At 60.4% G+C, this 57,671-nt stretch carries 52 protein-coding genes, 3 tRNA genes and 1 pseudogene (1 of these 56 only partly in view); 33 read left to right on the top strand and 23 right to left on the bottom strand.

The genetic code is table 11. The features are described from left to right. The 5 genes from trpD to lexA all read left to right on the top strand — a co-directional run. Positions 1-953: the 3' portion of an anthranilate phosphoribosyltransferase gene (gene trpD, locus ACOQFT_RS14025; RefSeq protein ID WP_421598505.1), read on the top strand. Its footprint begins 67 nt before the window's first position; the window shows 953 of its 1,020 coding nt (coding positions 68-1,020); its start codon lies off the left edge, out of view; it ends in the stop codon at positions 951-953. Continuing rightward, complete coding sequence (gene trpC, locus ACOQFT_RS14020; RefSeq protein ID WP_421598504.1) at positions 950-1,762, top strand: indole-3-glycerol phosphate synthase TrpC; 813 nt, start codon at positions 950-952, stop codon at positions 1,760-1,762. Before trpD ends, trpC begins: the two co-directional genes overlap by 4 nt. Beyond that, complete coding sequence (moaC, locus tag ACOQFT_RS14015; RefSeq protein ID WP_421598503.1) at positions 1,762-2,235, top strand: cyclic pyranopterin monophosphate synthase MoaC; 474 nt, start codon at positions 1,762-1,764, stop codon at positions 2,233-2,235. The genes trpC and moaC overlap by 1 nt, the downstream gene beginning before the upstream one ends. Then, entirely contained in the window at positions 2,232-3,404 is a 1,173-nt protein-coding gene (gene glp, locus ACOQFT_RS14010; RefSeq protein WP_421598502.1) for a gephyrin-like molybdotransferase Glp, read from the top strand. Before moaC ends, glp begins: the two co-directional genes overlap by 4 nt. Before the next feature lie 78 nt (positions 3,405-3,482). Then, complete coding sequence (gene lexA / locus ACOQFT_RS14005) at positions 3,483-4,181, top strand: transcriptional repressor LexA (RefSeq protein WP_421598501.1); 699 nt, start codon at positions 3,483-3,485, stop codon at positions 4,179-4,181. On the opposite strand, the gene ACOQFT_RS14000 is transcribed toward lexA, so the two are convergent. Further along, positions 4,175-6,226: a ComEC/Rec2 family competence protein gene (locus ACOQFT_RS14000; RefSeq protein WP_421598500.1), complete on the bottom strand. Its 2,052-nt coding sequence runs from the start codon at positions 6,224-6,226 to the stop codon at positions 4,175-4,177. The genes lexA and ACOQFT_RS14000 overlap by 7 nt on opposite strands. 78 nt (positions 6,227-6,304) lie before the next feature. Between ACOQFT_RS14000 and gltX the strand changes: the two genes are divergently transcribed. Together gltX and gltA are read left to right on the top strand one after the other, a co-directional pair. Continuing rightward, positions 6,305-7,705, top strand: a complete 1,401-nt coding sequence (gene gltX, locus ACOQFT_RS13995) for a glutamate--tRNA ligase (protein ID WP_421598499.1) — start codon at positions 6,305-6,307, stop codon at positions 7,703-7,705. A gap of 121 nt (positions 7,706-7,826) precedes the next feature. Beyond that, the gene (gene gltA, locus ACOQFT_RS13990) at positions 7,827-9,119 is read left to right on the top strand and encodes a citrate synthase (protein ID WP_421598498.1); all 1,293 of its coding nucleotides are present in this window, start codon (positions 7,827-7,829) and stop codon (positions 9,117-9,119) included. A gap of 51 nt (positions 9,120-9,170) precedes the next feature. Here gltA and ACOQFT_RS13985 read toward each other — a convergent pair whose 3' ends face one another. Next, positions 9,171-10,235: a PA0069 family radical SAM protein gene (locus tag ACOQFT_RS13985; protein WP_421598497.1), complete on the bottom strand. Its 1,065-nt coding sequence runs from the start codon at positions 10,233-10,235 to the stop codon at positions 9,171-9,173. A 299-nt stretch (positions 10,236-10,534) separates the two neighbouring features. Here ACOQFT_RS13985 and ACOQFT_RS13980 point away from each other — a divergent pair, with 299 nt between their 5' ends. Continuing rightward, positions 10,535-11,233, top strand: coding sequence for a corrinoid protein (locus ACOQFT_RS13980; protein ID WP_170335752.1), 699 nt, complete (start codon positions 10,535-10,537; stop codon positions 11,231-11,233). A gap of 101 nt (positions 11,234-11,334) precedes the next feature. Continuing rightward, entirely contained in the window at positions 11,335-12,000 is a 666-nt protein-coding gene (locus ACOQFT_RS13975; RefSeq protein ID WP_421598496.1) for a DUF1638 domain-containing protein, read from the top strand. 6 nt (positions 12,001-12,006) lie between these two features. On the opposite strand, the gene ACOQFT_RS13970 is transcribed toward ACOQFT_RS13975, so the two are convergent. After that, the gene (locus ACOQFT_RS13970) at positions 12,007-12,417 is read right to left on the bottom strand and encodes a SufE family protein (RefSeq protein ID WP_421598495.1); all 411 of its coding nucleotides are present in this window, start codon (positions 12,415-12,417) and stop codon (positions 12,007-12,009) included. Positions 12,418-12,556: 139 nt separating this feature from the next. Between ACOQFT_RS13970 and ACOQFT_RS13965 the strand changes: the two genes are divergently transcribed. Then, positions 12,557-13,084, top strand: a complete 528-nt coding sequence (locus ACOQFT_RS13965) for a hypothetical protein (RefSeq protein WP_421598494.1) — start codon at positions 12,557-12,559, stop codon at positions 13,082-13,084. A 6-nt stretch (positions 13,085-13,090) separates the two neighbouring features. Here the strand turns inward: ACOQFT_RS13965 and rnd are convergent, their stop codons facing one another. From rnd to purM, 3 genes are all read right to left on the bottom strand, one after another. Beyond that, entirely contained in the window at positions 13,091-14,248 is a 1,158-nt protein-coding gene (rnd, locus tag ACOQFT_RS13960; RefSeq protein ID WP_421598493.1) for a ribonuclease D, read from the bottom strand. A 111-nt stretch (positions 14,249-14,359) separates the two neighbouring features. Next, on the bottom strand, positions 14,360-14,956 hold the full coding sequence (purN, locus tag ACOQFT_RS13955; protein ID WP_421598492.1) for a phosphoribosylglycinamide formyltransferase: 597 nt from the start codon (positions 14,954-14,956) through the stop codon (positions 14,360-14,362). Continuing rightward, on the bottom strand, positions 14,953-15,999 hold the full coding sequence (gene purM, locus ACOQFT_RS13950; RefSeq protein WP_421598491.1) for a phosphoribosylformylglycinamidine cyclo-ligase: 1,047 nt from the start codon (positions 15,997-15,999) through the stop codon (positions 14,953-14,955). Before purM ends, purN begins: the two co-directional genes overlap by 4 nt. Before the next feature lie 107 nt (positions 16,000-16,106). Here purM and ACOQFT_RS13945 point away from each other — a divergent pair. The 5 genes and pseudogenes from ACOQFT_RS13945 to ACOQFT_RS13925 all read left to right on the top strand — a co-directional run bounded on the left by ACOQFT_RS13945 (position 16,107) and on the right by ACOQFT_RS13925 (position 17,599). Further along, positions 16,107-16,183: transfer RNA gene (locus tag ACOQFT_RS13945), tRNA-Ile, on the top strand. Between the two features lie 227 nt (positions 16,184-16,410). Further along, positions 16,411-16,545 (top strand): annotated as a pseudogene (locus tag ACOQFT_RS13940) (aldehyde dehydrogenase family protein); the annotation flags it as partial. A gap of 52 nt (positions 16,546-16,597) precedes the next feature. Next, positions 16,598-16,729 carry a hypothetical protein gene (locus tag ACOQFT_RS13935; RefSeq protein ID WP_421598546.1) on the top strand — a complete coding sequence of 44 codons (132 nt, stop codon included), beginning with the start codon at positions 16,598-16,600 and terminating at the stop codon, positions 16,727-16,729. A gap of 34 nt (positions 16,730-16,763) precedes the next feature. Beyond that, the gene (locus ACOQFT_RS13930) at positions 16,764-17,279 is read left to right on the top strand and encodes an SDR family NAD(P)-dependent oxidoreductase (RefSeq protein WP_421598490.1); all 516 of its coding nucleotides are present in this window, start codon (positions 16,764-16,766) and stop codon (positions 17,277-17,279) included. Next, positions 17,276-17,599, top strand: a complete 324-nt coding sequence (locus tag ACOQFT_RS13925; protein WP_421598489.1) for a hypothetical protein — start codon at positions 17,276-17,278, stop codon at positions 17,597-17,599. Before ACOQFT_RS13930 ends, ACOQFT_RS13925 begins: the two co-directional genes overlap by 4 nt. An 11-nt stretch (positions 17,600-17,610) precedes the next feature. On the opposite strand, the gene ACOQFT_RS13920 is transcribed toward ACOQFT_RS13925, so the two are convergent. Further along, entirely contained in the window at positions 17,611-18,930 is a 1,320-nt protein-coding gene (locus ACOQFT_RS13920; protein WP_421598488.1) for an ATP-binding protein, read from the bottom strand. 44 nt (positions 18,931-18,974) lie between these two features. Here ACOQFT_RS13920 and ACOQFT_RS13915 point away from each other — a divergent pair, with 44 nt between their 5' ends. From ACOQFT_RS13915 to ACOQFT_RS13905, 3 genes are all read left to right on the top strand, one after another. Beyond that, positions 18,975-19,889, top strand: a complete 915-nt coding sequence (locus ACOQFT_RS13915; protein WP_421598487.1) for an MBL fold metallo-hydrolase — start codon at positions 18,975-18,977, stop codon at positions 19,887-19,889. Between the two features lie 77 nt (positions 19,890-19,966). After that, positions 19,967-20,041: transfer RNA gene (locus ACOQFT_RS13910), tRNA-Asn, on the top strand. Positions 20,042-20,170: 129 nt separating this feature from the next. Then, positions 20,171-20,245: transfer RNA gene (locus ACOQFT_RS13905), tRNA-Asn, on the top strand. Positions 20,246-20,264: 19 nt separating this feature from the next. Here ACOQFT_RS13905 and ACOQFT_RS13900 read toward each other — a convergent pair. The 4 genes from ACOQFT_RS13900 to zwf all read right to left on the bottom strand — a co-directional run bounded on the left by ACOQFT_RS13900 (position 20,265) and on the right by zwf (position 25,797). Beyond that, the gene (locus ACOQFT_RS13900; RefSeq protein WP_421598486.1) at positions 20,265-21,884 is read right to left on the bottom strand and encodes a long-chain-fatty-acid--CoA ligase; all 1,620 of its coding nucleotides are present in this window, start codon (positions 21,882-21,884) and stop codon (positions 20,265-20,267) included. Positions 21,885-22,065: 181 nt separating this feature from the next. Then, positions 22,066-23,676, bottom strand: coding sequence for a glucose-6-phosphate isomerase (pgi, locus tag ACOQFT_RS13895; protein ID WP_421598485.1), 1,611 nt, complete (start codon positions 23,674-23,676; stop codon positions 22,066-22,068). A gap of 4 nt (positions 23,677-23,680) precedes the next feature. Continuing rightward, positions 23,681-24,352, bottom strand: coding sequence for a 6-phosphogluconolactonase (gene pgl, locus ACOQFT_RS13890; RefSeq protein ID WP_421598484.1), 672 nt, complete (start codon positions 24,350-24,352; stop codon positions 23,681-23,683). After that, positions 24,349-25,797 (bottom strand): glucose-6-phosphate dehydrogenase, encoded by a 1,449-nt coding sequence (zwf, locus tag ACOQFT_RS13885; RefSeq protein WP_421598483.1) that lies wholly within the window; start codon positions 25,795-25,797, stop codon positions 24,349-24,351. Before zwf ends, pgl begins: the two co-directional genes overlap by 4 nt. 163 nt (positions 25,798-25,960) lie before the next feature. On the opposite strand from zwf, the gene ACOQFT_RS13880 reads away from it, so the two are divergent. Next, positions 25,961-26,914: a radical SAM protein gene (locus ACOQFT_RS13880; RefSeq protein ID WP_421598482.1), complete on the top strand. Its 954-nt coding sequence runs from the start codon at positions 25,961-25,963 to the stop codon at positions 26,912-26,914. On the opposite strand, the gene ACOQFT_RS13875 is transcribed toward ACOQFT_RS13880, so the two are convergent. After that, positions 26,915-27,610 (bottom strand): hypothetical protein, encoded by a 696-nt coding sequence (locus tag ACOQFT_RS13875; protein WP_421598481.1) that lies wholly within the window; start codon positions 27,608-27,610, stop codon positions 26,915-26,917. Between the two features lie 103 nt (positions 27,611-27,713). Then, on the bottom strand, positions 27,714-27,983 hold the full coding sequence (locus ACOQFT_RS13870) for an usg protein (protein ID WP_170325099.1): 270 nt from the start codon (positions 27,981-27,983) through the stop codon (positions 27,714-27,716). Between the two features lie 194 nt (positions 27,984-28,177). On the opposite strand from ACOQFT_RS13870, the gene gyrA reads away from it, so the two are divergent. Continuing rightward, a complete protein-coding gene (gene gyrA / locus ACOQFT_RS13865) occupies positions 28,178-30,916 on the top strand; it encodes a DNA gyrase subunit A (RefSeq protein WP_421598480.1) in 2,739 nt (912 codons plus the stop codon). A gap of 10 nt (positions 30,917-30,926) precedes the next feature. Here gyrA and ACOQFT_RS13860 read toward each other — a convergent pair whose 3' ends face one another. The 4 genes from ACOQFT_RS13860 to ACOQFT_RS13845 form a co-directional block, all read right to left on the bottom strand. Next, complete coding sequence (locus ACOQFT_RS13860; protein ID WP_421598479.1) at positions 30,927-32,201, bottom strand: DsbA family protein; 1,275 nt, start codon at positions 32,199-32,201, stop codon at positions 30,927-30,929. 79 nt (positions 32,202-32,280) lie between these two features. Beyond that, positions 32,281-33,750, bottom strand: a complete 1,470-nt coding sequence (locus ACOQFT_RS13855) for a carboxypeptidase M32 (RefSeq protein ID WP_421598478.1) — start codon at positions 33,748-33,750, stop codon at positions 32,281-32,283. A gap of 5 nt (positions 33,751-33,755) precedes the next feature. Continuing rightward, complete coding sequence (gene ctaA, locus ACOQFT_RS13850; protein ID WP_421598477.1) at positions 33,756-34,901, bottom strand: heme A synthase; 1,146 nt, start codon at positions 34,899-34,901, stop codon at positions 33,756-33,758. A gap of 60 nt (positions 34,902-34,961) precedes the next feature. Then, positions 34,962-35,705: an RNA methyltransferase gene (locus ACOQFT_RS13845; RefSeq protein WP_421598476.1), complete on the bottom strand. Its 744-nt coding sequence runs from the start codon at positions 35,703-35,705 to the stop codon at positions 34,962-34,964. 155 nt (positions 35,706-35,860) lie between these two features. On the opposite strand from ACOQFT_RS13845, the gene ACOQFT_RS13840 reads away from it, so the two are divergent. From ACOQFT_RS13840 to ACOQFT_RS13825, 4 genes are all read left to right on the top strand, one after another. Continuing rightward, positions 35,861-36,478 carry a thiamine phosphate synthase gene (locus tag ACOQFT_RS13840; RefSeq protein WP_421598475.1) on the top strand — a complete coding sequence of 206 codons (618 nt, stop codon included), beginning with the start codon at positions 35,861-35,863 and terminating at the stop codon, positions 36,476-36,478. A 45-nt stretch (positions 36,479-36,523) separates the two neighbouring features. Further along, the gene (locus ACOQFT_RS13835; RefSeq protein ID WP_421598474.1) at positions 36,524-37,417 is read left to right on the top strand and encodes a PfkB family carbohydrate kinase; all 894 of its coding nucleotides are present in this window, start codon (positions 36,524-36,526) and stop codon (positions 37,415-37,417) included. Further along, positions 37,414-38,328, top strand: coding sequence for a pseudouridine-5'-phosphate glycosidase (locus ACOQFT_RS13830; protein WP_421598473.1), 915 nt, complete (start codon positions 37,414-37,416; stop codon positions 38,326-38,328). The genes ACOQFT_RS13835 and ACOQFT_RS13830 overlap by 4 nt, the downstream gene beginning before the upstream one ends. 64 nt (positions 38,329-38,392) lie before the next feature. Beyond that, positions 38,393-39,070, top strand: a complete 678-nt coding sequence (locus tag ACOQFT_RS13825; RefSeq protein WP_421598472.1) for a DUF502 domain-containing protein — start codon at positions 38,393-38,395, stop codon at positions 39,068-39,070. Here ACOQFT_RS13825 and ACOQFT_RS13820 read toward each other — a convergent pair whose 3' ends face one another. Then, positions 39,071-40,096, bottom strand: a complete 1,026-nt coding sequence (locus ACOQFT_RS13820) for a patatin-like phospholipase family protein (protein ID WP_421598471.1) — start codon at positions 40,094-40,096, stop codon at positions 39,071-39,073. Between the two features lie 477 nt (positions 40,097-40,573). After that, on the bottom strand, positions 40,574-41,347 hold the full coding sequence (locus tag ACOQFT_RS13815; RefSeq protein WP_421598470.1) for a 3-hydroxybutyrate dehydrogenase: 774 nt from the start codon (positions 41,345-41,347) through the stop codon (positions 40,574-40,576). 292 nt (positions 41,348-41,639) lie between these two features. Here ACOQFT_RS13815 and ACOQFT_RS13810 point away from each other — a divergent pair, with 292 nt between their 5' ends. After that, positions 41,640-43,454 carry an extracellular solute-binding protein gene (locus ACOQFT_RS13810; RefSeq protein ID WP_421598469.1) on the top strand — a complete coding sequence of 605 codons (1,815 nt, stop codon included), beginning with the start codon at positions 41,640-41,642 and terminating at the stop codon, positions 43,452-43,454. Between the two features lie 540 nt (positions 43,455-43,994). Further along, positions 43,995-44,231, top strand: a complete 237-nt coding sequence (locus ACOQFT_RS13805) for a hypothetical protein (RefSeq protein ID WP_170325112.1) — start codon at positions 43,995-43,997, stop codon at positions 44,229-44,231. On the opposite strand, the gene ACOQFT_RS13800 is transcribed toward ACOQFT_RS13805, so the two are convergent. Beyond that, entirely contained in the window at positions 44,220-44,843 is a 624-nt protein-coding gene (locus ACOQFT_RS13800; RefSeq protein WP_170443723.1) for an XRE family transcriptional regulator, read from the bottom strand. The genes ACOQFT_RS13805 and ACOQFT_RS13800 overlap by 12 nt on opposite strands. 66 nt (positions 44,844-44,909) lie before the next feature. On the opposite strand from ACOQFT_RS13800, the gene ACOQFT_RS13795 reads away from it, so the two are divergent. The 5 genes from ACOQFT_RS13795 to ACOQFT_RS13775 all read left to right on the top strand — a co-directional run bounded on the left by ACOQFT_RS13795 (position 44,910) and on the right by ACOQFT_RS13775 (position 50,760). After that, a complete protein-coding gene (locus ACOQFT_RS13795; protein WP_421598468.1) occupies positions 44,910-46,427 on the top strand; it encodes a class I adenylate-forming enzyme family protein in 1,518 nt (505 codons plus the stop codon). Next, positions 46,424-47,083, top strand: coding sequence for a DsbA family oxidoreductase (locus ACOQFT_RS13790; RefSeq protein ID WP_421598467.1), 660 nt, complete (start codon positions 46,424-46,426; stop codon positions 47,081-47,083). The genes ACOQFT_RS13795 and ACOQFT_RS13790 overlap by 4 nt, the downstream gene beginning before the upstream one ends. 75 nt (positions 47,084-47,158) lie before the next feature. Then, positions 47,159-48,367 carry a multidrug effflux MFS transporter gene (locus ACOQFT_RS13785; RefSeq protein WP_421598466.1) on the top strand — a complete coding sequence of 403 codons (1,209 nt, stop codon included), beginning with the start codon at positions 47,159-47,161 and terminating at the stop codon, positions 48,365-48,367. 57 nt (positions 48,368-48,424) lie between these two features. After that, positions 48,425-50,089: a hypothetical protein gene (locus ACOQFT_RS13780; RefSeq protein ID WP_421598465.1), complete on the top strand. Its 1,665-nt coding sequence runs from the start codon at positions 48,425-48,427 to the stop codon at positions 50,087-50,089. After that, entirely contained in the window at positions 50,086-50,760 is a 675-nt protein-coding gene (locus ACOQFT_RS13775; RefSeq protein WP_421598464.1) for an SH3 domain-containing protein, read from the top strand. The genes ACOQFT_RS13780 and ACOQFT_RS13775 overlap by 4 nt, the downstream gene beginning before the upstream one ends. Here the strand turns inward: ACOQFT_RS13775 and ACOQFT_RS13770 are convergent. From ACOQFT_RS13770 to ACOQFT_RS13760, 3 genes are read right to left on the bottom strand one after another with little or no spacing between them, the layout of a single operon-like run. Beyond that, positions 50,757-51,764: a DUF3616 domain-containing protein gene (locus tag ACOQFT_RS13770; protein ID WP_421598463.1), complete on the bottom strand. Its 1,008-nt coding sequence runs from the start codon at positions 51,762-51,764 to the stop codon at positions 50,757-50,759. The two genes, ACOQFT_RS13775 and ACOQFT_RS13770, sit on opposite strands and share 4 nt — an antisense overlap. A 60-nt stretch (positions 51,765-51,824) precedes the next feature. Continuing rightward, positions 51,825-55,280, bottom strand: coding sequence for a transcription-repair coupling factor (gene mfd / locus ACOQFT_RS13765; protein WP_421598462.1), 3,456 nt, complete (start codon positions 55,278-55,280; stop codon positions 51,825-51,827). A 21-nt stretch (positions 55,281-55,301) separates the two neighbouring features. Then, on the bottom strand, positions 55,302-55,826 hold the full coding sequence (locus tag ACOQFT_RS13760; protein ID WP_170443709.1) for a component of SufBCD complex: 525 nt from the start codon (positions 55,824-55,826) through the stop codon (positions 55,302-55,304). A 119-nt stretch (positions 55,827-55,945) separates the two neighbouring features. On the opposite strand from ACOQFT_RS13760, the gene hemB reads away from it, so the two are divergent. Together hemB and ACOQFT_RS13750 are read left to right on the top strand one after the other, a co-directional pair. Beyond that, positions 55,946-56,944 carry a porphobilinogen synthase gene (gene hemB / locus ACOQFT_RS13755; protein ID WP_421598461.1) on the top strand — a complete coding sequence of 333 codons (999 nt, stop codon included), beginning with the start codon at positions 55,946-55,948 and terminating at the stop codon, positions 56,942-56,944. A gap of 142 nt (positions 56,945-57,086) precedes the next feature. After that, on the top strand, positions 57,087-57,659 hold the full coding sequence (locus ACOQFT_RS13750) for a YSC84-related protein (RefSeq protein ID WP_421598460.1): 573 nt from the start codon (positions 57,087-57,089) through the stop codon (positions 57,657-57,659). The last annotated feature ends 12 nt before the right edge of the window (positions 57,660-57,671 follow it).

The following is a 57,671-nucleotide window of genomic DNA, read 5'->3' as shown; positions in this document are numbered from 1 at the left end:
AACAGGCCTTTGCCATTCTGTTTGACGGTGAAGCCACGCCCAGCCAGATCGGCGGATTGCTGATGGCAATGCGCACCCGAGGTGAAACGGTCGAGGAATACGCCGCCGCCGCCGCCGTGATGCGTGCGAAGTGTAACGCTGTGAAAGCGCCCGTAGGTGCGATGGATATTGTCGGCACCGGGGGCGACGGCAAGGGCACGCTGAACATCTCGACCGCCACGGCATTTGTTGTGGCCGGGGCCGGTGTGACCGTGGCCAAGCACGGCAACCGCAACCTCAGCTCGAAATCCGGTGCTGCGGATGCCTTGGGGCAACTGGGCATTAACGTGATGGTTGGACCGGAAGTGGTTGAAAACGCTTTGGAAGAGGTCGGCATCGGTTTCATGATGGCGCCAATGCATCACCCGGCTATCGCCCATGTCATGCCCTCGCGGCAAGAGCTTGGGACCCGCACGATTTTCAATATCCTCGGCCCGCTCACAAACCCCGCCGGGGTCAAACGCCAATTGACCGGAGCGTTCCACCGCGATTTGATCCGCCCGATGGCGGAAACGCTGGGCTTGCTTGGTTCGGATCGCGCATGGTTGGTGCACGGCTCGGATGGCACCGATGAGCTGACCATCACCGGCATCAGCTGGGTGGCCGCGCTTGAGGACGGCATTGTCAAAGAGGTCGAGCTTCACCCCGAAGACGCAGGCCTGCCGGTTCATCCGTTCGAAGATATCCTCGGCGGCACGCCAGAAGAAAACGCTGTTGCCTTCCGCGCACTGCTGGACGGGCAGCCCTCGGCTTATCGCGATGCGGTGCTGTTGAATTCCGCCGCCGCGCTTGTCGTCGCAGATGCCGCCACCGACTTGAAGGACGGGGTTGCCAAAGCCATCGAAAGCATAGACAGCGGAAAAGCCAAAGAAAAAATCGCCGCACTGGCCCGAATGACTCAGGAGGCCGCATGACAGAGACGGTACTGGACAAGATCAAAGCCTATAAGCTTGAAGAAGTCGCCGCAGACAAGGCAGAGAAACCTCTGGACCTTCTGGAGGGTGAGGCACGGTTTGCTCCTGAGGTTCGCGGCTTTGCGAGCGCACTGCAAAAGGCCACGCGAAAAGGCTATGGCCTGATTGCCGAGGTTAAGAAGGCCAGCCCGTCCAAAGGCCTGATCCGCCCCGATTTCGACCCGCCCGCACTGGCCAAAGCCTATGAAGACGGCGGCGCGGCTTGCTTGTCGGTGCTGACCGATACGCCAAGCTTTCAGGGCGCAAAGGAGTATCTGACCACGGCCCGTGCGGCCACGTCTCTGCCTGCTCTGCGCAAGGATTTCATGTACGACCCGTATCAGGTGATCGAGGCGCGCGCTTTGGGTGCAGATTGCATTCTGATTATCATGGCCTCGGTCGAAGACAGTCAGGCGGCGGAACTGGAGCAAACCGCGTTCGACTGGGGCATGGACGTTCTGATCGAGGTCCATGACGAAGCCGAGCTGGAACGCGCGACACAGCTGAAAAGCCCGCTGATCGGGATAAACAACCGCAACCTCAAGACCTTCGAGACCTCGCTTGATACCACGCGCCGGTTGTCGAAACTGGTGCCGGGCGACCGGACCATCGTATGTGAAAGCGGTCTGAGCACGCCCGAAGACCTGGCCGACATCGCCCGCTATGGCGCGCGCTGCTTCCTGATCGGTGAAAGCCTGATGCGTCAGGACGATGTCACAGCCGCAACCCGCCAATTGCTGGCGAACCCGCTGATCCCCGGAGTGATGTAATGCCACTGACCCATTTCGACGCTCAAGGACAGGCGCACATGGTCGATGTGTCGGACAAGGCCGTGACCGACCGGGTAGCGGTTGCCGCCGCCCATATCAAAATGGCGCAGGAAACCTTTGATCTGATATCCGAAGGCCGTGCCAAGAAGGGTGACGTTCTGGGCGTCGCGCGTCTGGCCGGGATCATGGGTGCAAAAAAAACACCTGACCTGATCCCGCTGTGCCACCCGCTGCCGGTGACCAAGGTGGCTGTTGAACTGACGCTGGACCCCGACCTGCCGGGTGTTCAGATTGAGGCGACCGTCAAGACCTCGGGTCAGACCGGGGTTGAGATGGAGGCGCTGACCGCAGCTTCTACCGCCGCACTGACCGTCTATGACATGGCCAAGGCCGTCGATAAGGCGATGGAGATTGGTGGCCTTCGCGTTCTGCTGAAAGACGGGGGTAAATCAGGGCGTTACGAGGCGAAATGATTACGGTCAAAGACGCCCGGGCGCTGCTGTTTGATCTTGTTTCCACGCTGAACGCCGAAACGGTCCCGCTTGTCGAAGCTGCCGGGCGCGTGCTGGCGCAGGACGTCAGTGCCACCCGCGACCAGCCGCCATTTGCCGCGTCCTCGATGGATGGCTATGCCCTGAAATCGACCGAGGTCGAACTGCACGCGATGTTCAAGGTCATCGGTGAATCCGCCGCCGGACGTCGTTTTGAAGGTACCGTCGGGCCGGGCCAAGCGGTGCGTATCTTCACCGGCGCTCCGGTACCCGAAGGCGCAGATTTCGTTGTGATTCAGGAAGATACCGACCGTCGTGGTGATCTGCTGACGATCACGGACGAGCCCGGATCCAAGTCCAACATCCGCCCTGCCGGTATCGATTTCCAAACTGGCACCCGAATCTCGGCACCACGCATTCTGCGCCCCGAGGATGTTGCGTTGATGGCGGCCATGAACATTCCATTTGTGCCGGTCACGCGAAAACCCGTCGTCGCGCTGATCTCGACAGGGGATGAATTGGTCATGCCGGGCGAACCCCCCGGGCCCGATCAAATCATCGCGTCGAACACATTTGGCCTGAAAGCTCTGCTGGAAAACGCGGGTGCGCAGGTGCGTATTCTGCCGATTGCACGCGACACCGTTGCCTCGCTTGAAACCGCCTTCGGGCTGGCAGAAGGTGCCGATTTGGTCGTTACCATCGGCGGAGCCTCGGTAGGCAAATATGATCTTGTCGCCGATGTCTCGCAATCGCTGGGGATGGAGCGGTCGTTCTATAAGATCCGGATGCGTCCGGGGAAACCTCTGATGGCGGGTCGATTGGGCGATGCCGCGATGGTTGGACTACCGGGAAATCCTGTCAGTGCAATGGTTTGCGGCTATCTCTTCCTGATCCCAATGGTGCGCCGCATGTTGGGTGTTGAACAGGTTCTGCCCCCGTTTCAACGCGCCCGTCTGGCCGAACCGATTGCCGAAAACGGTGCGCGTGAGCACTATATGCGCGCCATACTGGACCACACGGGCATTCGCGCCTGCGATGATCAGGACAGCTCGCTGCTGAGCGTTCTGGCGCAAGCCAACGCCCTAATGGTGCGCCAGCCGCATGATCCGGCGCGCCCTGCCGGGGATGAGGTCCTGTACCTGCCGATCTAGCCAACGCTCAAATCCGTTGACACAAAACGTGAACATGCGTAGAACAAAAGAAAACGCATGACCGACGAGGTGTGAGCAATGCTGACCAAGAAACAGTTGGATTTGTTGGAATTCATCCACAAACGCGTTCAGGCGGACGGTGTTCCGCCCAGTTTCGATGAAATGAAGGCTGCGCTGGATCTGCGATCGAAATCCGGCATCCATCGTCTGATCACCGCACTGGAAGAACGCGGCTTTATTCGCCGCCTCGCCCACCGCGCCCGCGCGATTGAGATCGTCAAGCTGCCGGAAAGTCTGGGCGGTGAACCCACAGCTGCATTCAAGCCGCGCGTGATTGAGGGCGACAGGCCCCAAGGTCCGCGCCCGGCGAATTTCGAGCCTGTCACCGTGGACGCAATGGAACTTCCGGTGATGGGCCGTATCGCGGCAGGCGTTCCGATCGAGGCGATCAGCCATGTTTCGCATCGCGTGGCGGTTCCGGGCAGCATGGTTTCCGGTAAAGGTGAACATTACGCGCTGGAAGTCCGCGGAGATTCGATGATCGACGCGGGCATCAATGACGGTGACGTCGTGGTCATCCGCGAAACCAGAGTGGCGGACAACGGTGACATCGTTGTGGCACTGGTCGAGGATCAGGAAGCCACGCTGAAACGATTCTTCCGGCGCGGCAACGCCATCGCGCTCGAAGCAGCGAACCCCGCCTATGAAACCCGCGTTCTGCCCGAGGACAAGGTCAAGGTTCAGGGGAGGCTGGTCGGCCTGATCCGCAGCTACTGAATGTGTTTGAAACGTTGGTCTCCGGCCTTTTCCGGGGACCATAGCCGATAGCCGATAACCTCTCGGCTGGTTGTAATACTGCCATTGGACAAAGCCAGACTTCCGGTTTCTTTCAGGCGCTCTGGGTCGAAAAGGCCGCAATCTCCGGTCAGATTTAGAGCCACCGCCGAAACAACAATCTGGTTCTTTTTACATTCCTCGAACTTTTGTGCCGCGCGTTTTCCTGTGACGTGAACCAGCTCCGTTCCGTGCAAGACATAACGCCTAATTACGCCCGCCTTGTCCGGCCAGCGGTGGGCAGCCTTGACCTGATCCACGCCATCCCCGTCGTTTTCCAACCAAACAGTCGCAATGAACCCGCTGCCCTTTTCCTTGCTGAGCGCGCGACCGTTTTCAGTCATGACGCCCACCAACCCGCCGGAGTCTGCAATCAAAACTTCGGGTCGTTGCCCCTGCCCCCACAGCAAAAAAGCCGCTGCCACAGGGGCAACGCCGAACCATTTCGCCCGCCCGCGCCACAGCGCCAGCCACAAGGCACCAAGGGCGAACATCGGCAAAACATAGTGCGGAGGGCTGACGACATATCCTTGTGCGCCCTCCAAGCCAGAGACCTTGTCCGATACAATCAGAATCCACTGCAACCCCAATCCCATGACGTGTAACGCCAGTGCCTCCAGCCCAAATGGGGCCAACAACGCCGCCACAAAGGCCGATGGTACCACAACCGTCCCCATAACCGGCACCGAGAGCATATTGGCCAGCAACCCATAGTGCGACATCGTATTGAAATGCGCCGCCCCGATCGGAGCCGTCGCCAACCCGGCAATCGCCGAAGACAAAAGCAGCCCGACCACAGGTTTTGTCCATTTCGGCTCCGGCATCGGACCATAGTCCCGCAATTGCCCGAACACGGCGACAAGCGCGGTTGTGGCGGCAAAAGACATCTGGAACCCGGGGCTTAGCAAGGATTCGGGACGCAGCACCAAGACGATCAGAGCGGCCACGGCAACGACTCGCAGGGAAATTGCGCGACGGTCGATCAGGATAGCCCCCAGCATGACGCTGGCCATGACAAAGGCCCGCTCGGTGGCGACGTTGCCACCGGACAGCATCAAATAGATGACGGCTGCGACAAGCGCGCAGAGCGCCGCCAATTTGCGCACCGGCAGGCGCAAGGCCACGGAGGGAATAGCCGACAGGGCCAGTCGGCAGACCAGGAACACGAAGCCGGTCAGAAGGCCCATATGCAGACCGGATATTGCCAGCAAGTGCGCAAGGTTCGAGGCGCGCAGCGATTTCAGTGTCTCCTGCCCCATACCGCTGCGGTCGCCGGTTGTGACCGCGGCTGCGAACCCTCCGATCTCACCGGGAAGAATCGAACGGACCCGCTCGGAAATCGCCATCCGCAAGGCCGTGACACGCACCCCTTCAGCTGCCTCTTCCGGGCGCGCAACCGTCATCACCGGAACGCGGGTGTATCCGACTGCACCGAGACGCTGGAACCAGGCATGGCGGCGGAAATCAAAGCCTCCGGGCTCGACCGGGCCTTGTGGCGGCGACAAGTGGCCTGTCGTCATGATCCTTTGGCCCGGCGCCAGATCAGCCGATTCACCGTGCAATGAAAGCCGGACGCGCTGCGGTCGCCGGTCCTCGGGCACATCCCCTATGCGCACCTGGTCCAGCGTCACCCGCAACGCGTCCGAGGCAGAGCGATCCATGGCCACGACCCGCCCCTCGACCGGGCCGTAATAACGCCAGGACAGGACCGGCTCTGCAACCGAGTGGGCCCGCGCACCGGCAAGTACAAAACCTGCCGCGATCAACGCACCCCCCATTGCCAACGCAGCCCAACCGGTTCGCACTTTGCGACCGGCCCAGACAAGACCCAACATCAGCGCCAGCAGGAACGAATACGCCTGCCAGCCCGGTTCAAACCGGAGACTGAAGTACAGACCAATACCGACAGCCAGACATACCGGAGACCACTGGAACAAATACCCTGTCTGGTTCAGCAATGCGGCCTCGACCCGTGTCAGAACACGCATGGTTGCCCCCGTCCTTCGGGCTCGTTAGACAGACGCCAAACTATGCCAGACACGGTTACCAAAAGGTTAATCCACACAATGTCCGATCAGGTCGTCACCCGTTTCGCCCCTTCGCCCACAGGTTTTCTGCACATCGGCGGCGCCCGTACCGCGCTGTTCAATTGGCTGTATGCCCGTGGGCGCGGCGGCAAGTTTCTGCTGCGGATCGAAGACACCGACCGCGAACGCTCGACCCCCGAGGCGACAGCGGCGATTCTACAGGGCATGGCATGGTTGGGGTTGGACCATGATGGCGACGTGATCAGCCAGTTCGAAGGTGCAACGCGCCATGCAGAAGTGGCCAATCAGCTGCTGGCCGAGGGCAAGGCGTATAAGTGCTTTTCGTCGCAGGACGAGATCGCCGCGTTCCGCGAACAGGCCCGGGCCGAAGGGAAATCCACCCTGTTCCGCAGCCCCTGGCGCGACGCCGATCCGGCGACCCATCCCGACGCGCCGTTCGTTATCCGCATCAAGGCCCCGCAAGACGGCGCAACTGTGATCCGCGATCAGGTGCAAGGCGACGTGACCATCCGTAACGATCAGCTGGACGACATGATCCTGCTGCGCTCGGACGGAACCCCGGTTTATATGCTGGCCGTAGTGGTGGACGATCACGATATGGGCGTGACCCATGTGATCCGCGGTGACGACCACCTGAACAACGCCGCGCGCCAGATGATGATCTATGAGGCGATGGGCTGGGATATCCCGGTCTGGGCGCATATCCCGCTGATTCACGGGCCTGACGGCAAGAAACTGTCGAAACGTCACGGCGCTCTGGGTGCACAGGAATACCAGGCGATGGGTTACCCTGCGGCAGGTATGCGCAATTACCTGGCGCGCCTGGGTTGGAGCCACGGTGACGACGAGTTCTTTACCGACGCACAGGCGAAAGAGTGGTTCGATCTGGACGGGATTGGAAAGAGCCCGGCCCGTTTCGACTTGAAAAAGCTCGAAAATCTTTGCGGGCAGCATATAGCGGTTGCCGATGACGCTGCATTGCGGCATGAAATCGAGGCCTATCTGGACGCAGCGGAACTTCCTGCCCTGACGACGACACAATCCGGTGATCTTGAACGTGCGATGTATTGTCTTAAGGACCGCGCCCGCACTTTCCCGGAACTACTTGAAAAAGCTCACTTTGCTCTGATATCCCGCCCGATTGAGCCGGATGAGAAAGCGGCCAAGGCCCTACAATCTGTATCCGACGGTATACTGAAAGAATTGACGCCGCACGTGCAAAATGCTAGCTGGTCGCGGAACGAACTGGAGGAGATCCTCAACTCCTTTGCCGAGGCACAGGGGATCAAGTTTGGCAAGCTGGCCGGCCCGCTCAGGGCGGCACTCGCGGGCCGCGCTGTAACACCTTCGGTTTTTGACATGATGCTTGTGCTGGGGCGCGATGAAACCCTGGCGCGGCTTTCCGATGCAGCAAACTAATCCTGGGTTCATATTCAGGTAACGCTGCTCCGCTACGACCCGGTCAGCACATCCGTGCATGACCGCCGACCGCACAGCCGATTGCTTTTTCGGCACGCGCATGATTGAGGAAGGGACAGAAATGACCGACAACAAAACAGCCACTCTGAAAGTCCATGGTGAAACATACGAGTTGCCGGTTCATTCGCCGACCGCAGGGCCCGACGTAATCGACATCCGCAAGCTCTATGGTCAGGCTGGCGTGTTTACCTATGACCCCGGCTTTACCTCGACCGCAAGCTGCGACAGCACCATCACCTATATCGACGGTGAAAAGGGCGAACTGTTGCACCGCGGCTATCCGATTGACCAACTGGCCGAGAAATCCCACTTCCTCGAAGTTTGCTACCTGCTGCTGTACGGAGAGCTGCCGGCCGCCAAGGATCTGGAGAAATTCGAAACCACTATCACCCGCCACACCATGCTGCACGAACAGATGCAGTATTTCTATCGTGGGTTCCGCCGCGACGCGCATCCGATGGCAATCATGGTGGGCGTTGTGGGTGCGATGTCGGCCTTCTACCACGACTCGACCGACATTTCCGACCCGCATCAACGTGAGGTCGCCTCGCATCGCTTGATCGCCAAGATGCCGACCATCGCGGCCTGGGCTTTCAAGTACCACATCGGTCAGCCCTTCGTTTATCCGCGCAATGACCTGGACTATGCGTCAAACTTCCTGCGCATGTGCTTTGCCGTTCCGGCCGAAGACTATGAGGTCAACCCTATCCTCAGCCGCGCGATGGACCGGATTCTGACCCTGCACGCGGATCACGAACAGAACGCTTCGACCTCGACCGTGCGTCTGGCCTCGTCTTCGGGCGCAAACCCGTTTGCCTGTATCGCCGCCGGTGTTGCCTGCCTTTGGGGCCCTGCTCATGGTGGCGCCAATCAGGCCTGCCTGGAAATGCTGGAAGAGATCGGCACCGTCGATCGCATCCCCGAATACATCGCCCGCGCCAAGGACAAGTCCGACCCGTTCCGCCTGATGGGCTTTGGCCACCGCGTATACAAGAACTTTGACCCACGCGCCAAGGTGATGAAGCAATCAGCAGACGAGGTGCTTGATCTGCTGGGTGTGGAAGACAACCCGAAACTGCAGGTCGCCAAAGAGCTGGAGCGCGAAGCCCTTGAAGATCCGTATTTCGCCGAGAAGAAACTGTTCCCGAACGTGGACTTTTACTCGGGCATCATCCTCGAGGCGATGGGCTTCCCGACCTCGATGTTCACCCCAATCTTTGCGCTGTCGCGCACGGTTGGCTGGGTGAGCCAATGGAAAGAAATGATCGCAGATCCTCAGAACAAGATCGGCCGTCCGCGTCAGCTGTATCTGGGCGAAACCATGCGCGATTACGTGGATATCGAAAACCGCTGATCGCCGCGATTGAATGCCAAAGCCCCGGACCTGCGTCCGGGGCTTTTTTTGTTACAACAGGTTCAACTGATCGCCGATCTGGGCCGGGCGGGCGAATAGATCGCATCGCAAGGGCGGCGTGCGCGTCGCCAATCCCAGACGTTTGACCGCCAGCGCGAACCGCTTGGCAATCAGCCCCGCATATTCGCCTTCACCGCGCATCCGGTGACCCCAGCGCGGGTCATAGTCCCTGCCTCCATGCATTTCGCGCAGCTTGGACATGATCTTTTCGACGCGTTCAGGCTCATGATCCTTGAGCCAGCCCTGCCACAGGGTCGACACCTCACGCGGCAGGCGCAACATGATCCAACTGGCAGCATCGGCACCCGCGTCCCTGCCCGCCTCAAGCAGATGTTCCAGTTCATGATCTGTCAGCCCCGGAATCACCGGAGAAGTCATGACCCGCACCGGAACCCCCGCTTCGGTCAGGCGGCGAATGACAGCCAGTCGCCGCCGCGGCGACGGCGCACGCGGCTCCATCCGGCGGGACAGATCCGCATTCAGCGTGGTCAGCGAAATCCCCACCTGGACCAGCCCCTTGGCGGCCATTGGTGCCAAAATATCCAGATCGCGCTCGATCATCGCACCCTTGGTGACAATGCCGACCGGATGATTGAACTCCTGAAGAACCGACAGGCAATCTCTTGTTATCTTGCGGTTCTTTTCTATCGGCTGATACGGGTCCGTATTTGTGCCCAAGGCGATGGTTGCCACTTTGTAGCCCTTGGCAGACAGCTCTTTGCGCAGAATACTCGCCGCGTTCGGACGGGCGATCAGGCGGGTTTCAAAGTCCAGCCCCGGCGACAATCCCAGATAGGCGTGTGTCGGGCGCGCAAAGCAATAAACGCAGCCATGTTCGCACCCGCGATACGGGTTGATCGAGCGATCAAATGGCAGGTCCGGCGAGCGGTTATACGTGATCAGGCTGCGCGCGACCTCGTCCCTGACATCGGTGCGCAAGAGTGGGAAATCCTCTTCTATCTCCCAGCCGTCATCGCAGGGCACGGTGTCGAACTGCTCGAACCGGCCTGCTGTGTTTGTGACGGCCCCCCGGCCCCGGACATGCGATGCAGCCATATTTGTTCCCGTTATGTTCTAGTCTGGATATATATACAATTACGCGATCCGACAAGCGGGCCATTCGGTTTCACGTGGATTTCAGCCACTTGATCGCGCAGGACGGGCGGAAATGGAAAATGAACAGGATACAGGATTATCTTGCAGAAAATTCTGTCGAGCCGTTTAAAAATTTGACGTATAGGTCGGTCTCGAAACTACTGAGGTCGCAATCGTCACAGTCAAACTGCGGCGATTTGGCCAAAACGGCAAAAATGCCACCACGGGCCGATGGTCCGCACAGCTCAGGGAAGCGCCCCATGTCCGACGAAGAAGACATCGTCCTGTCCGAACTCAACGACGAAGAACTTGTCGAACAGATGTTCGACGATCTTTACGACGGTCTGAAAGAAGAAATCGAAGAAGGTGTGAACATCCTGCTGGAACGCGGATGGACCCCCTACGACATCCTGACCAAAGCTCTGGTCGGTGGTATGACCGTTGTTGGCCATGACTTCCGTGACGGCATCCTGTTCGTCCCCGAAGTTCTGCTGGCCGCAAACGCGATGAAGGGCGGCATGGCCATCCTCAAGCCGCTGCTGGCCGAAACCGGCGCACCGCGTGTTGGCAAGATGGTCATCGGCACCGTCAAAGGCGACATCCACGACATCGGCAAGAACCTTGTTTCGATGATGATGGAAGGTGCCGGCTTCGAGGTTGTCGACATCGGCATCAACAACCCGGTCGAAAACTACCTGGAAGCGCTGGAAACCGAAAAGCCCGACATTCTGGGCATGTCGGCCCTGCTGACCACGACCATGCCCTACATGAAGGTCGTGATCGACACCCTGGTCGAGCAAGGCCTGCGCGAAGAGTACATCGTTCTGGTCGGCGGCGCGCCGCTGAACGAAGAATTTGGCAAAGCGATCGGTGCAGACGGTTACTGCCGTGACGCAGCCGTGGCCGTGGAAATGGCCAAGGACTTCGTGTCGCGCAAGCACAACCAACTGGCCGGCTGATCGGACACGTTAGATTGTTCAGGGGCCGTCCGGTTATCGGGCGGCCCTTTTTTGTTTCCGCAGACCACACTATCTGTCGCATAGTTTCCAAGGGGTACCCGATGCAGCAGGACAAATTGCCGGACGATGCCAGCCTGACCACCAAGGGCTATGCTTCTGACACGCAGGGGCAGATTCTGCTGTTGGCCTGCGGTGCGCTTGCGCGTGAGATTCTGGACCTGAAGCGCCGCAACGGCTGGGATCACATGGCCCTGACCTGCCTGCCCGCGATTCTGCATGTCCATCCGGAAAAGATCACCCAAGCGGTTCAGGACGCGGTGGCCAAGCATCGTGGTCAATACGACCAGATTTTTGTCGTCTATGCCGATTGCGGCACCGGCGGTCTGCTGGAAAAAGCCTGCACGGAACTGGGCGTCGAGATGGTCAAGGGCCCCCACTGCTATTCCTTTTTCGAAGGAAATCAGGCCTTTGAGGCCCGGGGCGAGGATGAAACCACCGCCTTCTATCTGACCGACTTTCTGGCGCGGCAGTTCGATGCCTTTGTCTGGAAGCCCCTCGGCCTGGACCGGCACCCCGAGCTGCGCGACATGTATTTCGGCAATTACACCAAGCTGGTCTATCAGGCACAGATCGATGATCCGAACCTGACCGAACGCGCCCGTGAATGTGCCGAGCGGATGGGTCTGAAATTTGAACGCCGCTTTACCGGTTATGGCGATCTGGAATCCACGCTGACAGATTGGGCAACCCGCAAACCGACAGCCTGATCCGCGTCAGGCATTTTCCTGCGCGACCTCGCGAATGCGTTCGATCATCGCCCGCAGCCCGTTCGAACGCTGCGCCGACAGGTGATCGTTCAAGCCCAGACGCGCCAGTTCACCCCCTGCGTCCACTTTGGGAACCTCGCCGACCGGGAGGCCGTTATACAGCAACCGCAGAACCGCAATCAGCCCCCGCACAATCAGCGCGTCGCTGTCGCCATCAAAGCGAAAAACGCCATCTTCGATAATCGGATGCAGCCAGACCTGACTGGCACAGCCATGGACCTTGGTTGCCGGCACCTTGAGCGCGTTGTCCAGCGGCTCCATCGCCTTGCCCTGATCGATGACGTGGCGGTACCGGTCTTCCCAGTCCTCCAGAAACTCGAAATCCTCGACGATGTCCTCAAAGGCAGGCGTTGCCATTTTGCGGCGGTCCTTTTGTTGCGATCACAACTGTGACCTATGCCGCCGACCTGCGCCTGTCCACCCCCAAGCGTGGCTTTTCAAACAGAGGAATTTGCGGTAACCCATTGCTGGAATTACTGCTCTGGACGCCTGCCCCATGCAAAAAACGTTTACTGTTCTTCTGGTCGCCGCCCTGACCGTCTCTGGCTGCAGCAGCTGGCGCGACTCGCGGGCCAACCCGTCCAACTGGTTCGGATCAAGCACATCGGCTGCCGCGGCCGACACAGCTGCCAATGACGCAGATGCCCTGGTTCCTGAGCAACGCGAAGGATTCGGGTTGTTTTCCGGCCCCGAAGCCGAGGACACCAGCGTCCCGATCGCCCGCATCGACGAATTACGGATCGACCCGACGTCTGGCGGCGCAATTGTCTATGTGTCGGGCACCGCGGCGCGGCAAGGGGCCTATAACGCCCGTCTGGTACGCACCGAAAGCGCGGAGAATCAGAAGAACGGCATTCTGGAATTCACCTTCCGTGTGGAGTACCCGAAAAAGGCGACCAATCAGGGCACCGAGCGGTCGCGTATGGTGTCTGATGCCATCAATATCAGCCGGCAAGACTTGGAAAGCACCCGTCTGGTGCGGGTCGTAGGGCAGCAGAACGCGCTGGAATCCCGGCGCCGGTAAAAGGCGTTACAGGGATACGACCTCGACGTTCTGGCCCTTTGCGGCCAGTGCGATCTTGCCTTCGCAGAGCTTCAGGGCATCTTCCCCGAACACTTCGAACCGCCAGCCTGACATGGCGGGCAATTCCCGCTCGCCCGCTGCGATCTGATCCAGTTCCGAGCTGGTGGCGATCAACTTGGCCGCCACGCCTGAGCTTTCGGTTTTCGATTTCAGCAGCACCCGCAGCAAATCCGCCAGCGCCGGGTTCACCTTCAGCTTGTCGCGGCTGTTGTCCACGCGCGGCAATTGATCGGCGGGGCAGTTCACCCCTTTCTTCACGGCGGCCAGAATCCCTTCGGCAATCGCGCCTTTGCGGGCCTCGCGCAGCAGCAGGCGCGAACCACCCAGATCCGAGGGCGATTTCGGCTTGGTCGAAGCCAGCTCGATCAGTGCGTCATCCTTGAACACCCGGCTGCGCGGGACGTTGTTTTCCTGTGCATATGCCTCGCGGAACTGCGCCAGTTCACGCACCACGGCCAGAAACTTGGCCGAATTTGTCCGGGTCTTCACCCGCTTCCACGCATCTTCGGGGCGAATGTCATAGGTCGTCGGCTGGGTCAGAATCTGCAGTTCTTCAGCGACCCAATGGCTGCGCTGCGACTTTTTCAGCTGGGCCGCAAGGTGTTCGTAAATCTGACGCAGATGGGTCACGTCGGCCAGCGCATAGGTCTTTTGTGCCTCGGACAGCGGGCGCCGGGACCAGTCGGTAAAGCGAGAGGTTTTGTCCACCCCCTGCTTGCAGATCTTGCGCACCAGCGTTTCATAGCCAACCTGCTCGCCAAAGCCGCAGACCATCGCCGCGACCTGCGTGTCGAACAGGGGTTTGGGGAAGACGGCCGCCTCGACCCAGAAAATCTCAAGATCCTGACGGGCAGCATGGAAGACCTTGACCACGTTCTCATTGCCGAACAGCTCATACAGCGGGTCCAGCGACAAGCCATCGGCAAGCGGATCGACCAGAACCGCGCTGTCTTCGTCCTCGGACGGCACCGCAAGTTGCACCAGACAAAGTTTCGAATAGTAGGTCCGTTCGCGCAGAAACTCGGTATCTACGGTGACATAGTCATATTCCGCCGCGGCCTTGCAGAAATCGGCCAGCTCTTGCGTCGTTGTAAGGGTTTTCATACGCGGTGCTGTTCTTGCTCTTGTTTTCTTTGGCTGATCATCTTGTCCGTACCCAGCCGTGGTGCAGACCATAGGCCGATTATGACACATGTGTAAATCACCCTGAGACGATCAGGGCAGCAACACCGGAGTCCGATCCTCACTGGCGTAACGGCGCAACACTGCGGGATAGAGTTTGTGTTCCCAAACCAGCACGCGGGCGGCCAGGTCTTCGGGCGTGTCACCGGGTTCGATGTTAACGCGGGCCTGCCCCAGGATCGGGCCGTCATCCAGCGCGGCCGTCACCTCGTGAACGGAACATCCATGCTCGGCATCCCCCGCTTCAATCGCGCGGGCGTGAGTGTTGAGACCCTTGTATTTCGGTAGCAACGAGGGGTGAATGTTCAGCATCCGCCCCTGAAAGCGCGAGACGAAATCGCCGGTCAGAACCCGCATGAACCCGGCAAGGCAGACGATGTCCGGCTGTGCCAGTGCCAGCGGTTTCAGCAACTCGGCTTCAAACGCGGCGCGGTCGCCTTTGAACGGGCGGTGGTCGACCGAAGCGGTCGCGATGCCGCGCGCGGCGGCCTTTTTCAGACCGCCCGCCTCGGCGTCATTCGACAGCACCAGACAGGGCCGCGCCGGGTGGTCTCCGACCATGCTGTCGACCAGCGACACCATGTTGGAGCCACCGCCTGATATCAGGATGGCGACGCGTTTTTCGCTCACAGCAGCTTGCCCGAATAGGCCATACCGGGTGTATCGGTGACGGTGCCAAGACGCGAAACCGTCTCACCAGCCTCGGCCAGCAGTGCGGTCAGATCATCGGCCCGGTCCTCGGCGCAGACAACGATCATGCCGATGCCGCAGTTGAAGGTCTTCAGCATCTCAGCCTCGACGATACCACCGGTTTCCGCCATCCAGCGGAAGACGGGCGGCAGGTCCCAGGCGTCCAGGTCGATCTGTGCACCCAGCCCTTCGGGCAGAACGCGCGGCAGGTTTTCAGTCAAGCCGCCGCCGGTGATATGAGCCAGCGCGTGCACGCCCCCTGCCCGGATCGCCTGCAGCGCGGGCTTCACGTACAACCGGGTCGGTGTCAGCAGTGCCTCACCCAGCGAACCATCGCTAAAGGGCGACGCCGCATCCCAGCCCAGACCCGAGATTTCAACCAGTTTACGTACCAGCGAATAGCCGTTGGAATGCACCCCGTTCGACGCCAGACCCAGCAGAACGTCGCCTTTTTGCACGCCCGTGGGCAGATGTGCCCCCCGCTCCATCGCGCCGACCGAGAACCCGGCCAGGTCGAAATCGCCATCAGGGTACATGCCCGGCATCTCAGCGGTCTCACCACCGATCAGGGCGCACCCGGACTGCACGCAGCCCTCGGCAATGCCCTCGATGATCCGCGCGGCGGTGTCGGTGTCCAGCTTGCCGGTGGCGAAATAGTCCAGGAAGAACAGAGGCTCGGCACCCTGACAGATCAGGTCGTTGACGCACATCGCCACCAGGTCGATACCCACGCCATCGACCACGCCAGTATCAATGGCGATCCGCAGCTTGGTGCCGACACCATCGGTGGCCCCCACCAGAATCGGATCCTGATACCCGGCATCTTTCAGATCGAACAGAGCACCAAACCCGCCCAGGCCGCTCATCACGCCCGAGCGGTTGGTCCGCTTGGCCGCAGGTTTGATCCGGTCGACCAGAGCGTTCCCCGCATCAATATCAACACCTGCATCGGCATAGGTGATTCCGTTCTTGCCCGTCGTCATGGCCAGCCCCTCATGAATGGTTCCCGCGCGGGTTATTCGATTGTGCGTCCTGTTGCAACGGTCAGGCTTGACGCGGGCGTTCACCGTGGTACTCAACGCGCTCAGGCGGGCCTGTAGCTCAATTGGTTAGAGCAGAGCGCTCATAACGCTTTGGTTGCGGGTTCAAGTCCTGCCGGGCCTACCAAATCCCTGCCTTGACGATAACGTTCCACCGCATCCGATCTTGCACTGTTTTCCCAAATCGCTTTCTTTTTGAACCGAAGGACAAAGCGCGAGGTCAAAAAGACATGGTTGATCCGATCTAGACCCCGACCCGTCTTGTCGTCATCGTCGCGCCCGCAGCAGTTGCAAAATAACCGTGGGCGGACAGATCGCAGCCAACCCCGGATTTTTTTTTACCGGGCGACCGTTGTGGCCAATATCGACAATAGTGCCGAGATTGCGTGCAGCGAAGTCTTCGGCCCCGCTGTCACCCTGTCGCGTTTCTCCGAGGCTGCTGACGCCCTGCGGATCGCCAATGCCGGACGCTATGGTCTCGCCTCGTCTGTCTGGACCAGGGATGTGTCAACGACGATGAAAATGACCGCTCAACTGCGTCATGGCATGGGTGAATACGCATGGGATGCCTGCGGCGGACTGGCCCTGGGCTGCGATGAAGGGTTCAGGCACCGGCTGCGACATGTCGATCTATGCGCTGGATGCCTATACATCCGTGCGGCAGGAATGGTAGCGCACTGATGCGGCTGGCCGGGAAAAGAGCACTGGTGACCGGTGGCCGCCAAGGCATCGGGCGCGGGATTGTCGAGGCCTATCGGCGCGAAGGAGCAGCCGTTACGACCTGCGGACGCGGCCCAAGGCCCGATGGGCTGTCGGATAGCGTGATCTGGTATCCGCTGGGCGTGACCGATGCCGACGCTGTTGAAGAATTGGCCCACGCAACAGACGGCACGGAAATTCTGGTCAACAACGCGGGCGTGCAGGCTGAAAAGACTGTGAGCGACAGCACCGATGCCGATTGGAACGCGGTGATCGGCACCAATTGCCGGTGTGTCTTCAACATGTGCCGTGCCTTTATCCCGCAGATGTCCGAGGGTGGATCGATCATAAATATCGGTTCGATCTCGGGTCAGGTCGCGGACCCGGCGATGGCGCGGTTGACGCGGCTGAGCACTTCTATCAGGCCGTCGGGAAAACCACGATCCGACTACACAAAGACGTTCCCGGTCAGGTCGCCAACCGCCTTCATGCCGCAAACTGGCGCGAGGCGATCAGCCTCGTGATCTCGGGCGTCGCCTCGGTCGAGGATGTCGACAAGGCCATCTGGGCCGGACCCGGCCAGCGCTGGGCGGCAATGGGGCCGACCATGCTGCTCAACCTCGGCGCAGGTGACGGCGGGTTGCAGGCCTTCTGCGACCACTTCACGGACACGTACAATGGCTGGTGGGATGATCTGGGTCAGGTCCACCTCACCGAAGAGGTCACACGCGTGCTGACACAGGGGGTCGAGGCCGCAGCCGCAGGAAAATCCACGGCCGAACTGGCGCGGACGCGGGACGCCCTGATCGTTGCCATGCAAAAGTCGGTTGCCGGGCTGCGGTGACCGCCACGGCGTCAACGTCCGATGATGATATCGGCGCAGAGGCCCCCCAAACGTTCGCTTTTGCTCAGGCGCAGCACGCCGCCATGCGCCCGCGCGATATCCGACACGATAGCAAGGCCCAGCCCGACTCCGGTGCCCTGATTCTGATTGCGCGCCGGATCGAGGCGCGAAAAGGGTTTCACCGCCTCGGACCGCTGATCGGGCGGTATGCCCGGCCCGTCATCTTCGACCCGAATGCGCACGGATTTCGGCGTGATTGACAGGCTGACATCGGCGTGTTTGCCGTATCGCACGGCATTCCCGATCAGGTTTTCAATCGCGCGCCGGATGGCGGTGGGGCGAAGCATGGCGATACCGTCCCCGTCAACCGAGATCAGATCAGCCGCATAGCCCGCCCGGCGGGCATCCTTGACGATCTGCTGCAACAAGGCTTTGGGATCGACGGTCTCAGGCGACCCTTCGGCCGCCCCGCGCGAAAACTCAAGGAAAGCGTCCAACAGCAACTGCATCTCGTCGACGTCCTGTTGCAGGGGCGCGGCCTCGTCCTCGGGCAGCATCGACAGGCCCAGTTTCAGGCGGGTCAGAGGGGTTCGGAGGTCGTGACTCACCCCTGACAACATCATGGTGCGCTGTTCCATCTGGCGCTCGATACGCGCACGCATGTCCAGAAAGGCACTGCCCGCCGCCCGCACTTCGATCGCGCCGCCCGGCGAATACGGCACCACCCTGCCGCGACCAAAGGCTTGCGCGGCCTCGGCCAGACGGGTGATCGGGCGCAATTGATTGCGCATGTAGAGAAACGAAATCGAGGTCATGATAATCGCAAAAAACAGCATCGTCACAATCAACTGATGAGGTGCCACCGGCGATAGGCGGCGACGATCAAAGGTCAACTGCAACAGGCCAAGATCGGTCTGCATATACACCCGCGCTTCTTGCCCACTGGGCAAGGCAACCGCCGCCAGATCCGGCAGCAGGGCGCGCAGGTCCGCCTCGACCTGCGGTGCGATGAAATCATACCAACGACGTTGCCCAACCATCGGCTTTTCGTTGATGTTCAGAAAGCGCGCCTTCATATCCAGCGCGTGCAGATCGGGCCGGACAACCACCAGAGCCTGTTGCTGGGTATCGGTCGCGTTCACCTCGTCTACCACAAGCATCACCTCGCGCGAGGCCGCCCGGGTCATCTGCGCAGTGACATCCTCAAGGTGTTTTTGCAGGAACGCGACGCCCACCACCAACAGCAGGACGACCACTGGCAGAACCAGTATCAGCGCAGCACGGGTATAAAGGCTGCGCGGCATATAGGATTTGAGCCATTGCGCCGACATGCGCTAAACCTAACGGGCTGTTACGACAAGAGAAAGAGCGCAGAATGCAGACTCCGGACGATTTCACCCCCCCTGCCGGACCAGCCATCGAGCTGCAACCGGGTCTGCGCCGAGTTTTGGCCCCGAATCCCTCACCCATGACCTATCGCGGGACCAACACCTATCTGCTGGGCACTGGCGACCTTGCCGTGATTGATCCCGGCCCGCGCAGCGACGCGCATCTTGCGGCGATTCTGGACGCCGTGCAGCCCGGCCAGCGCATCAGCCACATCATCGTGACCCACAGCCATCTGGACCACTCTCCGCTGGCGCGCCCCTTGGCCGAGCGCACCGGCGCGCCCGTTCTGGCCTTTGGCGGACCCGAGGCCGGGCGCAGCGCGGTAATGACCGAACTGGCGCAAGGCGGGTTGGCAGGCGGTGGTGAAGGCATCGACACCGCTTTTCGCCCGGATGTCGAACTGCCCGATAGCGCGCAAATCACTGGCGATGGCTGGCAGCTTGAAGTGATTCACACCCCCGGCCATCTGGGCAACCACATCGCTTTGGGCTGGGGCGATGTCTGTTTCACCGGGGATCACGTCATGGGATGGGCAAGCTCGCTGGTGTCGCCCCCGGACGGGGATCTGACTGATTTCATGGCCGCCTGCCATCGGTTGCGGGCACGCGACTGGTCGGTGTTTCACTCGGGGCACGGAGCCCCGATTCCCGACCCGGCCGCACGGCTGGACTGGCTGATCAATCACCGCCTGACGCGCGAAGCGCAGATTCTGTCAGCGCTCGAGGACCAACCCGGCACGGCCAGGGACCTGGCGGAGCGCATCTACGTGGACACTCCGGTCGCGCTGTTGCCAGCTGCGGAAAGAAACGTTTTCGCGCATCTGATTGATCTGCTTGGAAAATCAAAGGTCGCCACGGATGGAGCACTTTCCGCCGCCGCCCGATTCCACAGGCAAATCTGAGTACGCGGAACTTTTTTGGGAAAACGTCACATTCCCCTCTGGACGGCGAAAATCCGGGTTGTTATACGCCCCTCAGTTCCGGCGTAGCTCAGCGGTAGAGCAGTTGACTGTTAATCAATTGGTCGTAGGTTCGATCCCTACCGCCGGAGCCAAAATCCCCTTATTTCCCTACACTTCCGCGTACTGGATATCGCATAGGTCACGTCGCAGGATTTTTCGGTGAAAAATCTCAAACGCCCTCTGGACGCCGCAGATACAGGTTGCTATACGGCGCGAACCGTTCCGGCGTAGCTCAGCGGTAGAGCAGTTGACTGTTAATCAATTGGTCGTAGGTTCGATCCCTACCGCCGGAGCCATATCACCTTCGTTTTTAGATCATCCCGTCAAGGCCCCCTTGAAATCCGCACGCAGATTTCGCTTCAACACCTTGCCGGTGGCGTTCAAGGGCAAGGCATCGACGAACACAACCTTGTCCGGCACCTGCCAATTGGCGATCTTGCCGTCGTAGAGCGCCAGAATCTCTTCTTCGGTCGGCTCTTCACCGTCGGCTTTGACCGCGACCAACAAGGGGCGCTCACCCCATTTCGGATGCGGTACGCCGACCACGGCGGCTGTCGCCAGTTTGGGATGCGCAACGGCGATGTTTTCCAATTCCACCGAACTGATCCACTCACCCCCGGACTTGATGATATCCTTCGAACGGTCGCGGATGGTCATGTACCCGTCAGGGTCCAGCGTGGCCACATCGCCGGTGGCGAACCAACCATCCTGCAACAGACCCTCATCCTGCATCTGGAAATAGCTGTCCAGCACCCAATATCCCCGAACCAACAAATCACCCTGCGTTTCACCGTCATGCGGCAGATCATTGCCGTCGTCGTCCACAATCTTCAGCTCAACGCCGTAACAGGGCCGCCCCTGGCATTCCCTGAGCCTGTACTGCTCATCCACCGGCAGGTCGCGATGTTTGGCCAAGGGCTGGTTTGCGGTACCCAGCGGGCTCATCTCGCTCATGCCCCAGGCGTGGACGGTGTCGACACCGTAGGATTCCCGGAAGGTTTCGATCATCGACGGCGGGCACGCAGCCCCACCGATGACCGTTCGTTCGAGGCTGGCAAGTGTAGTGCCAGACTGGGCGGCATAGGTCAGCAACCCCTGCCAGATCGTTGGCACCCCAAGGGCAAGCGTAACGCCGTATGTGTCGATCAACTTTACCAATGCCTCACCATGCAAATCCGGCCCCGGCAGCGCCATACGCGAACCAGACATGGCGCAGGCATAGGGCGACCCCCAGGCGTTCACATGGAACATCGGAACCACGGGCATCACCACGTCCATCGCCGAGAACCCGATCATGTCGCGGGTGTTCGCCCCGAAACTGTGCAGCACGGTCGAGCGATGGGAATACAGCACCCCCTTGGGGTTACCGGTCGTGCCCGACGTGTAGCACAGGCTGGACGCGGTGTTTTCGTCAAAGCTGGGCCATTCAAAATCCGCACGCCCGGTTTCGATCAGGTCATCATAGAATTGGACGCCGGGAATCTGGGCAACCGCGTCTTCATTCCGCGGCCCCATCAGGACGAAGTGTTGAACTTCGGTCAGATGCTCCTGCAACGCTGCCACCAGCGGGATGAAGGTCGCGTCGAAGAACAGCACCCGATCCTGCGCGTGGTTGATGATATAGGTCAGCTGCTCGGGGAACAGGCGCGGGTTTACCGTGTGGCAGACGAACCCCGCGCCCGACGTCGCAAAATATATTTCAAGATGTCGCCGATTATTCCAGGCCAAGGTCCCAATTCGGGCTTGCGGGTCTAGCCCCAGTGCGGTCAGCGCCGAGGCCAGTTTCCGCGCATTTTCCGCAATTTCTGCCCAGTTTGTCTCGGACACCTTGCCGTCGGTCTCGACCGAGTAAATCTCGGTCTGACCGTGGTATCTGTCGGCGTGATTGATCAGCGACGAGATCAGCAAAGGCTGCGTCATCATCTGTCCCAGCATGGGCGTCCTCCCTTTGGTGGCGACGCTTCTGTTTGGCGGCACCATTTTTTGCCTTCCCCGGGATTTATGAAACCCCGGGGCGTTAAGGCTCTGACTTGGGGGAAATCCTGCCAATCATTTATTTTTCTGACAATAAAAGATTGTAGCCCGCCGCAGCGGCAGATCGCTGATTTACCGGAACCTAGTCCCGGTGGCGCAGCGCATAGGCCACCAGCGCGGCGGTCGAACCATCCTTGCCCTCCGCGCTTTCCTCACCATCGACAATCGGGCCAAGCGAGGTTGCCAGTTCCTTGCCCAATTCAACGCCCCACTGGTCAAACGAGTTGATCCCAAGTAGCACCCCTTCGACAAACACGCGGTGCTCGTAAAGTGCAATGATTTGGCCCAGCACAAATGGCGTCAGCTTCGGATAGATCAGGGTCGTGGACGGCCGATTGCCGGCGAACACACGGTGGCGGGCCTGACGCTCCAGCTCATCGCCTTGCAGGCCCGCGCTGGCCATGCGCTGCCGAGCCTCGTCCAGCGACCGACCGCGCATCAGCGCCTCGGACTGGGCCAGACAATTGGCCAGAAGCAGGCGTTGGTGGTGGGCGAGTTCGGGCTCGTGACCTTCGGCGGCAACCATGAACTCACAGGGAACTACATCGGTGCCCTGATGGATCAGTTGGTAAAAGGCGTGCTGGCCATTGGTGCCGGGTTCGCCCCAGACCACCGGACCAGAGGGCATGGTCAGCGAACTGCCATCCATGGCGACTGATTTGCCGTTCGATTCCATCTCGAGCTGTTGGAAATAGGCCGGCAGGCGCAACAAACGTTGATCATACGGCAAAACCGCGCGGCTGGTATGGCCCAAAACCTGCCGGTGCCAGATACCGACCAAGGCCAGCATCACCGGCATGTTCTCGACCCAATTCGCGGCACGGAAATGCACGTCCATCGCCTGCCCGCCGCGCAAGAAAGCGTCAAAGGCGTTCGAACCGACCGCGATCATCACCGGCAGGCCAACCGGCCCCCAGACCGAGTAGCGCCCGCCGACCCAATCGGCAAAGCCGAACACGCGATCCTTGGGGATGCCAAAGGATTCGGTCTTGTCCACGGCGCTGGAAACGGCGGCGAATTGCCTGGCCGGATCGCCGCCGCCATCCATCATCCATGCCCGCGCGGTGCGGGCATTGGTCATGGTCTCGATGGTGGTAAAGGTCTTGGACGCCACGATCACCAGCGTCCGCGTCGGATCAAGCTGGCGCAGCGTATCGGCGATATGGGCGCCATCCACGTTAGAGACATAGTGCAGCCGCGGCCCGTCGTGATACGGGGAAAGCGCATGGGTCGCCATCACCGGCCCCAGATCGGAACCGCCGATGCCGATATTCACCACATCGCTGAAGCTACCCCCTGCCCCGGTGATCGCGCCGCCGCGCACCTCTTCGGCAAAGACCCGCATCCGCTGCAATGTGTCCAGCACGTCGGGCATAACGTCCAGACCGTCAACCTCGACCGGTCCGCCGTCCAGATTGCGCAGCGCCGTGTGCAGCACCGCGCGCCCTTCGGTTTCGTTGATCTTGGCGCCCGAGAACATCGCCTCGCGCCGTTCGGCCAGCCCGGCTGCATCACACAGGGCAATAAGGGCGTCCCGAGTGTCGTGGTCGATCTGCGTTTTCGAATAATCAAACAAAAGATCACCGGTCGAGGCCGAATACGTCCCCGCCCGGTTTGCATCCTTGTCAAACAGGCCAAGAATGGTCTGATCTTTTCGTTCGCTGGCTAGGGCGGTGAGACCGTCAAGTTGCATCTGCTTACTCCGCCCAGTGGACCGTCATGCCGCCGAGGACCGCCGCAATGGGCGCCTCTTCCGGCGGCAGGGACATGGCGCGCTCCAACGCGGCGCGCTTGGCGCTGCCAAAGATGATAAGGTGTTTCGACAAGGCACCGTCCAGCACCGGAGCGGTCAGCGTAATTCGCGGTTCCGGCTGCACGTCAGTCCGCGCCACCGCCAGCGGGCGCGCGTGGCTGTCCAGCGCGGCCTCAAGCCCATCCATGCCGGGGAACAGAGACGCGGTATGCATGTCCTCGCCCATCCCAAGCACAACAACCGATAAGGGGCGGATCGGAGTGATCAGGCTTTCGAGTTCCGGCAGCACGTCCTCGGGCTCTTCGCCGGGCACATAAAGTGGGATGTACTGCGCCGCCGAGGCGCGGTTGGTCAGCAGCCGCTCGCGGATCAGGCGTTCGTTCGAACGCTCATGATCGCCGGGCACACAGCGTTCATCGGTAGGCAGAACCCGCACCCGGTCCCATTCCAGATTTGCAGCGCACAGGACATCAAAAACCGGGCCGGGCGTGGTGCCTCCGGGAACCGCCATCGAAACCATGTCATGATGCAGCAAGGCAGATTCCAGCTCGCCCGCCAACTCGTTTGCAACGTCGATGGCCAGCATGTCCCTGTCTGCGTATTCCTGTAATTTCATGGGTTTATCCCTTGCCAGCGGCGACCGTCTCGTTTCATCAGCAGCTCGGCGTCGCCCGGGCCAGTGCTGCCACATTCATAAGGCTTAGGGACATCGCCGCGCGCCTGCCAGCCGGCGATGATCGGGTCGGTCCAGGCCCAGGCGGCCTCAACCTCATCGCCGCGCATGAACAGGGTCTGGTTGCCGCGGATCACATCCATCACCAGCCGCTCATACGCGTCCGGCGGGTCCTGGTTTTCCGGCCCGAGCGCCTCGGCAAAACTCATGTCCAGGGGCACGTCGACCAGACGCATCCCGCCCGGCCCCGGTTCCTTGATCGTCACCTTCAGCGTGATGCCTTCGTTTGGCTGCAACCGGATCGACAACACGTTGGCGTGCCGCCCGGCATCCGCGCCAAAGATCGAATGCGGCGCGTCCTTGAACATCACATTGATCACCGAAGACCGCGCCACCAGCCGCTTGCCCGTGCGCAGATAGAACGGCGTGCCCGCCCATCGCCAGTTGCTGATATGGGCCTTGAGCGCCACATAACTTTCCGTGGTCGATCGCGGATTGCCCACAACCTGACGGTAGCTGGGTCCGTCGCCTTCGAATTGACCGCGCACGATATGGTGCGGCTCGACCGGGTCCAGCGCGCGGATCACTTTCAGCTTTTCGTCGCGCACCGCGTCAGGGTCGAACTTGGCCGGAGGCTCCATCGCGATCAGGCAGAGCAGTTGCATCAGGTGGTTCTGCATCATGTCGCGCATGGCACCCGCACGATCATAATATTCCTCACGCCCGTCAATGCCGACGGATTCGGCCACCGTGATCTGGATGTGATCGACATACTGGCTGTTCCAGAGCGGCTCGAACAGCATGTTGCCAAAGCGGACGGCCATCAGGTTCTGAACGGTTTCCTTGCCCAGATAGTGATCGATCCGATAAATCTGACCTTCCGAGAAATGCTTGGCCAGCGTCGCGTTCAACGTCCGGGCACTTTCCAGATCGTGGCCGAATGGCTTTTCTACGACAATCCGTGTCTGCTGCGTCGCCAGCTTGTGCGATTTGATGCTTTCGGCCAAAGGGCCAAACAGGCGCGGCCCGACCGAGAAATAGAAGGCCCGCACCCGGTCGACGGTCAGCTTTGCCGCCAGTTGGTCCCACCCCTCATCCGACAGCGCGTCCAGCGGGACATAGTCGACCCGTTGGAGGAAAGAGTTCAACGCATCGGCGTCACGGCCCTGCTTGGCCGCGTGGGTGCGTAAAGAATCGGCCACGATGTTCCGGAATGCATCCCGGTCATAAACGGCGCGGGCTGCACCGATGATCTGCACGTCACCCGGCCATTGCCCGGCACAAAACCGACGAAACAGCGCCGGAAGGATCTTGCGCTGCGCAAGATCGCCGGTACTGCCGAAAATGACCAGATCGAACGGGTCAACGGGTATGACACGAGAAACCATGTGTTTCCCCTACCTTACCCCTGCGGACATGTCTAATGTTAGCGCAATCATTTTTGGAATTTTTTTGCTCATCAAAACTCTGTCAGGCCCAGCGACAGCCCCTTAACTAACCCGGCCTGAAAGGCTAAGTCAGCACTAAGACGCCAAGGAACCGGATACCGGAATGAAAGACAACGCCCCTCAAAGCGCCAATATCGGCAAATTTCAGGACAAATTGGTGACAGCTGACGGGCAGACGCGGGCCTCGGTGTCGCTTAGCAACCCCGAAACGCTTTGGTTCAACACCGGAACCCTGTGCAATATCGAATGCCTCAACTGCTATATCGACAGCAGCCCGACCAATGACGCGCTGGTCTATATCACCGCTGATGAAGTGCGGGATTACCTGGATCAGATAAAAGCCCGCAACTGGCCGGTGCGCGAAATCGGGTTTACCGGGGGTGAGCCCTTCATGAACCCCGAAATGATCGACATGACCCGCGCCTGTCTTGAGCGCGGGTACGAGGTATTGATTCTGACCAATGCCATGCAGCCGATGATGCGCCGCAGGGTGCAGGATGGTCTGGTGGCGCTGCAACGCGACTTTGGCGACAAGCTGACGCTGCGGATTTCGGTCGATCACTACCGTCCCGAATTGCATGACGAAGAACGCGGCAAAGGCAGTTTCGCCAAGACCCTGACAGGGATGGAGTGGCTGCGCGACCACGGGTTCCACATGACCGTCGCCGGGCGCACTGTATGGGGTGACACCGACGCCGAAAGCCGCGCCGGATACGCCGCCTTTTTTGCGAAACATGGGTTCGAGATTGACGCGCAAAACCCGGGTCAAACCGTACTGTTCCCCGAGATGGACGAAACCGTCGAAGTCCCCGAGATTACCACCGCCTGCTGGGGCATCCTGAACAAATCCCCTGACGCCGTGATGTGCGCCAGCGCCCGCATGGTTGTGAAACGCAAGGGCGCAGACCGTCCGGCGGTTCTAGCCTGCACCCTGCTGCCCTATGCGCCTGAATTCGAGATGGGGCACACCCTGGCCGAGGCCGAAGCGGACGTGCACCTGAACCATCCCCACTGCGCTAAGTTCTGCGTGCTGGGCGGAGCTAGCTGCTCGGGCTGATCAGTTCAATTCGGGGGATTTCCAGAATTTCGTACCAGACGCCCCAGCCGAAACCCGCCAGCCCTTTTTGCCCAGCACAAAGAACGACCGGCCATCGGTGAAGCGTACGGTTTCTGCGCTGCTGTCTTCGCCATACATGGCCCCGGTTTCAGCGGTCGCGTCATAGCCGTGTTCGATGAATTCCTCCAGATCGGCGGGGGTTTCTAACAGGATCACGAATTTGGTCTCGAATCCGCCGATACCCACGGCAGCGCCAACGCCGCCCGTTCCCATGTTCATATAGATGTGCTGGCCGGTGTCCTTTGAAACCGCCACACCGCGCCCATACCCTGCTGAGACCGGAAACACCGTCACCTTGCGCGAGTCGAACACCGCATACCCTGCGCTGATGCCGAACAACTCGTCCGCCTCGGGGTTTTCCGCCAGCAACTGGGTCAGAACCTCGCTGGCCATCAGGTCCAGCTTGGCGCGGGTCTCCTCGGGCGTGGCCTCATTGGTGACCAGATCAGCGGTTGAATCGACGGACTCGCCAACGACCTCCGCGCCTTTTTCCACCTTGTCGCCCACGGCTTCGGCTCCGTGCCCGATGGCATCGGCCGCGTTTTCCGCACCTTTTTTGATTTTATCCAGAACGCCCTCGGCGACGGCAGGCCCACCGAACAACAAGGCGGCAGCAAGAAACAATACCCGGGACATAAAGCGATTCCGTATATGACCAATGATTTGGTCGACACCTTAACCCAAGCACCAAAAAAATAATGCGTTTCAATCGTTACTGGCCAAAAATATGGCCTGACACTCAATTTACTCTGAATTCACCCACGACATTGCGCCACTCTCCGGGCGCGATCATCTTGCGGTGCGTGAACCGGACCGAATGCAGCGGCCCTTCGATCTCGCGCTGCCAGAACTCGACAAATTTAAAGAGCTTCGGATGGTCCGGCGCCAGATCGTAATCCTGCCAGATGAACGTGTTCAGAACGTGAATATAGTCGGGCATATGGTAGAAGAATTCCGCTGTCGTCAGCCCGTACCCCTTGAGCATCAATTCGGTTTCGCTTTGCTCCATGCAGACCTCCAATTTTGTTGCAAGGTCTCTTCATGGTAGCACGAAAACACCCTAATCCTTAGTTAACAAAGTGTTACTCTGATGTTACCGGGGTTTTTCGCGGGTAAAAGGGTTGCTTGCTTGCACCTTATGTGCCGGGTCTGATAAGGTACATCCACAAGATATAGACCCAGAACAATACACGGGCAGTTTACGTGAGCGATACGCCAGATACTTCTGAAAACATGGATGAAACCCCGCCCGAGCGCCCCGTATACGACGGCCCGACGGTGTCCATCGAATCCGAGATGCGCACGTCCTATCTGGACTATGCCATGTCGGTCATCGTCTCGCGCGCGATCCCCGATCTGCGCGACGGCCTGAAACCGGTGCACCGGCGCATCCTTTATGCGATGCACGAGACCGGAAACACCCATGACAAGGCATACCGCAAGTCGGCCCGTCCCGTTGGCGATGTGATGGGTAAATACCACCCGCATGGTGACAGCGCGATTTATGACGCGCTGGTGCGGATGGCGCAGGATTTCTCGATGTCGCTGCCGCTGCTGGATGGTCAGGGCAACTTTGGCTCGATGGACGGCGATAATCCGGCGGCCATGCGATACACCGAAGTGCGGATGGATAAACCCGCCGCCGCCCTGCTGGCCGATATCGAAAAAGAGACGGTCGATTTTCAGGACAACTATGACGGCAAGGACCGGGAACCGACCGTCCTGCCCGCCCGTTTCCCGAACATGCTGGTCAACGGTGCCGGGGGTATCGCCGTGGGTATGGCAACGAACATCCCACCTCACAACCTGGGCGAAGTGGTTGACGCCACGCTGGCGCTGATCGACGACCCGGACCTGACGTCCGAGCAACTGATCGAATACGTCCCCGGCCCCGACTTCCCGACCGGCGGCGTGATGCTGGGCCGGTCCGGTGCGCGTAAAGCTTATCTGGAGGGTCGCGGCAGCGTCATCATCCGCGCCAAGACCCGCGTGGAAGAAATCCGCCGGGATCGTTACGCCATCGTCGTTGACGAGATTCCCTATCAGGTGAACAAGGCCGCGATGATCGAGAAGATCGCCGAGGCCGTACGTGAGAAACGCATCGAAGGCGTGGCCCATGTGCAGGACGAATCCGACCGCAACGGCGTGCGCGTCGTGGTCGAGCTGAAACGCGATGCCACGCCCGAAGTGGTGCTGAACCAGCTTTTCCGTTTCTCGCCGATGCAGACCTCGTTTGGCTGCAACATGCTGGCCCTGAACGGTGGGCGGCCCGAGCAGCTGACTCTGCGCCGGTTCCTGACCTCGTTCATCGACTTCCGCGAGGATGTCGTTGCCCGCCGCACCGCCTACGACCTGCGTAAAGCGCGCGAACGCAGCCACATCCTGTGTGGTCTGGCCGTTGCGGTCTCGAACGTGGACGAAGTGGTTGCCACGATCCGGTCGTCGGCAGACGCCGCCGAGGCGCGCGAAAAGCTGATGACGCGTCGCTGGCCTGCTGCCGAGATCGAAGGCTATCTGCGCCTGATCGACGATCCTCTGTCCAAGATGAACGACGACGGCACCTATAACCTGACCGAGGTTCAGGCTCGCGCCATTCTCGACCTGCGTCTGCAACGCCTGACCCAACTGGGCGTGAAAGAAGTCACCGACGAGCTGGAAGAACTGGCCGCCAAGATCAAGGAATATCTGGATATTCTGTCCTCGCGCGAACGGATCATGTCGATCATCGGTGATGAGCTGCGCAGCGTGCGTGAGCAGTTCGCCGTACCGCGCCGTACCGAGATCGTCGACTGGTCCGGTGACATGGAAGACGAGGATCTGATCGAGCGTGAAGACATGGTTGTGACCGTCACCTCGGGCGGTTACATCAAGCGGACGCCTCTGGCCGACTTCCGGGCGCAAAAGCGTGGCGGCAAGGGCCTGTCGGGGATGCAGACCAAGGAAGAGGATGTGGTTACCAACCTCTTCGTGGCGAACACGCATACCCAGTTGTTGTTCTTCACCACCGAAGGCATGGTCTACAAGCTCAAGACCTGGCGTTTGCCGCAATCCAGCCGCACCGGCAAGGGCAAGGCGATCGTCAATATCCTGCCGATCCCGACCGGCGTTTCCATCGCGGCGATCATGCCTGTGGATGTGCCGGATGAGGAATGGGAGAACCTCCAGATCGTGTTCGCCACCAGCGCGGGCGATGTGCGACGCAACCGCCTGTCGGACTTCACCAATGTGCGTCGAAACGGCAAGATCGCGATGAAACTGCCCGAGGATGTGGAACTGGTGAACGCCCGCATCTGTTCGGAAGACGAAGACGTGATGCTGGTGACCAATTCGGGCCGCGCGATCCGCTTCCGTACCACCGACGTGCGCGTGTTCAACTCGCGCGAGTCCACCGGTGTGCGTGGCATCAGGCTGACCAATGGCGACTGCGTGGTGTCGATGTCGGTGATCCGCCACTTCGAGGCCAGCCCGGAAGATCGGGTTGCGTATCTGAAAATGCGCCGTGCCGTCGCAGGATTGACCGAGGACGAAGCCGGAGACGACGACGAAGCAGCAGCAAGCAGCGATTTCAGCCAAGAGAAATACGCTGAGATGTCGGCCGCCGAAAACCTGATCCTGACCATTACAGCTGGCGGTGCCGGCAAGCTGAGTTCCAGCCATGACTACCCGGTCCGCGGACGCGGTGGCATGGGCGTCGCGGCGATGGACAAGGCGATGCGCGGCGGTGAACTTGTAGCCTCGTTCCCGGTTGAGATAGACGACCAGATCATGCTTGCCACCTCCAAGGGCCAGTCGATCCGGGTGCCGGTCGATGGAATCTCATTCCGGTCCCGCAGCGCGGGTGGCGTGAAGGTGTTCAACACCGGCAAGGGTGAAGAGGTCGTCAGCGTCGCATGGATCGCCGATCAGGGCGATGAGGATGGCGACGATCAAGCCTCGGAATAGGTTAAAGGCGCTACGGCGCCTTTTTCTTTGCCCTTTGGTCTGTGTTTAAGACATCAGAGATCACCCACAAGCGGTCCTGACCCCAGATGTTTTGACCGTTGACGCGGAAGCTGGGCACGCCCCACAAACCGATTTCGTGCAGGCGGTTCTGGTTGGCCTCGACCCGATTACGCCACTCAGTTGAACCCAGCTCTGACTTGGCTTCACTCCAGTTCAAACCTGCGGCTTCCGTGATTTTGGCCAAACCCGCATCTGTGGCTGCATCAATCCCTCGCGACCACACGGTCGACAGGAAGGCCGAGCAATACTCGGCCAGACACCCGCGCTTTTCGGCGTGGCCCAGTAAGGCGTAACCACGCTCAACCCCCGCCCCCAAGGGATCGGAAATACAACCGAACGGGATACCCAATCGCCGTGCTTCGCGGGTGCAATCGTGCAGGATGTACGATGACTTTGCGGGCGGCACCGGCAATCCGCGCATCAGCATCGGCAGCACGGGCTTGAAGATCAGATCGGCCTGACTTTTGCGCGCAAGGTCGCGAACGCGGTCAAAAGCCAGATAGGAATACGGGCTGCGGAAGGAGAAAAAGAACTCGATCTCTTGGCCCTTTGCGGTCACTGGCTGTGGCGTGATATCGGGCACAATCGGCGCGGGCGCTTTTCCCAGACCCAGGTCTTGTAACCGGGCTTCCAGATAGTGCAGCCGGTCGAGCCCCCAATAGATCTCGCCCCCATAGGCAAAACACCCGCCTTGATAATGCCCTACCGAAGCAAGCGCCTGATCGCCTGCAGTCTTTGCAGGCATGGGGTCTGTCTCTGGCCCGAGCGGAAGCAGCCCTCCTGTCCACACGGCCTGTGTCACGGCCTGCGCGATCGACGCAAACTCATCCGTGCCCAGCCCTGCGGCCAGTTTCTTTTCAGCTTTCTTAATGGTCTCAGGGTCGGGGTTGGAAAGCGTTGGCGGAACCAGACCAAGGCGACCTGCCACACGCACAACATCGCGGACTGCATTGCGCCGGTATTCGTCGGGTGCGGGCATCATGTCCTGCGGCGGGCCGGAAATCAGGTAGGGCTGAAGACTGATCCCGTATCTACCCTGAAACTGCTGCAACACTTGCACGGTCAAAAAACTGTAGGGATCTGATATGTCGTGAAAATACCGGACTACATGAGGTCGCCCGGCCAGCCGCCGTCTGACCTCATGCACGTAGCGGCGCGAGGTCTGAAGACGGCGACTGGTCAGCGCCATAGCTGCTTGGGTTTTAAGTTTGCGGCTGATTGACAAGGCCCCCTCCGGCAACGGTTACGAGGCACTGTAACGGCTGCGGCAGGAAAACCCATGCCGCAACACGGGAACGTGACGGCTACAGGTCGTAGAGCTTGCCGAACTTGTCCTCGAGATAGCTGAGCAGAGGTTCCGGCCCCGGCTCCATCCCGCTGGCGCGCTGGATGGTGTCACGCGGGGCGTACAGCCCGCCATAGCGCTGCAGGTTTTCGCGCAGCCAGCCGGTTGCACCGGACGTATCGCCCTCGGCCAGTTGCATATCCAGATCCGGCACCGCAGCGCACAGCGCCTGATAAAGGCACCCGGCATAGACATTGCCCAGCGAATAGGTCGGGAAATACCCCAACAGCCCAACCGACCAGTGCACATCCTGCAGGCACCCGTTCGAGGGCCTATCGACCGCATAGCCGAAATCAGCCTTGAACCGGTCGTTCCACGCAGCCTCAAGATCGCTGACCCGCAGGTCCCCGGCCATCAGGGCGCGTTCCAGATCAAAGCGCAGCATGATGTGCAGGTTGTACTGCACCTCATCCGCCTCGGTGCGGATATAGCCGTTATGGACGCCGTTCACCGTGGCATAGAAGGCGTCGGCATCCATGATCCCGATATCTCCGAACGTCTTCACCATCTGACCGAATAGCCAGCCGGTGAAAGCGCGTGAGCGGCCCAGCTGGTTCTCGTAAATCCGGCTTTGGCTTTCATGTACGCCCATCGACACGCCCTGCCCCAGTGGCGTCAGCGCGTAGGCGGGGTTTATGCCCTGTTCATAGGCGGCGTGGCCGACCTCGTGAATGGTCGAATAGAAGCAGTTGAACGGGTCGGTCTCGCTGGTGCGGGTGGTGATCCGCACGTCCAGCCCGCTGCCCGAACTAAACGGATGAACCGCCTTGTCGACACGGCCAGTATTCAGGTCATAGCCGAAGGTGGTCGCCAGTTTTTGCGACAGGCGCATCTGCGCCAGTTCGTCGAACCCACCGGTCAGGGCTTGCGGCGCAGGTTTATCCAGAACAGCCGCGCGCAGGGCCACAAGACGCGGGCGCATCTGGTTGAATATCTCGGCAATCTGTGCGCCCGTTGTATAGGGTTCATAATCCTCGACCATGGCGTCGTAGACATCACCGCCTTGCGCCAGCGCCGCGCCTTCTTCGCGTTTCAGCGCAACGACCTCTTGCAACACGGGTAGGAACGCCGCCACGTCCTCATCCGCACGGGCCTGCGCCCAGGTGCCCTGCGCGGCCGAGGTCACACGCGCGATGGCTTTCGCCAAATCGGCAGGTACTTTGACCGTCCGTTCATAAGATCGGCGGATGTCACGCAGTTGCGCGCGGGCGACGTCGTCTTGCGGATCGGCCTGTTCCAGCCATTCAGCCACGCGCGGGTCGGATCGGCGGGCGTGCAGCACCGCCTCGATCGCGGCCATTTCTTCGGCGCGTTGCGGGGCCGCGCCGCGGGGCATCACCGTTTCCTGATCCCAGCCTAAACGCCCGGCAATTTGCCCGAGGGCCGAGGTTTCGCGCTGAAAGGCCATCAAGTCGTCATAGGCGGTCATCGGGGTCAGGCTCCGCGGATTGAGGTGGCGATGGGGTAAGCGGTCAGGAACCGCGCGCGCAGGATCAAGGTCCAGACGACGACGGCCATGAACTGGTGGAAGATGGCAAGCTGCCACGGGGCCGCGTAGACCACGGTCAGGATGCCGATGACCACCTGCAGCGACAGCGCCGCGAAGGCCGCGTTGAAGGCAAAGCGCGTCTGCGGGTGCGCGCTGGTGCTGCCACGGCGCCAGACGATGATGGCGAAGATGAACAGCAGGTATCCCGCGCACCGGTGGATGAACTGCACCAGACCGGGGCTTTCAAAGAAGTTTCGCCACATCGGTTCCAGCATCGTCGCGTCGGGCGGCAGCAGTTGCCCGCCGATCAGGGGCCAGTCGGTATAGGACCGACCAGCGTCGATACCCGCCACCAGCGCGCCAATGAGTATTTGCAAAAAGGCGAAGTGCATGAGGCCGGTCGACAGCGAGAACAATTTCGCCTCTTTCGCGCGGCGGGCCTGCATCAGGTCGCGTTCTTCACGACCCAGCTCAAAGATGTACCACGCGAGGAAGCCAAGGATTACGAAAGCCAGCCCCAGATGAACCGCCAGGCGATAGCTGGCGACGGCAATCATGCCTTCGCCCTGCGTCACGCCCGAGGCGACCATCCACCAGCCGACACCCCCCTGAACACCGCCCAGAGCACCGGGGATCAGCAGTTTCCCGGTCCAACCGGACGGAATTTTCCGCGCCACGAGGAAGCCAAGGAAGCCAAGCGCCCAAACCAGACCGATCACGCGGCCCAGCTGGCGGTGGCCCCATTCCCACCAGTAGATCGATTTGAAATCACTCAGCTCCATCCACTGGTTCTGGATGCGCCATTGGTCGATCTCTTTGTATTTGTCGAACTCGGCTTGCCACTCGGCCTCGGTCATCGGTGGGATGGCCCCGGTGATCGGGCGCCATTCGGTGATCGACAACCCGCTATCGGTCAGTCGTGTGAGGCCACCAACGGCGATCATTACAACGACCAGCGCAAACAGTATCATCAGCCAGACGCGGATCGCCCCGCGCGCGCCGCCACGGCCCCGGTCGATCATGCCGGGCTGCACCGCCTGTTGTTTCTCGGTGTCCGAGACCTCTTCGAAGATGCTGCGCTTACCGCTCATGCCGTCCTCATGTCCTTGATTTGTCCGCAAGCTAGGGCCATGGCGGGCCGAGGTCCAGCCTTAGCCCTTATCCTTCCAGCGGACCATCTGCCGCATGATGCCGTGCAACATCTGCACATCCGACCGCGTCATCCGCATCCGCGACCACAGGTTGCGCAGGTTGGTCTTCATGCCTTCGGCCTTTTCCGGAGGATAGAAGAATCCGGCCTCTTCCAGCCGGTCTTCGTAATGTTCGACCAGCTTTTCAACCTCGATCCCCGTGGCCCAGTCGCCCTTGCCCAGATCGGTGGCCTCATGCACCACGTCTCCGGTCTGGCGCATCCACTCATAAGCGGTCAGCAGCACACACTGCCCGAGGTTCAGCGAGGCGTATTCGGGGTTCACCGGCACTGAAATGATGGCGTTGGCCTTGGCGATGTCCTCATTCTCCAGCCCTGCCCGTTCGGGGCCAAACAGCACGGCCACCTTCTCACCTGCCGCAATCTTTTCGGCTGCGATCTGCATGGCGCGTTCGGGGCTGTAGACCGGCTTGGTCAGGCCCCGCTGCCGCGCCGTGGTGGCAAAAACAAAGGTACTGTCGGCGAGCGCTCCGGCCAGATCGTCAAACAGCTGCGCCTCATCCAGCAGCCGCCCGGCCCCGCTGGACATTGCTACGGCCTTGGGGTTCGGCCACCCGTCGCGCGGGGCGACGATCCGCATCCGGTCCAGCCCGAAATTCCACATTGCCCGTGCGGCGGCACCGATGTTTTCGCCCATCTGTGGGCGCACGAGCACAAAGGAAGGCTGAGATTTATCGCTGGGCATCACTGTCTCCGGAAAAACTTCGGGATGCTGTAAGCGTCGCATTGGCGCAGGGCAAGGCGTTGGGTCGATCAATTGCGCCTTTATTGGGCATAAAAGTTTGCTTCCCCGGCGCAATCCGCTAAACCGCGCCAAAGACAAAAGCCGAAGGACGCGCCATGGACACCCCCGAGCAGCCGCAGATTTACCTGATTACGCCTCCGACCATTGCGCTCAGCACTTTCCCCGAACAGTTGGGTCGCGTGCTGGACGGAGCCGAGGTTGCCTGTATCCGGCTAGCACTGGCGGGCAGTGACGAAGACACCATCGCCCGCGCTGCTGATGCGTGTCGCGAGGTGGCTCATGCGCGGGACGTAGCTATCGTGATTTCGAACCACGTCCTGCTGGCGCAGCGGCTGGGGCTGGACGGGGTGCATCTGGATGACGCAGCCCGTTCCATTCGGGCTGTGCGCAAGGAACTGGGTGCGGATGCTATCGTCGGCAGTTTCTGCAGCGCGTCCAGCCATGACGGCATGAGCGCCGGAGAGGCTGGCGCAGATTACGTGGCCTTTGGTCCGGTTGGCGCGTCGGCTCTGGGTGACGGAACCATCGCCGAAAAGGACCTGTTCCAATGGTGGTCCGAGATGATCGAGGTTCCGGTTGTCGCCGAAGGTGGCCTTACCTCCGAGTTGATCCGCGACCTCTCACCCCATACCGATTTCTTCGGCATCGGAGACGAAATCTGGTCGCAAGATGATCCGGTCGCCGCGCTGAAAACCCTGACTGACGCGATGTGAGCGTTAACCCTTGCACCCACCTCGGGGCTGCGGCATGAGTTCGTCATGACTCAGAACAGCGAAATCCTGTGTATCGGCTCGGTCCTGTGGGACGTGATCGGGCGCTCGGCCAGCGCCATGCGGCAAGGTTCCGACGTGCCGGGGCGGATCACCCGCCTGCCCGGTGGTGTGGCCATGAATATCGCCATGACGCTGGTGCGGTTCGGTATGACCCCAACCCTGCTGACCGCCATAGGCCGCGACCCCGAAGGCGACGAACTGGTCACCGCCTGCAATCGTCTGGGCATGATGACGGACCATGTCTACCGCTCTCAGGATTTGCCGACCGATCGCTATATGGCCGTCGAAGGCGCCAACGGTCTGATCGCCGCGATTGCCGATGCCCATTCGCTTGAGGCTGCAGGGGCTAAAATCCTGCGCCCCCTGATGCACGGGCCGCTGGGCTATGAGAATGCGCCGTTTGAAGGCCCAATCGCGCTGGACGGCAACCTGACGCTTACCCTGCTAGAAGAAATCGCTCAAAGCCCCGCCTTTGCGCGGGCGGATCTGCGCGTGGCCCCGGCCTCGCCCGGCAAGGCAGAGCGCCTGCTGCCCTTCCTGAAACACGCGCGCGCGACGCTGTACGTGAACCTCGAAGAAGCTGGCATCCTGTGCCAGCGGGCGTTCACCGATTCCGAATCCGCAGCCAAAGGCCTGCTGGACCGCGGGGCGCTGCGGGTGCTGGTCACGGATGGCGGCAACTCGGCCACCGTCGGCAGCGCGGACGAAATCCTGACGCAAACACCCCCCTCTGTTCTGGTCACCCGCGTGACCGGCGCAGGGGACACCTTCATGGCGGCGCATATCGCCTCAGAATCCGGCGGCGCATCCTGCGACGAGGCCCTGACCCGCGCCCTGAACGCCGCCGCAACCTACGTTTCCGGAGAAACCCCACTGTGATCGACATCCAATATTCCGCCGAAATCCGCGCTGCCAAAGACGCAAACCAGCCCATCGTTGCGCTGGAAAGCACCATCATCACCCACGGGATGCCGTACCCTCAGAACATCGACGTCGCGGCACAGGTCGAACAGGACATTCGTGACGCCGGAGCGGTTCCGGCCACAATCGCGGTGATCGACGGCAAACTGCATGTCGGGCTGGAATCCGATCAGCTTCAGGCTCTGGGCCAGGCGCAGGGCGTCGCCAAAATCTCGCGCGCCGACATGGCGGCCTGCATCTCGACCGGCGGCACCGGGGCCACCACTGTCGCCGCCACCATGATCGCCGCGCATTGCGCCGGGATCGAGGTGTTCGCGACCGGCGGCATCGGTGGTGTGCATCAGGGGGCAGAAACCTCGTTCGACATTTCGGCTGACCTGCACGAACTGGCGCAGACACCGGTGACGGTTGTGGCTGCGGGCGCGAAAGCAATCCTTGATCTGGCCAAGACGCTGGAAGTACTGGAAACGCTGGGCGTTCCGGTCATCGCCCACGGGCAGGACGAATTCCCCGCCTTCTGGTCGGCCAAATCGCCTTATGCCGCGCCCCTGCGTATGGACAGCGCCCAAGGCATCGCCATGGCCCACGCCACCCGCCGCGCGCTTGGCCTGCCCGGAGGACAGCTGGTCGCCAACCCGATCCCAGCCGCCGATCAGATTCCGTCCGAGGAGCTGGCCCCCATCATCGCCTCGGCTCAGGCCGATGCTGACACACACCGGATCACCGGCAAAGGCGTCACTCCCTACCTGCTGCAGCGAATTTACGAACGGACCGAGGGCCGCTCGCTGACCGCCAATATCGCGCTGGTCCGCAATAACGCGAAACTGGCAGCCGGAATCGCGCGTGCGCTGGCCGCGCGGACTGAGTGACATAAACCTATTGTACCAAGGCCCCGGACTGCTTAACTAATTCGGCACATCACTCAGGACTGCAATGAACACGCCTTTTGACGAAGAACCTCACCGCCGCCCGGGTCTGTTCTCCAGGCTGCGCGCGTCTTTTCTGACGGGCATCGTCGTCATCGCGCCGGTGTGGTTGACCATCTGGCTGATCTGGTCCGTGGTGGGCTGGGTCGACAGCGCGGTGCTGCCGCTTATCCCGCAGCAATTCCAGCCCGAGGAATACGTGGGCGTCAATCTGCGCGGCGTCGGAGTGGTGATCTTCCTGATCTTCACCGTCCTCGTCGGCTGGATCGCCAAGGGCATTCTGGGTCGCTCGCTGATCCACTTCGCCGAGAGCCTTGTGAACCGGATGCCTGTCGTTCGGTCAGTTTATTCCGGTATCAAGCAGATCTCGGAAACCGTGTTTGCCCAGACCGAGCGGTCCTTCGAAAAGGCCTGCCTGATCCAGTACCCCCGCCGCGGTATCTGGGCGATCGGGTTCGTCTCGACCACCGCCAAGGGCGAGGTCAGCGAACGCGCTGAAACAGGTGGTCAACTGCTGAGTATCTTCGTCCCGACCACGCCCAACCCGACCTCGGGCTTTTTGCTGTTCTTTCCCGAAGAGGACGTGATCCTGCTGGACATGTCGATCGAAGAGGCCGCAAAGCTGGTGATTTCCGCCGGGCTTGTCTATCCGAACGAAAAAGACCCGACGCAGCCGCCGGAATAATCAGCCAAACATTTCCGGCAGGTCCACAGTGCTGCGTTCACCCAGATCAGCTTTGTGATCATAGATAAACCGCTGAGCCGCCGCGCGTCCGGCCTCTTTCAGCTTATTCAGGATCACCGGGTTCGGCACCGTCTTTGTCGCCACCGACAGATCGTTCATCAACGCGTCATCCGCGATCATGTGGACCAGAACGCGGCTCATCTCTCCGGCCTTCAGCTTGCCTTCGGCCAGCAAACGCTGAACGAAACTGATCGCGCGCAACTCGCGGAACAGCGAGGAGTTAAAGCTGATCTCGTTGATGCGGTTCTGGATTTGCTGCGGTGTCTTCGGCACCTCGACGCGTTCCAGCGGGTTGATGTTCACAATCACCACGTCATCAGGCAGATCGTTGTTGAACAGCGGGTAAAGCGCCGGGTTGCCGGTATAGCCGCCATCCCAATAGGCCTCGGTCCGGCCCGATTTGGGATCGAAGATTTCAACCGCCTGAAACAGCGTCGGCAAACAGGCCGAGGCCAGAATGGCATCCGTCGAGATCTCATCCCCGGTGAACACCCGAATCTTGCCGCTGCGCACACAAGTGGCACAGACATGCAAACGCGGGCCTTCGTCGGCGCAGATCTCATCGAAGTTGAACCGGTCCACCACCGGCTCCAGCGGGTTGCGGTAGAACGGACCATAGGCATAGGGCGATACCAGCCGCGACCAGGCATCCCCTACGGAGAACGGCAGAGAATACTCCATCGCCTGTGCAATTTGCGCGGGTTCGAGGGCCTGCATCCAGTTGGCAAGGCGCATGTCACCGACCGCGCCCATCCGCTCCCACAGCCCGTTCAGATTGGCACGCGCACCGTCGCGCCCATCCCGCACCATACCGGACTTGAACGCAGCCCCGTTCAGCGCCCCGGCTGAGGTCCCGGTGATCGCAGCAACTTCGATATCTTCCTCATCCAGCAGCCGGTCGAGCACACCCCAGGTGAACGCGCCATGCGCCCCACCGCCCTGCAAGGCCAGATTGATCCGTTTCACTGTGGGTCTCTCTTTCGTTGAAGCCAAAGTAGGCGTTGTAGAAACGAAGCAGCCGCAATTCCAAAAACGATAAAACCCAGTAATCGGTAGAGGGGAAAACTATCAGCTGCATGAAGCCCGTCTGACAATCCCAACCAAACATATGGATCAACCAAATAGGTCAAAAACGAGATCAAAAAAGCGAATGACACCAACGAAAACACCCATGTGATAAAGCGCGCCGTCGCCACTTCTTCTCCTGAACCTCGTCCGAAATACTCAACCCAACGCTCTTTTGCAGTATTATCGTCGATACACCAAATTCTTCATCCCATGATGGCTGAGGCCAAAAATGCCGATATTCCCGAAAAAAACGCGGCACCCGGTGCATCTCCAATGCTAACTTGCCATCCTGCGAGCGCAGCTCCGACAATTACCCATAGCCATGGCTTAAATATTGCCCAGAAACTCAACACTTGCTCCCTTGTGGCGTAATGATCAAAGGGCCGTCCAGCCACCATCCACCGAAATCGTCGTACCCGTGATCTGTGCCGCTGCATCCGAGCACAGGAACACGGTGGTGCCGCCCAGCTGCTCGACCGTCGCGAACTCCTTCGAGGGCTGACGTTCCAGCATGACGTTCTTGATCACGTCCTCGCGGCTCATGTCGTATTCTTTCATCGTGTCGGGAATCTGCGCCTCGACCAGCGGCGTCAGCACATAGCCCGGGCAGATCGCATTGCAGGTGATCGGCTCTTGCGCGGTTTCCAGTGCCACGGTCTTGGTCATCCCGACGACCCCGTGCTTGGCCGCGATATAGGCCGCCTTATAGGGTGACGCGGTCAAACCATGCGCCGAGGCGATATTCACGATCCGCCCCCACCCGGCCGCACGCATCATCGGCAGAGCCGCCGCCATGGTGTGATAGGCCGAGTTCATGTTGATCGCAATGATCGCATCCCATTTGTCCACCGGGAACTGGTCGATCGGCGCGACGTGCTGAATCCCCGCGTTGTTCACCAGGATATCGCAGGCCCCTGCCTTTTCGATCAGCGCGCGGCATTCACCGCCAACAGACATGTCTGCCTTGATATAGCGCGCCTTGGTGCCGGTCTCTTGCGCGATCTCAGCGGCCAGCGCGTGATCTTCACCCCGATCGGTGAACGAGTTCAGAACCACATCGGCCCCGGCTTTCGCCAGCTCGCGCGCGACGCCCAGACCGATCCCCGAATTCGATCCCGTGATGATCGCCGTTTTTCCCGAAAGGTTCATGGGCTCTCTCCCTCAAAATCTGCGTTTCGCGCACAGTGCCATGCTGCATCTGCAAAGAAAACGGGGAAACATACAGGTTCCGGAGCCACACGAAAAAATGCCAAAAAAAACGCCCGCGCGAAGCGGGCGTTAAGTTATTGAGGCAGGTTTCATACAGGCAAGAAACCTATCGAGCAGTGCACCCTTTATACGCAATTCCCTGCCTTCGTCCAAGCTAAAAGTTTGAAAACAAGAAAAATCATCGGTACGATGAATCCCAACAAAATAAGGCCAGAGCAGGATTGTTTCCAAAATGCGCCCCGATTTTCTACGCCCCGTTCGCCCTGTGATTGCGGGAATCGCTTCTGTTTTTGCTGCCACAATTGCTCATGCAGAATCGGTCCATGGCATAGCTATGTACGGTGACCCCGCCCTACCACCGGATTTTGTGTCTCTACCCTATGCCAACCCCGAGGCACCGAAAGGCGGCAAAGTTGTTTTTGGCAATACAGGCGGCTTTAACAGTCTGAACCCCTTCGTACAGAAAGGCACCGCGCCGTGGCAGTTAAGGTTCTGGACCCACGAAAGCCTGATGGGCCGATCCTGGGACGAACCTTTCACTCTTTACGGGTTGTTAGCCGAATCAGTTGAGACCGCGCCCGACCGGTCCTGGGTCGAATTTACCCTGCGCGAAAACGCCCGGTTTTCGGATGGCGGCCCGGTGACCGTGGATGATGTCATCTGGTCATACCGGACGTTAGGCACCGAAGGGCATCTGCGCTATCGCGGGCTGTGGGGCAAGATCGACAGCATCGAACAGACCGGCCCGCGCACGGTGCGGATCACCTTCAACGAACCGGACCGGGAACTGGCGCTGATCGCCGGCCTGCGTCCGATCCTGCAAAAAGCGCAGTGGGAGGGGAAGGATTTCGCTGACGCCACACTTCATGATGTGCCCATCGGCTCGGGGCCTTATGTGGTCGAAAACTATGAGGCCGGTCGCTATGTGACCCTGCGCCGAAACCCCGACTATTGGGGCGCCGATATTCCGTTTCGCCGCGGCACCATGAACCTCGATGAGATGCGGATCGAGTTTTACGGCGACGGCACAGTTCTGTTCGAGGCGTTCAAGGCCGGCGAACTGACGGCAATACGGGAGTTCAACGCCGACAAGTGGGACACCCAGTACACCTTCCCCGCCGTGCAACGCGGCGACGTCATCAAGACCGAGATCCCGCACGGCAAACCTTCGGGCATGACCGGGTTTGTCATGAATACCCGAAGAGCCCCCTTCGATGACTGGCGTGTGCGCGAGGCCCTGCTGCTGGCGTTCAATTTCGAATACATCAACGATACGATCACCGGCGGCGCGCAACCCCGGATCGCCTCTTATTTCTCGGGTTCTGATCTGGGTATGCTGCCCGGCCCGGCCACCGGTCGCGTTGCCGAGTTGTTACAGCCCTATGCAGACGACCTCCTTCCCGGCACGCTGGAAGGTTATGCCCTGCCCGTCGGTGACGGTTCAGCCCGCAACCGCGCCAATATTCGCAAGGCAAACAAGCTGCTGACCGAAGCAGGCTGGACCGTTCAGGACGGCGTGCTGCGAAATCAGAACGGCAAGGACTTCGCTATCACCGTCCTGCTGCAACAGGGGGACACCGAAGGTCAGACGGCCATCGAAATCTATACCCGCGCACTTGAACGGCTGGGCATTCAGGTCACTGTTGAACAGGTGGACAGCGCCCAGTTCACCGGCCGCCAAGCTGAACTGGATTTCGACATGACCTTTTTCCGCCGTGCCCTGTCCCTGTCACCGGGCAACGAACAGCGTCTGTATTGGGGCAGCGAAAACGCCGACACTCAGGGTACGCGCAACTTGATGGGGGTTGCTTCTCCGGCTGTGGATGGGTTGATCGACGCCATGCTGGCCTCGGAAAGTCATGAGGATTTCGTGGCGGCCACCCGTGCGCTGGACCGGGTTCTGACCGCCGGGCGCTATATCATCCCGATCTGGAATTTCGACGTCGGGCGCATTGCCCACGCCAAAGAACTGAAACAGCCCCAGACGGTGCCGATCTATGGTGATGGACCGGAGTATATGCCGCAGGTTTGGTGGTACGAAGAGTGACCAAATCGGGCTGGTTATCGGCGTGATAGGCCTCAGGGCCTTCCACGCGGTGGTTTCTTTCATCTGCAGGTGAATGCGCCAGGAAGTGCAATGCCAAATGGTCGCACCTTTCGGCGGATTTCAGCACACGTTTTGACGCACGCCATATATCGTGCATCGATCTGCATCCTTTCTCTACATATAGAAACACCACCCATTTCCAGCTAAAAGTTGAAAAATAGCCACAAGGGGCTTTACGGATCCCATCCCAACGAGATAGCCTAACTGTATTTAGACGCACCGGTTGACCCGATAAATTATGATAAATTCGTTAGATAGATGATCATTCGACGCGTCACACTTTGGTTTTGCGGACCGGCCTCCACTCACTCACACCTCAGGTCCGTAGGCCCGTCGCGCGATCAGCGTGGCGGGCCTCTTTGACCCAACGTCAGATCAAACATGGTGCGACATTTTGTCATGCGCGCGGATTCCGGCGCCCTCCGTACCCTGATATGAGGGCCGAGCAGCCGTGAAACCCTAAATACGGATAGCTGACAAATGTTGAACTGGACTGACCTCACGCAAGACTGGGACGCTATGTATTCCCGCGCAAAACGGCGTTTTCCGAACCTGCGCGATCAGGACAAGGTGCGGCTGAGCAAAGACCGCAAAGGGTTCGAAGCGTATTTGGCCGAACGCCACCACCTGACCGTGAATGAAGCACACGAAGAACTTGAGGATTTTCTGTTTACCGAAGGCCTGAACCGCGAGTTCAGCCGGTCACTAAGCAAGTGACGTAACCCAGAGGATCGTTGCATCCTCGTCACTGACCGAAATCACGTTGTGCCCCATGCTGCCGTCGTAATAAGCGCTGTCCCCCCGACGCATTTCGACGGGTTCGTAGAACTCGGTATAAAGCTGGACGACCCCTGTCAGCACATACAGGAATTCTTCACCATCGTGACGCACCCAGCCCTCAAACTCATCCATTGATCGCGCACGCACGCGGGCGCGATAGGGCAGCATCTGCTTTTTCGTCAGGTTCTCGGCCAACAGCTCATGTTCATACGTCGTCGTGGGATGCGCGGCGCCTTCACCCATCCGCGTCACCGCCATGCGCCCGATCACCTGATCGCGTTGCGGCGGCGTGAACAGCTGCGGCACCGATATTTCCAACCCGATCGCCAGCTTTTTCAGCGCGTCATAGGTGGGCGACATCTGGCCGTTTTCGATCTTGCTGAGGGTCGAGCGTGCAAGCCCGGCCTGCGTGGCCGCCTGTTCCAGCGTCCAGTTCCGCGCCTTGCGCAGTTGACGCACGCGCGCGCCCAGATCAAGCGGTTCAAGCTCGGCATGGTCGCCCGAATCCCGGGCAATGCGGATCAGGGAAGGCTGTTCATTGGTGCTCATGGGTCAACTCTATAGGCCCAGCCCGTGCCGCTTGCAACGCGCCAAGCACCAAGGTAGCCAGTGGCCATGCTGTCTGTTTTTGATCAGGGGCCGCCGCTGCCTTGCCCCGCGCCATTCAATCTGGCCGCTCATGTGCTGCGCCGAACGGATGATGATCCGGAGAAGATTGCGTTGTCTGTGCTGCGTTCCGACGGCGCCGAGGACTGGACTTATCGCGCGCTCAGATCCGCCATTCTGGGCACCGCCACCGGCTTGTTGCGCGCAGGGCTGATACCGGGTGACATTGCGCTGATGCGGCTGGGGAACACGGTTGATTTCCCGATTGCCTATCTTGGGGCGATTGCGGTGGGGATCGTACCCGTGCCGACATCCTCGCAACTGACCCAGCCGGAAACCGAACGCATGATCGCGGAATTGAAACCGGCCGCCATTCTGCGGGACCCGACTGTTGCCTGCGCACCGCACCCGCTGCAGATCGCATTGTCTGCACTGACTGAAATGCGCACTCTGCGCCCGGCCGAGTTTCAAATGGGCGACCCCGAGCGGCTGGCCTATGTCGTCTATACCTCGGGCACATCCGGCAAACCGCGCGCCGTGGCCCATGCGCATCGCGCGATCTGGGCACGTCAGATGATGGTGGATGGTTGGTACGGGCTGCGGGATACGGATCGCCTGTGCCACGCGGGCGCGTTCAACTGGACCTATACGCTGGGCACCGGGTTGATGGATCCCTGGACCATTGGCGCGACCGCTTTGATCCCCGAACCTGGAACCGATCCGGGCGCCCTGCCCGCCTTGCTGCGGCAGCACCGCGCGACGATCTTTGCGGCAGCCCCCGGCGTGTTTCGCAAGCTGCTGAAAACGCCGGAGGACCTGCACCTGCCTACGCTCCGCCATGGCCTCTGCGCCGGTGAAAAACTGTCGCGGCACCTGCACGCACAATGGGTCGAGGCGACCGGGACTGAACTCTACGAAGCCTATGGCATGTCCGAGTGTTCCACCTTCATCTCCTCCAGTCCGGCCCATCCCGCGCGAGGCGAGTCGCTGGGGCAACCCCAACCGGGTCGCCGGATCGCGATCCTCGGGCCGGATGGCCCGGTGCATCAGGGGCAAGAGGGCACCATCGCCATTCACCGCTCGGACCCTGGCCTGATGCTGACCTATCTGAACGCGCCGGACGAGGCCGAGGCGCGGATGCAGGGCGATTGGTTCCTGACCGGTGATCAGGGCGCCATGGCCGTCGACGGGCAGATCACCTATCTGGGCCGCGACGATGACATGATGAATGCGGGCGGCTATCGCGTCTCACCGGTCGAGGTTGAGGCCACCTTGGTTAAATTCCCCGGCATCTCCCAGGTCGGAGCGGCGGCGGTTGAGGTCAAAGAAGACACATTCGTGATCGCCGCCTTCTATACCGGGCCGGAAAAGCTGGACGACGCGGCCTTGCAAACCTATGTGGAGGCAAATCTGGCGCGGTACAAACAGCCGCGCGCGTTCATCCACCTGCCCGAACTTCCGACCGGTGGCAACGGCAAACTCCTGCGCCGGGCTCTGCCGGCCTATTTCAAGGCGACCACACCATGACCCAGACCGTCAAACTCGACATCATGTCCGATCCGATCTGCCCGTGGTGCTACATCGGCAAAACCCATCTGGACAAGGCGCTGGCCGCAATCCCGGATCATCCGATGGTGATCGAATGGCACCCGTTCCAGCTGAACCCGGACATGCCGGATGAAGGCATGGACCGCCGCGAGTATCTGGAACGCAAATTCGGCGGCAAGGACGGTGCCGTTCAGGCCTATGCCCCGGTTGTCGAACACGCCGAGAAGGCCGGGCTGAGCATCGATTTCGAAGGCATGAAACGCACCCCAAACACGCTGGACGCCCACCGCCTGATCCACTGGGCCGGGATCGAGGGCAAGCAAAACGAGGTCGTGGACGCCCTGTTCGATGCCTATTTCGTGCAGGCCCGCGATATCGGCGACCACGAGGTTCTGGCCGATATCGCCGATAGTGTCGGCATGGACGCGGCCGTGGTTCTGAAACTGCTGAAATCCGACGCCGACCGCGAGGACATCCGCAATCGCGACAGCCATTCGCGTCAGATGGGCGTCAGTTCGGTGCCGACCTTCATTGTGGCCAACCAGCACGCTGTTCCCGGTGCGCAACCACCTGAAATGTGGGAAAAAGTAATCGGCGAGATCATGTCTCAACTTGAGGCCTCCCCTGCAAATTAGCACAGGGGTCTGTGCGCATTGATGCCTAGCGCCGCCTGACCTGTCGTGATAGCGCGATCAGGTCAGGAGGGCGCAATGGCCAATCGCATGTCAAAGGGTGAGTTCATCGCACTTGTCGCAATGATGTTTGCGACGATTGCGTTCTCCATTGACTCGATGCTGCCCGCCTTGCCCGAGATCGGCGCACAGCTTAGCCCCGAAGACATCAACCGGGCGCAGTTGATCCTGACCTCTTTCGTGCTGGGCATGGGGATCGGTACGTTCTTCATGGGTCCGCTGTCAGATGCGTTCGGACGCAAGCCGGTGATCTACGCCGGTTCGGCTTTATACATCGTGTCTGCTGCCGTGGCCTGGGCCAGCTCTTCGTTGGAACTGCTGCTGATTGCAAGGGTCGTGCAAGGTTTTGGCTGCGCCGCGCCGCGCGTGGTTGCCATGGCCATCATTCGGGATTTGTACTCGGGCCGTGAAATGGCGCGGATCGTGTCCATCGCCATGATGATCTTTACACTCGTACCAGCCGTTGCGCCGATGCTTGGTGCCGGGATGATCGCCCTCACAGGTTGGCGCGGGATCTTTGTCTCGTTCATCTTGTTCTCGGTGATCACCGTGGTTTGGATGGGCTTGCGCCTACCGGAGTCACTAAAACCCGAAAATCGCAGACCGCTGCGCCTGCCCTTGATGGCATCGGCCGCGCGCGAGATGTTCACTCATCCCACCGTCCGGGTTTCGATTTTCGTGCAAACCCTGTGCCTGGGTATGCTATTCACCACGCTGACCATGGTGCAGCCGATCTATGACGTGATCCACGACAGCGCCGACAGCTTCCCTTTCTGGTTCGGTTTCGTCGCCCTGATATCGGGATCCGCCAGCCTGCTGAACGCGGCGCTGGTGATCCGGGTGGGGATGCGGCGGCTTGTGACCTGGGCATTGGGTGCACAGATCGCGATTACAATTGGGGTTTTCATACTGAATTCAATGACCCTTTCGCCGAACCTGTCCTTTGCGGTGTTCGTGTTCTGGCAGACCTCGATCTTTTTCATGGCGGGCATGACGATGGGCAACCTGAACGCCATCGCGATGGAGCCAATGGGCCATATCGCCGGCATGGCGGCCTCGGTCATCGGTGCGGTCTCGACCGTTCTGGCTGCGGCCATCGCGGCCCCTATCGGATTGCTGTTCGACGGCTCGCTGACCCCGCTGACAACCGGTATTCTGGTCATGAGCGTGACCGGCTTTGGCCTGATGCTGCATATGGGCCGGATCGAAAACAGACTGCCCGCCTGACCTGTGCAGACTGCACGAATCCCGCTAACCTTCCCTTGATCCGAGGGGAGGTGTTCAATGAGGTACGATTACGATCTGGGGTCCCATTCCTGTCCGGTCACCACATCATCACCCGAGGCCCAGCTATGGTTCGACCGGGGATTGGTCTGGACCTACGGCTATAACCACGAAGAGGCCGTGGTCTGTTTCCAGCGTGCAGCCGAACATGATCCGACCTGCGCCATGGCACATTGGGGTGTCGCTTACGCGGCTGGTCCGAACTATAACCTGCCCTGGGATTTGCAGGACGAACGCGGGCGGCAAAAGGCGCTGGCGCAGGCCTACGATGCGGCGCAACGGGCGCTGGCTTTGCTGGACAGCTGCACCCCGGTCGAACAGGCCCTGATCCGCGCCCTGCCCGCCCGATACCCGCAGCGTGACCCGATCCCGGACATGCACCGCTGGGATCACGATTTCGCTGACGCCATGCGCGCGGCCTTTGCCGAGCAGCCCGATCATCTGGACCTGCGCACCATCTATGTCGAGGCTTTGCTGAACCTGACCCCCTGGCAGATGTGGGACCTGAGCACCGGCCAACCCACCAAAGGCGCAGCCACGGTTGAGGCGCAGAAGGCATTGGAGGACGCGATGGCCAATGACCCCGGTGCAATGTCGCATCCGGGCCTGCTGCATCTTTATGTGCACCTGATGGAGATGTCACCGACACCGGAAAAGGCGCTCAAGGCCGGGGATGTGCTGCGCACGCTGGTCCCTGATGCGGGCCATCTGGTGCACATGCCCACCCATATCGACGTGCTCTGCGGGCACTATCACAACGTCGTTTACTGGAACGAAAAAGCCATTGAGGCCGATCTGAAGTATTTTGAGCGTGAAGGCGCCTTCAACATCTATACCGGATATCGCCAGCACGATTTTCACTTTGTCATCTATGGCGCGCTTTTCATTGGACAGATGGAACCCGCCCTGCGCGCCAATCAAGGCATGTGGGATACCACGCCTGAGGAAATGCTGCGCATCGAAAGCCCGCCAATGGCGGATTACTTCGAAAGCTACATGTCGATGGGCCCGCATATCCTGATCCGCTTTGGCCGATGGGAAGAGGCCAAGGCGCTGGAGCTGCCCTCGGACCCTGACCTCTATCGCACGCTGACCGCGACCACCCACTATGCCCGCGCCATTGCCCATGCCGCCACCGATCAGGTCGCCGAGGCAGAGGCCGAGGAACAGCTGTTTCTGTCCGCCAAGGCTTGTGTCCCCGAGACCCGCCTGCTGCACAACAACCGTGTGATCGATCTGCTGGAGGTCGCGGCCGAAATGCTGCGCGGAGAGATCGAATACCGCAAAGGCAACTATGAGATTGCCTATGCTCATCTGCGGCGCTCGGTCGAGTTGGACGACACGTTGCCCTACGACGAACCATGGGGCTGGATGCAACCGACCCGCCATGCGCTGGGGGCGTTGCTGTTCGAACAGGGGCACGTGGCCGAGGCCGAAGCGGCCTATCGCGAGGATCTGGGGTTGGCCGGAACGCTCAGCCGCGCCTCAATCCATCCGGACAATGTCTGGAGCCTCAAGGGCCTGCATGACTGCCTGGAAGCGCGTGGAGAAACCGTTGAGATCGTGCAGATAAAACAACGGCTCGATCTGGCGCTGGCGCGCGCTGACCGGGCAGTGGGCGCGTCCTGCTTCTGCGCTCAGGCGGCGATGAGGGCCGCCGAATGAAATACGCCTTGTTGTTGGGCGCCCTGCTCTGCGGCCCCGCCCTTGCGGATCGTCAGTCTTTCCCTCCGGTCGATCAGGCCGCGCAGGACCCGTCGCTGGTAGCCTTTCGCGATGCACTGCTGGCCAGGGTGGCCGCGCGGGACACTGATGCCGTGGTCGCGGCAGCCTGCCCGGATATCTACCTGAGCCACGGAGGAAACGGCGGCCCGGACGAGCTGCGCGCCAATCTGATCCTGAACCCGGAAACCCTGTCGGAGGAGCACCGCAAAAACGCGGATACCCTGCGCGAGGCGTATTGGTCCGATCTGGAAAACACCCTGTCCCAGCCCGGCTATTTCGATGACGAAGGCGAGTTCTGGATGCCGCACCAGTGGCAGATCACCCTGCCCGCCTCGCTGGATCCGTTCATGGCCTACTACGTCACCGGTTCAGACGTTGCCCTTCGTCAGTCGGGTGATCGCAACGCACCGACCGTTGGCCTGATCAGCCACGAGATCGCCATCATCCGCGATTTTCAGGCCAGCTCGGAATATCAACAGGTGCTGCTGACCGATGGGACACGGGGCTACATGCACCGTGATTACCTGTGGCCCATGACAGGCTACCGTGCCGCTTTGGTGAAATCGGAGGCTGGTGAATGGCAGCTGTGCACCTTCGTCAGCGGTGACTAGTCGGCGCTGTAGATATGCGGGCTACCATTTGGTGGCCCATCGAAAAAGATAACAAACCGTGTGGCATCCAGTGGCAAAAGACCTTCGGCCTTCCACTCGGGATCGGGCGGAACGATGTCCATCACATGCTCTGCAGCAGCATCCCCCTTTTGCCACCGGTGTAACGAGAAGGTTCCCGTAAGGTGCGGGCTCGGTTGGTCACATCCGGGCTTGGAACCGGCACCGGCCCCTGCATCCCCCAGCAGCAGGAACACATCCTCACCAGACTGCTCCATCCCCCTGATCCCGCGCCCCTTCTCGGCTGAGACCGGGATTTCGTGCAAAGCAGCTGCGGAAAAATCGCCGGTTTCCAACGCACTCAGTGGGAATTCGGCGACAAAAACCCGCGTTGGTTCACCTTCTGGATAGGGTGCGCGGAACCCGATCAGCACTGAGCCATCCACGGCTGCAATCGCTTCTATATTCAGGCCATTTTGCTGCAACGGAACATCGAAGGCTGCGCCCAACTGATTGAATTGCCCAAAAAGCGGCTCAAGCGATACCGCTTGTTGCGACAAAGGAACCCGGGTGCCGATATGCTGCGGTGTCACCTTTCCCCAGAAAATACGCGTGTTGCGCTTTGGCGATTTGCAGCTTTTCCGCCCGCGCGAATGCGAACCCACCACGATCAGGTTATCGCCCGCGGCCGTCACACCCTCCAGATCAAAGTCCTTCAGCTCGGACTTCTTCTTGTCCTTGGTTTCGGCCATGTAAACCCGCTGTCCGACGAACAGAGCGTCCTTCTCTAGCTTAAATGCCTGAACAAAACGCCCCTCGTCGGCGGCAGCAAAACACAGTCCATTAGCCATACAGGCCACACCGCTGACATTCACCGACGCGCCTTGTTCGACTTCATCGCCATGTTCATCGAACTCTTCAAAGGTTCCGATGACCTCCAGCTTCTGCGGCGGGGCGGCAGAGGCCGGCAGAGCAATACACAGAAAAGCAAAAAGAGCTTTGTACATGCCAAAATCCAAAACCGCCGAGAAATACGGCATCTGAATAGCACAAGCTAAACTCTGAGACTAAATCTTCGCCTTTTTCTTCTCGGCCAAGACCTTTTCGGCCAGATCGCGGGCGATGGCAAATGCGCCCTTGATCTTGTCGCTGTCATTCTTCCAGTCGCGACGCACGACGATCTTGTTGTCCTTGACCTTGGCCAGCCCGCGCTGGTTCTGGATGAATTCGACCAACCCCTGAGGCGACGCGAACTTGTCATTGTGGAACTGGATCGTGGCACCCTTCGGCCCGCCGTCCAGCTTGGCAATGCCCGCGCGTTTGCACATGGCCTTGATGCGCACGACCAGCATCAGGGTGTTGACCTCTTTCGGCAATGTTCCGAAACGATCGATCAGTTCGGCGGCGAACCCTTCCAGTTCGACCTTGGTCGACAATGACGACAGGCGACGATAAAGGCCCAGCCGCACGTCCAGATCGGGCACGTAGTCCTCGGGGATCAGAACCGGCACGCCCAGATTGATCTGCGGCGCCCATTGATCATCGGCGTCCGACAGCCCTTCCATCTCACCGGCTTTGATCTTGGCAATCGCCTCTTCCAGCATCGACTGGTACAGCTCATAGCCGACATCGCGCATCTGGCCGGATTGTTCCTCGCCCAGCAGGTTGCCCGCACCGCGAATATCGAGATCTTGGCTGGCCAGCGTGAACCCCGCCCCCAGCGTGTCCAGCGAACCCAGAACCCGCAGGCGTTTCTCGGCCGTCGCGGTCAGGCGCGCGCGGGGTTTGGTAGTGAGATAGGCGTAAGCGCGGGTCTTTGACCGCCCTACCCGTCCGCGAATTTGATAGAGCTGCGCAAGACCGAACATATCCGCCCGGTGCACCACCATCGTGTTCGCGGTCGGGATATCCAGCCCGCTTTCCACAATCGTGGTCGCCAGCAGCACATCGTATTTACCGTCATAAAACGCATTCATCCGGTCATCGAGTTCGCCCGCCGCCATCTGCCCATGTGCCACCACATAAGTCAGTTCGGGCAATTGTTCTTTCAGAAACTCTTCGATCTCGGGCAGGTCCGAGATGCGCGGCACCACATAGAAGCTCTGCCCGCCGCGATAGTGTTCGCGCAACAGTGCCTCGCGGATTGTGACCGCGTCGAATTCGCTGACATAGGTTCGGATCGCCAGACGGTCGATCGGAGGCGTGCCGATGATCGACAGATCGCGCACGCCGGTCAGCGACAGCTGCAGCGTCCGCGGAATCGGCGTGGCGGTCAGGGTAAGGACGTGAATGTCTGAACGCAACTGCTTCAGCCGTTCCTTATGCCCGACGCCGAAGTGCTGTTCCTCGTCAATGATCAGCAGGCCGAGGTTGTTGAACCTTATCCCCTTGGCCAGCAGCGCATGGGTGCCGATCACGATATCCACCGTGCCGCGCGCCAGCCCGTCGCGGGTTTGCTGCGCCTCTTTGGCCGAAACAAAACGCGACAGCTGCCGCACCTCCAGCGGGAAACCCCGGAAGCGGTCCTTGAATGACGCCGCGTGCTGACGGGCCAGCAGCGTGGTCGGCGCAACAACCGCAACCTGCACCCCGGACATTGCAGCAACAAAGGCCGCGCGCATGGCAACCTCAGTTTTACCAAAGCCCACATCGCCACAGATCAGACGATCCATCGGCGCGCCAGAGTGCATGTCCTCCATCACCTCGGATATCGCACGCAACTGGTCGTCTGTTTCCTGATAGGGAAAGCGTGCGCTGAACTCCTCCCATGCGTGCGGCGGCGGGTCCATGACCGGAGCCTTGCGCAAGGCGCGCTCGGCGGCAATGCGAATCAGCTTGTCCGCCATCTCGCGGATGCGCTCTTTCAGCTTGGCCTTTTTGGCCTGCCATGCACCGCCGCCCAACCGATCCAACAACCCTTCGTCATGGCCGTATTTCGACAGCAGCTCGATGTTCTCGACCGGCAGATACAGCTTTGCTTGCTCGGCATATTCCAGCAGAAGGCACTCATGGGCAGCACCGGCAGCGGTGACGACCTCCATCCCCATGTAACGCCCGATGCCGTGGTCCACATGCACCACCAGATCACCGGGGCTGAGGGATTGGGTCTCGGTCAGGAAATTCTCGGCCTTGCGGCGTTTCTTGGGCTGACGGATCAGGCGGTCGCCCAGCACGTCCTGTTCGGCGATTACAGTCAGGTCGGGCGTTTCGAAGCCATGCTCCAAGGCCCAGACCGCCAGATGCAACCCGCGCTTACCCACACGGGTGCCGTTGGTGACGGGGATCGCCTCGGCCAGACCTTCGTCCTCAATCAGCCCGGTCAGGCGTTCGCGCGCGCCATCAGAATAGGACGCGATCAACACCGGTCCCTTGGCCATCTTGTCGGTGATATGGCTGGCCAGGGCGCCAAACAGGCTGATGCTTTCCTGTTGCCGTTCCGGAGCAAAGTTGCGCCCGATCCGCCCGCCCGCATCAATAACACCCGGACCGCTGGCCTGCGGTAGAGGGCTGAATTGCAGCACTCGCCGATCCACTACGGCCTGATCCCACGCGGCATCGTCCAGATACAGCAGACTGGGCGGCGTCGGTTTATACACCGTGTCCATGCGCGAGCGGTTTTCCAGCGCCAGCCGCCGGGTTTCATACTGATCGGCAATCGTATCCCAGCGCGCAAGACGCGCGGGCGTGACCTGATCGTCCACTGTGATCGTCGCATCTGGCAGATAGTCGAACAGGGTTTCCAGCTTTTCGTGGAAGAACGGCAACCAGTGTTCGATGCCCTGATGCTTGCGGCCCGCGCTGACGGCCTCGTACAGCGGGTCATCGGTTCCGGCGGCCCCAAATTCGATGCGATAGTTTTGACGGAACCGGGTGATGGCGGCCTCGTCCAGTATGACCTCGGAGACCGGGGCCAGTTCCACCACCTCCAGCTTTTCCGTCGTGCGCTGCGACACCGGATCGAACCGGCGCGCACCGTCCAGAACGTCTCCGAACAGGTCCAGACGCACCGGACCGGATTCGCCGGGCGGAAAGATGTCGATGATGCCGCCCCGGATGGCATAGTCACCGGGCTCCATGACCGTCGGACTTTGCGTGAACCCCATCCGCACCAGAAAGTTCCGCAGCGCGGTTTCATCGACGCGGTGATCCACACGTGCGGTGAACGCGGCCTCGCGCAGTACATCCCGCGCGGGCACCCGCTGGGTCGCCGCGTTCAGCGTGGTCAGCAGCACGAACCGGTCAGGCATCTGATGCACCAGCGCCGCCAGCGTCGCGACACGGGCCGCCGCAATATCCGCATTGGGCGACACCCGATCATAGGGCAGACAGTCCCAACCCGGAAACACCAAGACCGGCATGTCAGGCGCAAAGAAGGCGAGTGCGGCCCGCATCGCCTCCATCCGCTTGTCGTCGCGGGCGACGTGACAAACCGGCCCGCCGGAACGCGCGATCTCGTTCAGGACAAGCTGCGCGTCAAACCCCTCGGGGGCGCCGCCAACAGTTACGTGGTTCCGCGCCGTCATCGCCTAACCTTTCCGAATTTTCTATCCCAGAACCCCAATCGAGAAGTTCTGATACATACCCCAAAGCGACGTGATCAAGATCGAGATCATACCGATGATCTGGGTATAGATCCGGCACCGTGTCAGAACTTTGCCGGTAAACTCCAGCGACCCATCACTGCGTCGCAATTTATGCGCGGCTCTAACGTTAATGAGCGTCACAAGACACATGGGAAACAGCAACAGGAACACGGCCTGGGCGAACTCGATCCCATAATAAAATCCAAGCATCGCAAGGCCAGTGAAAAAGAAACAGCTCAGCCCAAGAATGATCAGCCCGGACTTGTCGACGATGAACAGAATTCGGTTGCCGTTGATCCGGACAATATCCAGCAAGTCCTGCTCGGTCTGCCCTCCGACCCGGCGGGCGCGCACCAGCAGATCGAACGGGACACCCATCGCCCAGTGGCTTGCCGATGACCACAGCACAGCCAGCACAATCCAATACCACAGATTCGAAAAGCTGCGCATGTCGATGATTTCGAATAGCGAAGAGTATAAGTCCAAGCGTCAGCCCTTTGTTCCCAGTCCTGAGGGGCTTTTTCGCACCGGCGCGTCCATCCTTACCCTTGAGACCACACGGAATTCATGCCACCCAATGCGGGAATATTCAAGGAGAGCGCGACATGAAACCGACCATCGCCCCCTATCCCCTGACCCGGTTCCGCCGGGCACGCCAGTCGCACGCTGTACGCGGGCTTGTCCGGGAAAACACCCTGACCACGGATGATCTGATCTGGCCGGTCTTCGTACGCGACGGCGAGGGTGTGGAAGAGCCCGTGCCCTCGATGCCCGGCGTGGTGCGCCGGTCGGTCGATTTGATCGCCAAGGCCGCGGTCGAGGCTCAGACGCTGGGAATTCCGGCGATCTGCATCTTTCCCTACACCGATCCCAGCCTGAAGACCGAGGATTGCGCCGAGGCCTGGAACCCCGACAATCTGTCGAACCGCGCCATTCGCGCAATCAAGGCAGCGGCTCCCGATATCGCGGTGATGACCGACGTGGCGCTGGACCCCTACAACATCAACGGGCATGACGGCTACGTCGTCGATGGCGAAATTGTGAATGACCAGACCGTTGAGGCATTGGTCAAGATGACCCTCGCGCAGGCCGATGCCGGAGCCGACATCATCGGCCCGTCCGACATGATGGACGGCCGCATCGGTGAGATGCGCAAGGCGCTGGAATCGGCGGGGCATCAGAACGTGATGATCCTTAGCTATGCCGCGAAATACGCCAGCGCCTTTTACGGGCCGTTCCGCGATGCGGTCGGGGCCTCGGGCGCGCTGACCGGTGACAAGAAGACCTATCAGATGGACCCGGCCAATTCGAACGAAGCCCTGCGCCTGATCGAACGCGACCTGACCGAGGGCGCCGACATGGTGATGATCAAGCCGGGGATGCCCTATCTGGACATCTGCCGTCGCGTGAAGGACACGTTCGGTGCGCCGACCTATGCCTATCAGGTGTCGGGCGAATACGCGATGATCCAGGCGGCGGCGCAGAACGGCTGGATCGATGGTGAGAAGGTGATGCTGGAAAGCCTGCTGGCCTTCAAGCGCGCAGGCTGCGACGGCATCCTGACCTATTTCGCGCCGGAGGTCGCCCGTTTCCTGCAGGGCTAAAACCCCAAATAGTCGCAATTTTTCGCCGATTGTGATCTGCGGTTGTTCAGCTTTCCCGTGACACGCAGCCGCAATCGGCGTATTCTTGCACATAAGATCGGGATCACCCGACATATCAGGCAGTTATACAGAGAAAAAAAACATGAGCAGTTCCAACGCACCCCGACTAAGCCGTCGTGGCTTTGCTTTTGGCATGGCCGGTCTGACGGTAACCGCAGCTTGCGGCAACGGCGTAGGCAATTCCAACGCCGCCACCATCGATGCCCGCGTCGATGCCACGCTGACCGAAATGTATTCGAGCTATCCCAACACGGTTGAGATCGCCAACAAGGCCAATGCCATGCTGGTCATGCCGCTGATCACCGAGGCCGGGTTCATCTTTGGCGGCGCATACGGGCAAGGCGCCCTGCGCATTCAGGGCGCGACGGTTGACTACTACTCGGCCGTATCCGGCAGCGCCGGTTTGCAGATCGGCGCGCAGCAATATGCGCATGTGCTGTTCTTCATGACCCAGGACGCGCTGAACGATTTCCGTCGCTCCAACGGTTGGACCGCCGGGGCCGATATCGGCTACGTCGTCGATGCAACCGGAGATTCGCTGTCTACCGATACCACCACTCTGCGCTCTCCTGTTCTGGCGGCGGTCTTTGGACAGGCCGGCTTGAAATTCGGCGCCACGGTCGAAGGCACCAAATACACGCGGATCATTCCGTAACTCCGGGCTACC

This window comes from Ruegeria sp. MALMAid1280 (assembly GCF_049195285.1).
Classification (GTDB): Bacteria; Pseudomonadota; Alphaproteobacteria; order Rhodobacterales; family Rhodobacteraceae; genus Ruegeria.
The sequence above is the reverse complement of the archived record's forward strand: the minus strand, read 5'-3'. Positions and strand labels throughout refer to the sequence as shown.

Coding starts and splice junctions, on each gene's coding strand:
- ACOQFT_RS13900 (WP_421598486.1), bottom strand. CDS start 21,884: ATGCTGGGACAGATGATGACGCAGCCTTTGCTGATCTCGTCGCTGATC.
- ACOQFT_RS13805 (WP_170325112.1), top strand. CDS start 43,995: ATGTTGAACTGGACTGACCTCACGCAAGACTGGGACGCTATGTATTCC.
- rnd (WP_421598493.1), bottom strand. CDS start 14,248: ATGAAAACCCTTACAACGACGCAAGAGCTGGCCGATTTCTGCAAGGCC.
- gltA (WP_421598498.1), top strand. CDS start 7,827: ATGACCGACAACAAAACAGCCACTCTGAAAGTCCATGGTGAAACATAC.
- mfd (WP_421598462.1), bottom strand. CDS start 55,280: ATGACGGCGCGGAACCACGTAACTGTTGGCGGCGCCCCCGAGGGGTTT.
- trpC (WP_421598504.1), top strand. CDS start 950: ATGACAGAGACGGTACTGGACAAGATCAAAGCCTATAAGCTTGAAGAA.
- ACOQFT_RS13775 (WP_421598464.1), top strand. CDS start 50,086: ATGAAATACGCCTTGTTGTTGGGCGCCCTGCTCTGCGGCCCCGCCCTT.
- ACOQFT_RS13770 (WP_421598463.1), bottom strand. CDS start 51,764: ATGTACAAAGCTCTTTTTGCTTTTCTGTGTATTGCTCTGCCGGCCTCT.
- ACOQFT_RS13920 (WP_421598488.1), bottom strand. CDS start 18,930: ATGTCGGCGCAATGGCTCAAATCCTATATGCCGCGCAGCCTTTATACC.
- moaC (WP_421598503.1), top strand. CDS start 1,762: ATGCCACTGACCCATTTCGACGCTCAAGGACAGGCGCACATGGTCGAT.
- ACOQFT_RS14000 (WP_421598500.1), bottom strand. CDS start 6,226: ATGCGTGTTCTGACACGGGTCGAGGCCGCATTGCTGAACCAGACAGGG.
- ACOQFT_RS13835 (WP_421598474.1), top strand. CDS start 36,524: ATGACTCAGAACAGCGAAATCCTGTGTATCGGCTCGGTCCTGTGGGAC.
- ACOQFT_RS13780 (WP_421598465.1), top strand. CDS start 48,425: ATGAGGTACGATTACGATCTGGGGTCCCATTCCTGTCCGGTCACCACA.
- glp (WP_421598502.1), top strand. CDS start 2,232: ATGATTACGGTCAAAGACGCCCGGGCGCTGCTGTTTGATCTTGTTTCC.
- ACOQFT_RS13875 (WP_421598481.1), bottom strand. CDS start 27,610: ATGTCCCGGGTATTGTTTCTTGCTGCCGCCTTGTTGTTCGGTGGGCCT.
- ACOQFT_RS13810 (WP_421598469.1), top strand. CDS start 41,640: ATGCGCCCCGATTTTCTACGCCCCGTTCGCCCTGTGATTGCGGGAATC.
- ACOQFT_RS13985 (WP_421598497.1), bottom strand. CDS start 10,235: ATGGCTGCATCGCATGTCCGGGGCCGGGGGGCCGTCACAAACACAGCA.
- hemB (WP_421598461.1), top strand. CDS start 55,946: ATGAAACCGACCATCGCCCCCTATCCCCTGACCCGGTTCCGCCGGGCA.
- ACOQFT_RS13785 (WP_421598466.1), top strand. CDS start 47,159: ATGGCCAATCGCATGTCAAAGGGTGAGTTCATCGCACTTGTCGCAATG.
- ACOQFT_RS13880 (WP_421598482.1), top strand. CDS start 25,961: ATGAAAGACAACGCCCCTCAAAGCGCCAATATCGGCAAATTTCAGGAC.
- ACOQFT_RS13975 (WP_421598496.1), top strand. CDS start 11,335: ATGCAGCAGGACAAATTGCCGGACGATGCCAGCCTGACCACCAAGGGC.
- ACOQFT_RS13935 (WP_421598546.1), top strand. CDS start 16,598: ATGGCATGGGTGAATACGCATGGGATGCCTGCGGCGGACTGGCCCTGG.
- lexA (WP_421598501.1), top strand. CDS start 3,483: ATGCTGACCAAGAAACAGTTGGATTTGTTGGAATTCATCCACAAACGC.
- ACOQFT_RS13870 (WP_170325099.1), bottom strand. CDS start 27,983: ATGGAGCAAAGCGAAACCGAATTGATGCTCAAGGGGTACGGGCTGACG.
- ACOQFT_RS13750 (WP_421598460.1), top strand. CDS start 57,087: ATGAGCAGTTCCAACGCACCCCGACTAAGCCGTCGTGGCTTTGCTTTT.
- ACOQFT_RS13980 (WP_170335752.1), top strand. CDS start 10,535: ATGTCCGACGAAGAAGACATCGTCCTGTCCGAACTCAACGACGAAGAA.
- purM (WP_421598491.1), bottom strand. CDS start 15,999: ATGACGACGGGCAAGAACGGAATCACCTATGCCGATGCAGGTGTTGAT.
- ACOQFT_RS13815 (WP_421598470.1), bottom strand. CDS start 41,347: ATGAACCTTTCGGGAAAAACGGCGATCATCACGGGATCGAATTCGGGG.
- ACOQFT_RS13790 (WP_421598467.1), top strand. CDS start 46,424: ATGACCCAGACCGTCAAACTCGACATCATGTCCGATCCGATCTGCCCG.
- gltX (WP_421598499.1), top strand. CDS start 6,305: ATGTCCGATCAGGTCGTCACCCGTTTCGCCCCTTCGCCCACAGGTTTT.
- zwf (WP_421598483.1), bottom strand. CDS start 25,797: ATGGTTTCTCGTGTCATACCCGTTGACCCGTTCGATCTGGTCATTTTC.
- ACOQFT_RS13965 (WP_421598494.1), top strand. CDS start 12,557: ATGCAAAAAACGTTTACTGTTCTTCTGGTCGCCGCCCTGACCGTCTCT.
- ACOQFT_RS13840 (WP_421598475.1), top strand. CDS start 35,861: ATGGACACCCCCGAGCAGCCGCAGATTTACCTGATTACGCCTCCGACC.
- pgi (WP_421598485.1), bottom strand. CDS start 23,676: ATGCAACTTGACGGTCTCACCGCCCTAGCCAGCGAACGAAAAGATCAG.
- ctaA (WP_421598477.1), bottom strand. CDS start 34,901: ATGAGCGGTAAGCGCAGCATCTTCGAAGAGGTCTCGGACACCGAGAAA.
- ACOQFT_RS13845 (WP_421598476.1), bottom strand. CDS start 35,705: ATGCCCAGCGATAAATCTCAGCCTTCCTTTGTGCTCGTGCGCCCACAG.
- ACOQFT_RS13970 (WP_421598495.1), bottom strand. CDS start 12,417: ATGGCAACGCCTGCCTTTGAGGACATCGTCGAGGATTTCGAGTTTCTG.
- ACOQFT_RS13800 (WP_170443723.1), bottom strand. CDS start 44,843: ATGAGCACCAATGAACAGCCTTCCCTGATCCGCATTGCCCGGGATTCG.
- pgl (WP_421598484.1), bottom strand. CDS start 24,352: ATGAAATTACAGGAATACGCAGACAGGGACATGCTGGCCATCGACGTT.
- ACOQFT_RS13825 (WP_421598472.1), top strand. CDS start 38,393: ATGAACACGCCTTTTGACGAAGAACCTCACCGCCGCCCGGGTCTGTTC.
- ACOQFT_RS13795 (WP_421598468.1), top strand. CDS start 44,910: ATGCTGTCTGTTTTTGATCAGGGGCCGCCGCTGCCTTGCCCCGCGCCA.
- ACOQFT_RS13915 (WP_421598487.1), top strand. CDS start 18,975: ATGCAGACTCCGGACGATTTCACCCCCCCTGCCGGACCAGCCATCGAG.
- ACOQFT_RS13855 (WP_421598478.1), bottom strand. CDS start 33,750: ATGACCGCCTATGACGACTTGATGGCCTTTCAGCGCGAAACCTCGGCC.